Source organism: Jejuia pallidilutea (assembly GCF_002973595.1).
Taxonomy (GTDB): domain Bacteria; phylum Bacteroidota; class Bacteroidia; order Flavobacteriales; family Flavobacteriaceae; genus Jejuia; species Jejuia pallidilutea.
In genome coordinates this window covers 461,372-519,042 of sequence record NZ_PVEO01000001.1, presented here as the reverse complement: position 1 = coordinate 519,042, position 57,671 = coordinate 461,372, and the positions used below count along the sequence as shown (strand labels likewise).

Annotated in this window: 36 protein-coding genes (2 of these 36 running past the window's edge); 24 read left to right on the top strand and 12 right to left on the bottom strand. The window is 36.0% G+C overall.

Going from position 1 to position 57,671, the window contains the following annotated elements:
* From CLV33_RS02235 to CLV33_RS02195, 9 genes are all read left to right on the top strand, one after another.
* Positions 1–2,750 carry the 3' portion of a SusC/RagA family TonB-linked outer membrane protein gene (locus tag CLV33_RS02235; protein WP_105472534.1) on the top strand. It extends 388 nt beyond the left edge of the window, so 2,750 of the gene's 3,138 nt are visible here — the last part of the coding sequence; its start codon lies beyond the left edge, outside the window; its stop codon occupies positions 2,748–2,750.
* A gap of 4 nt (positions 2,751–2,754) precedes the next feature.
* Positions 2,755–4,290, top strand: a complete 1,536-nt coding sequence (locus CLV33_RS02230; RefSeq protein WP_105472533.1) for a RagB/SusD family nutrient uptake outer membrane protein — start codon at positions 2,755–2,757, stop codon at positions 4,288–4,290.
* A 274-nt stretch (positions 4,291–4,564) separates the two neighbouring features.
* On the top strand, positions 4,565–5,911 hold the full coding sequence (locus CLV33_RS02225) for a hypothetical protein (protein ID WP_105472532.1): 1,347 nt from the start codon (positions 4,565–4,567) through the stop codon (positions 5,909–5,911).
* A gap of 26 nt (positions 5,912–5,937) precedes the next feature.
* Positions 5,938–7,380, top strand: a complete 1,443-nt coding sequence (locus CLV33_RS02220; RefSeq protein ID WP_170063959.1) for a sulfatase family protein — start codon at positions 5,938–5,940, stop codon at positions 7,378–7,380.
* 6 nt (positions 7,381–7,386) lie between these two features.
* Positions 7,387–8,769: a hypothetical protein gene (locus CLV33_RS02215; RefSeq protein WP_105472530.1), complete on the top strand. Its 1,383-nt coding sequence runs from the start codon at positions 7,387–7,389 to the stop codon at positions 8,767–8,769.
* Positions 8,770–8,782: 13 nt separating this feature from the next.
* A complete protein-coding gene (locus CLV33_RS02210; protein ID WP_105472529.1) occupies positions 8,783–11,905 on the top strand; it encodes a glycoside hydrolase family 2 protein in 3,123 nt (1,040 codons plus the stop codon).
* 151 nt (positions 11,906–12,056) lie between these two features.
* Positions 12,057–13,988, top strand: a complete 1,932-nt coding sequence (locus tag CLV33_RS02205) for a glycoside hydrolase family 2 protein (RefSeq protein WP_170063958.1) — start codon at positions 12,057–12,059, stop codon at positions 13,986–13,988.
* Positions 13,989–14,052: 64 nt separating this feature from the next.
* Positions 14,053–15,582, top strand: a complete 1,530-nt coding sequence (locus tag CLV33_RS02200) for a sulfatase family protein (RefSeq protein WP_105472527.1) — start codon at positions 14,053–14,055, stop codon at positions 15,580–15,582.
* A gap of 172 nt (positions 15,583–15,754) precedes the next feature.
* Positions 15,755–17,299, top strand: a complete 1,545-nt coding sequence (locus tag CLV33_RS02195; protein WP_170063957.1) for a sulfatase — start codon at positions 15,755–15,757, stop codon at positions 17,297–17,299.
* A gap of 73 nt (positions 17,300–17,372) precedes the next feature.
* On the opposite strand, the gene CLV33_RS02190 is transcribed toward CLV33_RS02195, so the two are convergent.
* Positions 17,373–18,503, bottom strand: a complete 1,131-nt coding sequence (locus CLV33_RS02190) for a hypothetical protein (protein WP_105472525.1) — start codon at positions 18,501–18,503, stop codon at positions 17,373–17,375.
* A gap of 554 nt (positions 18,504–19,057) precedes the next feature.
* Here CLV33_RS02190 and CLV33_RS02185 point away from each other — a divergent pair.
* From CLV33_RS02185 to CLV33_RS02150, 8 genes are all read left to right on the top strand, one after another.
* Positions 19,058–20,722 (top strand): ribulokinase, encoded by a 1,665-nt coding sequence (locus tag CLV33_RS02185; protein ID WP_105472524.1) that lies wholly within the window; start codon positions 19,058–19,060, stop codon positions 20,720–20,722.
* Positions 20,723–20,733: 11 nt separating this feature from the next.
* Positions 20,734–21,435: an L-ribulose-5-phosphate 4-epimerase gene (locus CLV33_RS02180; protein WP_105472523.1), complete on the top strand. Its 702-nt coding sequence runs from the start codon at positions 20,734–20,736 to the stop codon at positions 21,433–21,435.
* A 22-nt stretch (positions 21,436–21,457) separates the two neighbouring features.
* The gene (gene araA / locus CLV33_RS02175) at positions 21,458–22,951 is read left to right on the top strand and encodes an L-arabinose isomerase (RefSeq protein WP_105472522.1); all 1,494 of its coding nucleotides are present in this window, start codon (positions 21,458–21,460) and stop codon (positions 22,949–22,951) included.
* Between the two features lie 57 nt (positions 22,952–23,008).
* The gene (locus CLV33_RS02170; RefSeq protein ID WP_211297527.1) at positions 23,009–24,445 is read left to right on the top strand and encodes an arylsulfatase; all 1,437 of its coding nucleotides are present in this window, start codon (positions 23,009–23,011) and stop codon (positions 24,443–24,445) included.
* 38 nt (positions 24,446–24,483) lie between these two features.
* Entirely contained in the window at positions 24,484–26,304 is a 1,821-nt protein-coding gene (locus tag CLV33_RS02165; RefSeq protein ID WP_105472520.1) for a right-handed parallel beta-helix repeat-containing protein, read from the top strand.
* Positions 26,305–26,340: 36 nt separating this feature from the next.
* Positions 26,341–26,766, top strand: a complete 426-nt coding sequence (locus tag CLV33_RS02160; RefSeq protein ID WP_105472519.1) for an L-rhamnose mutarotase — start codon at positions 26,341–26,343, stop codon at positions 26,764–26,766.
* A gap of 18 nt (positions 26,767–26,784) precedes the next feature.
* Positions 26,785–29,127 carry a hypothetical protein gene (locus CLV33_RS02155; RefSeq protein ID WP_105472518.1) on the top strand — a complete coding sequence of 781 codons (2,343 nt, stop codon included), beginning with the start codon at positions 26,785–26,787 and terminating at the stop codon, positions 29,125–29,127.
* Positions 29,128–29,552: 425 nt separating this feature from the next.
* Positions 29,553–30,518, top strand: coding sequence for a T9SS type A sorting domain-containing protein (locus tag CLV33_RS02150; RefSeq protein WP_170063956.1), 966 nt, complete (start codon positions 29,553–29,555; stop codon positions 30,516–30,518).
* 113 nt (positions 30,519–30,631) lie between these two features.
* On the opposite strand, the gene CLV33_RS02145 is transcribed toward CLV33_RS02150, so the two are convergent.
* From CLV33_RS02145 to CLV33_RS02120, 6 genes are all read right to left on the bottom strand, one after another.
* Entirely contained in the window at positions 30,632–32,230 is a 1,599-nt protein-coding gene (locus tag CLV33_RS02145; RefSeq protein ID WP_105472516.1) for a DUF5060 domain-containing protein, read from the bottom strand.
* An 87-nt stretch (positions 32,231–32,317) separates the two neighbouring features.
* Positions 32,318–33,619 (bottom strand): glycosyl hydrolase family 28-related protein, encoded by a 1,302-nt coding sequence (locus CLV33_RS02140; RefSeq protein ID WP_146109702.1) that lies wholly within the window; start codon positions 33,617–33,619, stop codon positions 32,318–32,320.
* A gap of 90 nt (positions 33,620–33,709) precedes the next feature.
* On the bottom strand, positions 33,710–35,494 hold the full coding sequence (locus CLV33_RS02135; RefSeq protein WP_105472515.1) for a right-handed parallel beta-helix repeat-containing protein: 1,785 nt from the start codon (positions 35,492–35,494) through the stop codon (positions 33,710–33,712).
* 22 nt (positions 35,495–35,516) lie between these two features.
* The gene (locus tag CLV33_RS02130) at positions 35,517–37,100 is read right to left on the bottom strand and encodes a sodium:solute symporter (RefSeq protein ID WP_105472514.1); all 1,584 of its coding nucleotides are present in this window, start codon (positions 37,098–37,100) and stop codon (positions 35,517–35,519) included.
* An 89-nt stretch (positions 37,101–37,189) separates the two neighbouring features.
* A complete protein-coding gene (locus tag CLV33_RS02125; RefSeq protein ID WP_105472513.1) occupies positions 37,190–38,368 on the bottom strand; it encodes a mandelate racemase/muconate lactonizing enzyme family protein in 1,179 nt (392 codons plus the stop codon).
* On the bottom strand, positions 38,352–39,263 hold the full coding sequence (locus CLV33_RS02120; RefSeq protein WP_170063955.1) for an aldo/keto reductase: 912 nt from the start codon (positions 39,261–39,263) through the stop codon (positions 38,352–38,354). The genes CLV33_RS02125 and CLV33_RS02120 overlap by 17 nt, the downstream gene beginning before the upstream one ends.
* Before the next feature lie 389 nt (positions 39,264–39,652).
* Here CLV33_RS02120 and CLV33_RS02115 point away from each other — a divergent pair, with 389 nt between their 5' ends.
* From CLV33_RS02115 to CLV33_RS17825, 6 genes are all read left to right on the top strand, one after another.
* Positions 39,653–41,809: a GH36-type glycosyl hydrolase domain-containing protein gene (locus CLV33_RS02115; RefSeq protein ID WP_105472511.1), complete on the top strand. Its 2,157-nt coding sequence runs from the start codon at positions 39,653–39,655 to the stop codon at positions 41,807–41,809.
* A 7-nt stretch (positions 41,810–41,816) separates the two neighbouring features.
* Positions 41,817–43,589, top strand: coding sequence for an arylsulfatase (locus CLV33_RS02110; RefSeq protein WP_105472510.1), 1,773 nt, complete (start codon positions 41,817–41,819; stop codon positions 43,587–43,589).
* 77 nt (positions 43,590–43,666) lie between these two features.
* Positions 43,667–45,664: a beta-galactosidase trimerization domain-containing protein gene (locus tag CLV33_RS02105; protein ID WP_105472509.1), complete on the top strand. Its 1,998-nt coding sequence runs from the start codon at positions 43,667–43,669 to the stop codon at positions 45,662–45,664.
* A gap of 395 nt (positions 45,665–46,059) precedes the next feature.
* Positions 46,060–47,328: a TolB-like translocation protein gene (locus CLV33_RS02100; RefSeq protein ID WP_146109701.1), complete on the top strand. Its 1,269-nt coding sequence runs from the start codon at positions 46,060–46,062 to the stop codon at positions 47,326–47,328.
* A 112-nt stretch (positions 47,329–47,440) separates the two neighbouring features.
* A complete protein-coding gene (locus CLV33_RS17830) occupies positions 47,441–48,118 on the top strand; it encodes a sulfatase-like hydrolase/transferase (protein WP_105472507.1) in 678 nt (225 codons plus the stop codon).
* Positions 48,109–48,960, top strand: a complete 852-nt coding sequence (locus tag CLV33_RS17825; RefSeq protein WP_105472506.1) for a sulfatase-like hydrolase/transferase — start codon at positions 48,109–48,111, stop codon at positions 48,958–48,960. The genes CLV33_RS17830 and CLV33_RS17825 overlap by 10 nt, the downstream gene beginning before the upstream one ends.
* A gap of 101 nt (positions 48,961–49,061) precedes the next feature.
* On the opposite strand, the gene CLV33_RS02085 is transcribed toward CLV33_RS17825, so the two are convergent.
* From CLV33_RS02085 to CLV33_RS02065, 5 genes are all read right to left on the bottom strand, one after another.
* On the bottom strand, positions 49,062–50,180 hold the full coding sequence (locus CLV33_RS02085) for a glycoside hydrolase family 88/105 protein (RefSeq protein ID WP_105472736.1): 1,119 nt from the start codon (positions 50,178–50,180) through the stop codon (positions 49,062–49,064).
* Between the two features lie 113 nt (positions 50,181–50,293).
* Positions 50,294–51,118, bottom strand: coding sequence for an amidohydrolase family protein (locus CLV33_RS02080; protein WP_105472505.1), 825 nt, complete (start codon positions 51,116–51,118; stop codon positions 50,294–50,296).
* Positions 51,115–51,978: a fumarylacetoacetate hydrolase family protein gene (locus CLV33_RS02075; protein WP_105472504.1), complete on the bottom strand. Its 864-nt coding sequence runs from the start codon at positions 51,976–51,978 to the stop codon at positions 51,115–51,117. Before CLV33_RS02075 ends, CLV33_RS02080 begins: the two co-directional genes overlap by 4 nt.
* Before the next feature lie 2 nt (positions 51,979–51,980).
* Positions 51,981–52,757 carry an SDR family NAD(P)-dependent oxidoreductase gene (locus CLV33_RS02070; RefSeq protein WP_105472503.1) on the bottom strand — a complete coding sequence of 259 codons (777 nt, stop codon included), beginning with the start codon at positions 52,755–52,757 and terminating at the stop codon, positions 51,981–51,983.
* Positions 52,758–52,981: 224 nt separating this feature from the next.
* Positions 52,982–53,842, bottom strand: a complete 861-nt coding sequence (locus CLV33_RS02065) for an AraC family transcriptional regulator (protein WP_105472502.1) — start codon at positions 53,840–53,842, stop codon at positions 52,982–52,984.
* A 761-nt stretch (positions 53,843–54,603) separates the two neighbouring features.
* Here CLV33_RS02065 and CLV33_RS02060 point away from each other — a divergent pair.
* A protein-coding gene (locus CLV33_RS02060; RefSeq protein WP_170063954.1) for an RICIN domain-containing protein crosses the window boundary here: on the top strand, positions 54,604–57,671 show its 5' portion. The gene runs 1,420 nt beyond the window's last position; the window shows 3,068 of its 4,488 coding nt (coding positions 1–3,068); it begins with the start codon at positions 54,604–54,606; its stop codon lies beyond the right edge, outside the window.

Sequence of the window (57,671 nt, the reverse complement as noted above, 5' to 3'; positions counted from 1 at the left end):
AGAAAATTACCCAAACAGGTGCTGTGGAAACAGTAAGGTTTTCAGATGTTGTAAACCAACCTGTTACCAATAGTGGCCAATTAATGTATGGTAAGTTTTCTGGTGTTCAAATCACGCAAGCATCAGGATTGCCAGGGGCAGATGCCTCTTCAGTTACCATTCGTGGCGTTGGTTCATTTGGCGGAGCTACACCATTAATTGTAATTGACAATATCCAGTATGATGGTTTAGCAGCATTCAATAATTTGGCGCCTTCTGATATTGAAAGTGTTTCGGTTTTAAAAGATGCTTCTGCTAGTGCTATTTACGGTGCTAGAGCTGCCAATGGTGTTATCATCGTAACCACAAAAAAAGGAAAAAGTGGTTCATTGCAGATTGATTATAGCGGCTTTACCGGTTTTCAAAGCGTAACGGTAACACCAGAGTATTTAGATGCTGCAAATTATGCACGTTTAAAAAACGAGGCAGATATTAATACAAACGGTCTTAATGCCCCATTGCGATATAGCGAGGCAAATATTCAGGCTATTTTAGATGGTTCGCAACCAGATAGATATGCCAACACCAAGTGGTCTGATGAGATTTTAAGATCTGCTCCCATCCATAACCATTATTTGTCATTTTCTGGCGGCACAGATAAAACTACGTTCAGGGCGTCTATTGGCTATTTGGATCAAGAAGCTGTTGTAAAAGGCAAATTTGAATCCAAACGATATAATTTCAGTTTGAACTTGAACTCTAAAATTAAAGATTGGTTAACGCTATCTAGTGTTACCAATGCATATTGGAGGCAATTTAGGGGGCCAGCTGGAGGCGCAAATGCAATTAACGGGAACAACGGCATTATAACCCAGTTTCAAAGATCTGCACCAACCATACCAGCTTATTATTCAAATGGCGAGTTTGGTATCGTAGATGGTTCTTATGAAAATGTGAACTTTAGTTATCCTATTGAAAATGCGCTATTTAGAGGAGTTAGAGGGAACTATGAAGATGATGAGATTAATATTGCAGAACGTCTTGGACTAAAATTTGATATTACCAAAGACTTGTCTTTTGAGACCAGTGGCAGTGTCAATTTGAATTTCAACAATATTTCTAACTTTTCGCCTTCTTATAGCGTTTTTGATTATGTGGGTGAGTTGGTCAATGATTTTCCTAACAATTCCTTGACCAATACCTCGTCATTCAATTATAGATTGATAAATGAGAATATTTTGCGCTATGCCAAAACATTTAATGGTAACCACAGTATTTCGGTTTTATTGGGTCATTCAGTAATTTATAACAAAAACGATGGTTTTACCGGACGTCTTGAAGGTTTTCCATCAAACGGTGTTGAGGAGTTTGATGGTGGCGGGGTTGTAAATCCTGAAGTCACAGGTGGGGCGTCTGACTTTTCATTGCAATCTTTCTTTACAAGTGTGAATTATACATATAAAGATAAATACATCTTTGATTTTAGTGTAAGAAAAGATGGTTCATCAAGGTTTGGTCCAAACAATAGATATGCTGATTTTCCTTCAGGTGCGGTGGCTTGGCGTATTAGTGAGGAAAATTTTCTCCAAAATGTCAACTGGCTCTCTGAATTGAAATTCAAGGCGAGTTATGGTGTCACTGGAAATGATGATATCGGTAATTATATCTTTCAGCAAAATTATAACTCCAACATTGATTACTTGCTTGGTAACGATATAATTGTTGGGGGTGTTGCACTTACTGGTTTGGCTAATCCTACAATTCAATGGGAAAGTATAGAGCAACTTGATCTTGGTGTAGATATTGGACTATTTAAAAATAGACTTAATATTACCTCACATTATTTTAAAAGGGACAGTAAGGATATTCTCTATACCAGATATCCCATACCAAATACAATTGGTGTAACCAATTTGGCAGCACAAAATGCGGCTAGTATGACCAATAGCGGTTTGGAGTTTTCATTGAACTATAGAGGGGCCATCAATGATTTTAAATATGACATTGGCGGTAGTTTTACCAAATTTGATGATAATGAGGTTACCAGTTTAGGTAATAGGGGGTTGGAAACCATAGATGGACAATCCATCATAAGGGTTGGCGAGCCTTTTAGAGCCTATTTTGGTTATCAGGCATTAGGTGTATTTCAAACTCCAGAGGAAGTGGCCGAAGCACCAAGGCAATTTGGAAACAATAGGACAGCTCCTGGTGATTTGCGTTATGCCGATTTGTCTGGGCCTGACGGAACGCCTGATGGTGTGGTTGATGCCTTTGATAGGACTGTAATAGGGAACCCTTATCCTGAGCTTATTTATAATATGGTGGCCAATGCCAGTTACAAAGGGATCGATATCAATGTGGTATTTGAAGGTGTTAGCGGTCTGGATAGGATATTAAATGGCAATGGGCAGATACCTTTTGCATTTGATAGAAACAACTCACTATCTTATTGGATTGATAGATGGACACCAGAAAACCCTTCCACAACCTTACCACGTGTAGGGGGTCAAAATAATGAGATTGTATCCAGTTTTTACGTTCAGGATGCTTCTTATTTGAGATTGAGGAATTTAGAGATTGGTTACACAGTCCCAACACTAGTAACCCAAAAATTTGGTATTGATAAACTTAGGGTGTTTTTCTCAGGTCAAAATCTATTAACATTTACTAAGATGGAAAATTTTGATCCAGAAAGACGTACTTCAACAGATTCAGATCAAAACACACCGCTTTATAAAGTTTACAGTTTAGGGTTTAACATTAAATTATAATACTATGAAAAAGATAATATTTTTACTTATTGCGATAGCTTTTACAGGCTGCTCAGATGATTTTTTAGACCGAGACTCTTTGACTGCCATCTCTGAATCAAATTTTTGGAAAACAGAGAAAGATGCCCAATTGGGTCTGAATGGGATTTACGATGTATTACAAGATCCCATTATGTATGGTGGCAGTTTGAATGGGCTTCATGGAACCGCTGTTTTTGATGTCTTTAGTGATAATTCCTATAATTTCTACAAAGGAAATGGACCAGGTTTTTACATGGAAGGTAATATAGATCCCAATCATTTTTATTTCAATTTTTATTGGACGGCTTGCTATAGGGGGATTGGAAGGGCCAATGTAGCTCTAGAGAATATTGAAGCCATGCCAGAATCAGTGATTTCTCAAGATAAAAAAGATGAATATCTAGCGCAGGCTCTGTTTTTAAGATCCTTGTTTTACACAAAAATAGCTATATATTTTCAGAATGCACCTTTGGTTTTAAATGTGCAGACTTTAGATGAGGCCTACGTGCCAAAAAACTCCTATGAAGAAATCAAAGATCAAATCATAGCAGATTTAATAAAAGCTGCAAGTGCGTTGCCGGTTAGATACCCCGAGAACCAGTATGGTTATGCCACAAAGGGGGCGGCATTGGGTCTATTGGCCAGATTTTATATGTATAATAAAGAATATCAAAAAGCATTGGATGCTACTACTGAGATCTTGGGATTGGGCTATTCATTAAACCCAAGTTATGCGCAGTTGTTCACAGAACAAGGTGAATTTTCAAATGAAATCATATTTTCTGTGCGTTTTGTTGAAGGTGTTTCTGATAATACAGAGAATTTTTCTGCAACTTTTTCGGGTATTCCAAAAGTTGACGACCAACCCATGCCAAATTTAGTAGATGATTATTATAATATTGATGGGCTTCCAATTTCAGTATCTCCCCTGTTCAATCCTGCCAAAGAGCAGGAAAATAGAGATCCCCGTTTAAATGCCAGCGTTTATTTTAAAGGTGATATTTTTTTAGTAGATATTAATAGGCCTTTTAGAGGGAATACTGCAACTACGTATGCCAGAAAGAAATATATAAGAAATGCAAATTATCCAAATGGCACTAGGGCATCACGGCCTGGTGGTCAGGATTTTATAGTGATGAGATATGCTGAAGTATTATTGATGCGGGCCGAAGCACTTGTAGAGCTTAACCAGTTAAGTGAGGTGTCTGCCCTTGTTAATCAAGTTAGGGCAAGAGTGAACATGCCTACTGTTGAAAGTGTGGAAGGAACAGGTTTGTCACAAGATGAGTTAAGGGATATTGTAAGGCATGAGAGAAGGGTGGAATTGGCTATGGAAGGCTTACGCTTTTTTGACTTAAAACGTTGGGGAGAAGTAGAACAAGCGTATCAGAGATTAATTGCCGATAATGTACCTGGCTACAACCCATCATATAGGGGCGTGAAGTCAGAAACTTTTCCAATCCCACAAAATGAGATTGACGCAAACAACAACCTAACTCAAAATACTGGATGGGAGTAATTATAGTACTACATCATTAAAATAAAAAACTGGTAATAAAATCAATTTTATTACCAGTTTTTTTGTTTAAAAATGGGATATTTATTAGAACCTATAACTACTGCCTGTTTCAAAGTTTGGCACAATGTAAATCATTACCTCAAAAAAGTGCCGTTTTTTGAATAATAAGAAGAAGTCTTGATGATGATTTTGCATTACATTTGAAATCAGTCCTGCCAATTAATTTCAAACTAAAGGTAATGGTTCAACAAATTTATTTTTTAACAGTTAATTAATGGCAATTATATCAGATTCACAAATGGACAAGAAAAATATATCAAGAAGAGACGTTTTAAAATTAGCAGGAACAGCGGGATTAGGGGTGTTGTTGATGCCAAGTTTAGTTGCTTGTTTTCCCGAAAATATAAAAGTTAAACAGCTGACAGATGGACCGAATCAGCATTGGTTTGGCTACTATGATAAATTTCAAATAGATGCTACAGGAAAGTATGCTTTAGCAAATGAAGTACAGCCCAATATGTTTCGTTCGCCTACTTTGGAAGATTCATTATCCTTGGGGCTTATAGATTTGGAAAATAATAACAAATGGAAAACCATAGGAACTTCTAACGCATGGGGATGGCAACAAGCTTGCATGCTGCAATGGGTGCCAGGAACCAAAAACAAGGTTGTTTGGAACACAAGGGAAAACGGCGAATTGGTAAGCATTTTATACGATATTGAAACCGAAGAAAAAAAGATACTGCCAAAGCCTATATATACCTTAGGCCAAAAAGGCAAGTTTGGCCTAGGAATTGATTTTGAACGGTTACAATATTATCGGCCAGGTTACGGATATGCTACCGATGGAAAAAAGGAATTCAAAACCAAAGCGCCCAAAGATAGTGGCATCTATAAAATAGATTTAGAAACGGGTGAGTCCGAATTGATTCTTTCTTATGCAGAGGTCGCAAAATTTGACAGACCATCAGGGTCTGTTGCTGATAATTTTCATTGGATCAATCATTTGTTAATAAGTCCTTCAGGAACTAGGCTTATTTTTTTAAACCGTTCTAGGCCCTATTATACCATAGAAGAATATCAAAAAGCCAATAAAGGAAAGTTAATAGGGGACAGTAAATACGTAACCCGTGCCATGACTGTAAATTTAGATGGTTCAGATTTATATGCCCTTAACGATTCGGGCAAATTCTCCCATTTTATTTGGAATGGCGATGATAAAATTTGTGCATGGGCGCAACCAGAGGATAGAGAGGATATGTTCTTTTGTCTTTTCAATGACAAATCAAAAAACTATAAAATTGTAGGAGAGCATACCATGACACAAAATGGCCATAATACCTATGTGCCAAACACGAATTATGAATGGATTCTCAATGATACATATCCTTATCAAAGTAAAGAACGGAAACAGGAATTATATTTATTCCATGTGCCAACAGGTAAAAAAGTAACACTAGGAAGTTTTTATGAACCTGAAGCATTTAAAGGAGAGTTTAGGTGCGATTTGCACCCACGTTGCAATCAGCAAGGCACCAAAGTGTACTTTGATTCAACACACAACGGAAACAAAAGGCAGATTTACGAAATTGATATAGAATCTATTATATCTGAAATTTAATTAATATTTTAATAATGAATAACTATATGAATAAATATGTTGTTTTTTTAATTCTTATTTTGTGCTTTTCTTGCAAAGAATCAGTAGAAAAAAAAAATAAAAGTGATGTTGAAGAACAAGGTGTTTCTAATCAGAAGCCCAATGTATTATTTATTGTTGCTGACGATATGGGTTGGGGAGATGTTGGTTATCATGGTAGCCACATAAGAACTCCGGTAATTGATTCATTGGCAAGTTCTGGATTAAAACTAGATCAACATTACGTAACACCACAATGTACCCCAACCAGAGTTGCATTCATGACGGGGTATTACCCAAGTCGTTTAGGAGACCATGCAACTAAGGCATATAATGGAAAAGTATTTCCAGAAGGCACTACAACACTTGCCGACATTTTAAAACAACAAGGCTACGAAACAGGTATTTCAGGGAAGTGGCATTTAGGGTCTGAGTTTAAGTGGGGGCCATTAAAACACGGATTTGATAAAGCCTATGGACTTCTAAATGGTGCTTGTACACAGTTTGAACATGAGTACAAACTGCCAAATACAAAAACATGGTACAGACAAGATGCCTTTGTAGATGAAGAAGGCCATTCTACCGATTTAATTACCAATGAAGTTTTAAAGTGGATGGATGCTGCAAAGAAACCTTGGTTTTATTACGTGCCTTATACTGCCGTGCATACTCCAATTCAGGTGAAAGAGGAATGGATGGCGACCTATCTCGATAGTATTTTTTATGAAGACCCAGTAAAAAATGAAAGCTACCAACGCTATGCAGCATTTACAAGTCACTTGGACCATAGTATTGGTAAACTTGTGGATAAAGTAAAAGAAATAGGGCAATTGGATAATACAATTATTGTATTTGTATCAGATAATGGTAGTTATGAATCTTGGAGCAATTTAAGTTGGAGGGGGACAAAATATTTTGCGGGCGATGTTCCCGACTCTCCTGTATTAGGAAGCAATTTACCTTATAAAGGTTATAAAAAAGAGGTTTATGAAGGTGGGATGCTTACTCCAGCGTTTGTAATATGGAATGGAAAGATAAAGAAAGGTGTAGCTAAGGGTATTTATCACGCCGTAGATTGGGTACCCACTTTAGCTCATATTTCAGGATATGTGCCTGGTAAAGATATGGGGTGGGATGGTAAAAATATACTTCCTGAACTATTTGGAGAGAAGAATAAAGCAGAAAGCGAACGTACTTTATATTGGAAATATCCCAATAAATATGCCCTTCGGCATGGGGATTATAAACTTATTCAATTAGGTGATAAACAAGAGCTTTATAATTTAAAACAGGATCCTTACGAAACAAAAAATTTAATTTCAACTGAAAAAGATAAAAGTGATTATTTAAACGCGCTTTTAAAACAAGAAATTGAACAGGATAGCATTAAGAGAAAAACATTCTTTCAATATGATCCTGAAATAAAATACAACAACCTGGGACTTAATTAGACTGAAATGAACAGAAGGGATTTTATTGGCAGAACAAGTGCGGGAATATTAGGCGTAGTAGCTATGCAAGGCTGTTGGTCTTTTTCAAATATTCATTTTTCTGAAGAAAGTAATCCTTATGAATTTAAAATTTACAGACCAGGAAAAACATTAGGAAACGTTTATAAAGTGACCCCTGATGATGGCTTTTATAGCAATACGTATTACACAGTAAATCCATGGAGCCCATCGGGTCGTTACTTGGCGCTTACAAAATTTCCTTACCAAGATAAAGTAACGGTGTTAGGAGATGTAGCTGAGGTTTGTATTATTGATTTAAAAAAACAAACCATAAAAACTGTGTATAAAACAAAAGTTTGGGGTTACCAAATGGGGGCTTATGTCACTTGGGGAGAAACCGATAAATACCTTTATACCAATGATGTTTTAAATGAGGAACATGCCGTAGGGATTCAAATAGATCTTGAAACAGGAAAAACCATTGGTTTTGATGGGCCTATGTATGATATCAATGCTTCCAAAGAAACGGTCATAGGCCCTTATTTGGAGTATATGAATATTACCCAATACTCTTACGGTACGCCAGCCAAAGATGGTAAAAAAGAAAATATTCTTTGGCCACCACAGCAAGTTTCAAACACAGACGGTATTTGGAAAAGTTCAATGAATGGAACTAAAGAAATCGTTTTAAGCACTTCAAAAGCATCAGCCGTTCTCAGCGACCGTGACTATTTTAAAGGAGGTTATTTTTATTTCTTTTCATCCAGATATAATGCCGATTGTACAAAAATCATGTCAGTACTTCGCTGTACATTTCCAGAAGAGTCACGTATCAATCTTGGTAAAGAAAAGCGAAATGCGTCTTTGGTTACATGTGATGCAGATGGTAATAATGTAAAAGAAGCTGTTTCAAAAGACGTTTGGGGAAATGGCCATCATCCCAGTTGGCATCCAGATGGGGAACACATCATTATGAATTTAGCGCCAAATCCCGAAAAGCCAAAAGATTTAAGGTTTTGTAAATTTAAACCAGATGGCTCTGAAATGAAAACACTTGCACCTTCCATAAAGGGCAGCGGTCATCCTACCATGAGGAATGACAATCGTTTTTTAATAAGTGATGCCTATCCTTTTGAAAAAATGGCATTGGAAAACGGAGAGGTACCTATTCGTTTAATCGACACTGTTCAAGATAAAGAATATACCGTTTGTACCATTTTTACTGATTTAGGTCAAGCTTATAAAATGAGCAGATATTGGGGGGCAAGCAAGTTAGATGCACATCCTGTATGGAGTGGAGACTATAATAAAGTTTGTTTCAACGGAGCGCCAGATGGTAATCGACAAGTTTTTATTGCAGATTTAACCAACTTCTTTTCTAAATTTTAAATTCTAAACTTTAATGAATATTAAAAAGTTATACCATTTCTTAAATTTTGTATGTGTAGGCGTCTTCATGTACAGTTGTCAATTAGCAAATAGAGATAGAATAGAGGCTAAACCTTCAAGATATCAGGTCAACTTTAATCAAGATTGGCTGTTTACCTACAATCCTTCTGAAATTATTGATACAGACTTGTTAAGTAATGAAATAAAGGATAGTACGTGGCTTAATGTAGGGCTGCCTCATACTTGGTCAACTTATGAAACTACTGGAGAAATTCATCCATTTATAGCTTCGGCGTCAGAGCGTGATGATTCTTATTGGTTTAATGGCTGGGGCTATTATAAAAAGAGTTTTCAGATTGATGCTGATTTAGAAAAAAAACAACTGTCATTGGAATTTGACGGTGTGCAAAAATATTGCAGAATTTATCTCAATGGAAATTTTATAGGAGACCATAAAGGAGGCTATACATCGTTTTATGTTCCAATTTCAAAACATGTGAAATTCAATAAAGAAAATATTTTAACCGTTGCGGTAAGCAATAAAATGAGCGACCCATATCGTATTCCACCAATGACGGCTGGAAATTGGAATATATATGGCGGTATTTATAGAGATGTGCGATTAAGCGTTAAAAACACTATCAATATTCCATACCAAGGAAGTTATAAACATGAAGGAGGGACATTTATTACCACTCCAGAAGTTAGTAAAAATAGTGCGACGGTAGCAATAAAAACATTTGTACAGAATAATACAGAGTCATCGGCAGACATAGAGCTTCAAACAGAAGTGTTTGATCCAAATGGAGAAAAAATAAAGCAAATAACGTCTGATGTTACTATTTCAAAAGATACCATTATAGGAATCCAAGAAACTATTGATAAGATTGAAAACCCCATGCTTTGGTCAGTCGATTATCCGCATTTGTACAAAGCGGTGAGTCGTGTGTTGAGTAATGGAAAGCAAGTGGATTCTTTGGTGACTACTTTTGGAATACGCCATTTTCATTGGGATTATGATACCAACGATTTCTATTTGAATGGTGAAAAAATTAATATAAGGGGTACCAATAGGCATCAGGAATATCCTTACGTAGGCGATGCCATGCCAAAGGAGTGGACAAAGCAAGATATATTGGATATTAAAGTGAATCTAGGACATAATTTTATGCGATATGCGCATTACCCAAATGATCCTTATGTTTACGAATTGTCTGATAGTTTAGGGATTATAACAGTTGAAGAAGTTCCTAATATCAAAAACTTAAATTTTAGTGAAGAGGTTCAGCAGCAAAACGTTATAGAAATGATCCGTAGGGATAGAAATCATCCTAGCATCATGTTTTGGAGCATGGGGAACGAAACTAATAATGCCGCAGATTCAAAATGGGCTGTAGCAGAAGACACTACCAGAATCATTCACCTAAGGAAAGGAGAAAATGCTGGAGATTTTATAGATCACGATAGTGATAATTTAGATTTAGAACAATTATTACGAGTAACCGTTAGAGGCTGGGAAATCGATAAAGATGTGCCAGAAGGCATCAATCCTAATCCAAAGGATGGGCAATGGGCTGGAACCGAAAAATGGCAACACGATTTAGCAATTGTTCGTGATGGAAGTGTAAGAGGTATTTTGGGCGATAATTGTATGACATGGTTATATAATGACCATGGAGCAGATAGGGAGTATAAACAAGCACCATTGTTACATACTAACCCAAAAGGTTGGGTAGATTATTTTCGATATCCAAAGTATGTATATCATTTAACCCAAGCACTATATACCAACATACCAACTATTTTTATTCAACCTGATACATGGCGAAGTCAATTTTTAGGTGAAGCAAAAACGATTACAGTTAATAGTAATTGCGATTCATTAGCACTGTACTCTGGGCGTGAAAAAATCGGTTTTAAATATCCTGATAGTACGTCCTTTTATGTTAATAGATTTGAAAAGGTTAAAGTGAAAAATGAAGATTTATTAGCAATAGGCTGGAAAAATGGAAAAAAATACGAGCACAAACTACCAATGACGAGTGAAATAAAATCGTTACGCCTCATACCCGAAAAAACGATGGTAGATAATAGTTTGTCGCAAGTTACTCTTGTAGAAGTAAAAGGCTACGATGCCCATGGCAACGAAGTATTACACGCATCGCCAGACTTAAAATGGTCGATTAGTGGAGAAGGAAGTTTGGTAACACCAGAAACATACATCTCTGATATTAATTTGATAGAGACAAAAAACGGATTAGGTTATACCGTTTTACCTATAAAAGCTATGGTGAGAAGTTCTGGGAAATCAGGAAAAATAACTTTAAAAGTTGAAAGTCCTGGACTTGAAAGTGGCACGTGTAGTATAGAAACACAAGCAAGAGAAAATGAGCGTTCTCTTGGAGTTATTCAAAATAAAATAGAAGGGAATTATATTTCTAAAATAAAAAAACAATCCAATTGGTTTGTAAAGTCAGATCGATTGGAAGAAATAGAAAAAGTGCGCGAGAACGTTCAGTTTCCTAAGGGTTTAGAAAAGAAAACATACCAACAGTCACTTAAAAAGCTAATTTTAGAACGAAACCCTAATTTAAGTCCTGCTACTAGTGAGAGTAAGGGTATGCAAGTTTTTGTTGATTTAAATGCAGAAAACATTTATAGGCTTAAAGGGGTGTTGATAGCCGATGATTTTAATTTTTTATTGGAATCGTTTTATGATTATAGAAGTGTAGAACGTTTTTTAGAGAATCAAAATTTACATCCAAAATATGTGCAAACTATGAAGGAATATTTGGTGAATAAAATTATGAAGGAAGGTATGGTCATGTCTCCAAAAGATCTTCAGTTTTTAAATAACCTCGATGAAAATAAAATAGATTATTTGGATATGCGTTTTACCTCAGATCCAAATAAAATCGGGAATTATTACAGGCGAACCATAGATAAAAGCCTTCGGGTATGGAGCAACGACTTAAAAAAGGGGCTTGTCACAGCTTTTCCAGAACTTAAAAAATACAAAGCAGAGCAATGGAATGATTATTTAATCACTGTAAAGACGTATAACCCTTTTGTAAAAGAAGCGGTTTTTCCTGATGCTCAGATGCTTTTAGTTCCAATACCAAATCTTGAAAATTAATATGAAATCAATAAACATGTGTGATTTATATAAACAGTCTAAAATCTGTATTTTTTTTATTTTTCTATTGACAATTTCTGTTAGCGTGTTACATGCGCAAAAAATAGATTTAAATAAAAATTGGGAGTTTGTAAAAGGTTACGAACACAACATGCAAAAAAAACCAAACTGGCAAACGGTCACTTTGCCGCATACATGGAATGCTCTGGACGTTAAAGAGGTCTATGTGGGATATTATAGAGGATTGGGGATTTATAAAAAAATGCTGGATGTATCTTCCTATGATAGCAAAAAACACTTTTTTTTAAAATTTGATGCGTCAGCAACTGTAACTGATGTATTTGTAAATGAAAAACATGTTTACCATCACAAAGGGGGCTATACGGGTTTTACAGTTGATATTACTGATTTTCTTGATTTTTCTAAAGAAAATGAGTTAAAAATATCGGTGAATAATGCCTATGATTCAGAAGTGATGCCACTAGTGGGAGATTTTAATATTTACGGTGGGCTTCATAGGCCAGTAAGTTTATTGATTAAAAACCCAATACATTTTGATCTTTCCAATTATGGGTCTTCAGGGGTTTTTATATCTCAAGAAAAAGTGGATGCTAAAGAAGCAGATTTAAAAATACATGGAAGTATTGCAAACAAGTCTGATATTTCTAAAAATCTGACCATTGAAAGCACTATTTGGGATACAACCGGAAAGAAAATAGTTTCTGAAACTACCAGTCTTTTAGGAGAAGCAAATAAAAAAACGGTTTGGAGTCAAAATATACGGGTTAAAAACCCCCATTTATGGAATGGCGTTAAAAATCCTTACCGCTATCAATTTAAAACATTTATAAAAGAAGGCAACAAGGTTTTAGATAGTATGGTGCAGCCTATAGGTTTACGTTCTTACAAAATTGATGTAGATAAGGGATTCTTTCTAAACGGTGCTTATTACGACTTAAAAGGTGTTTGTTACCACGAAGCCAAAAAAGACAAAGGTTCTGCACTTACAAAAGAAGATTATAAAGAAGATTTCGATATTATGATGGATATGGGGGTAACGGCTATAAGAACGGCCCACTATCCGCATTCCCCAATATTTTATAATATGTGTGACTCTTTAGGAGTTGTGGTTTATACTGAAATTCCACAAGTCGGGCCAGGTGGTTATGAGGGGCCTGGATTTATCAATTCTAAAGGCTTTAAAGAAAACGGAAAACAACAGCTAAAAGAAATGATTCGTCAAAATTACAACAGGCCCAGTATTTTCTTTTGGGGCTTATTTAACGAACTTAAAATTAGAGGTGACGATCCGCATGATTATGTCAAGGAATTAAATATGCTAGCAAAACAAGAAGACCCATATAGGTTAACCATAGTTGCAAGTAATCAAGATAACCATAACAATGATATTACAGACGTAATTGGTTTTAATAAATATTATGGATGGTATGGAGCAAAATACGGAAGCACTACAAATCAAATAGGAGAATGGGCAGATACATGGCACAAAGAGTTTCCAAATAGAGCCATGGCGATTAGCGAATATGGAGCTGGAGCAAGCATACATCATCAATCTGATTCTTTAGTTGCTCCAGCACCTGCTGGTAAATGGCATCCAGAACAGTGGCAAACAAAATATCATGAAGATTATTGGATGCAATTAAAAGAACGTCCGTTTATTTGGGGGAAATTTGCTTGGTTAATGTTTGATGTCGCAGCAGCACATCGATCTGAAGGTGATACAAATGGTTTAAACGATAAAGGTTTGGTTACCGAAGATAGAAAAACCAAAAAAGACGCCTACTACTTCTATAAAGCCAATTGGAATGATAGTCCTATGCTTTATATCGCCGAGCGAAGGTTTAAAAATCGCATTGAAAGCAAAACTAAAATTAAGGTATATACTACACTTGATAAAGTGAAATTTTATCTAAACGGAAAAGTAGTTGGTACGGGTAAACCAGAAAGTGGGATTGTTATTTCTCCTGAAGTTATATTAAAAAAGGGGGAGAATACTATTGTTGTAAAGGGGCAAAATAAATCTAAAAAATTTGAAGATCAGGTTATATGGAACTATAACTAATAACTCGATAAATTAGTTAAAAGCACCTTAGATATTTCAATCACTTATTCAAAATTATTAAATTATGAGATTAATAAAATCATATAAAACTTTATTTCTATTGTTAGGTTCATTTGTTTTGCTGACTTGTAAAAAAGATAAACCGACAGTAAAACCCAATATTGTCATTTTTTATGTAGACGATTTGGGATATGGTGATGTTAGCTGTTATGGAGCAATAGGGGTAAAAACCCCAAATATTGATAAGTTGGCAAAAAATGGTGTCCGTTTTACAGATGCTCATAGTTCCGCTGCAACTTGCACCCCTTCAAGATATACCTTGCTTACAGGTCGATATGCCTTTAGGCAACAAGCAGAAATACTTCCGGGTGATGCGCCTTTACTTATTCGTCCAGAAACTCCAACTATAGCGTCTATGCTAAAGTCGGAAGGTTATAAAACTGCAGTTATAGGAAAATGGCATTTAGGGCTAGGGAATGGCGATATCAATTGGAATAAAGCATTAAAACCAGGTCCACATGAAATAGGATTTGATTACAGTTTCTTGTTGCCGGCAACAGGGGATAGAGTACCTGCTGTTTATACTGAAAACGGTAAAGTAGTCAATCTTTCCAAAAATGATTCTTTAGAAGTAAGTTATAAAACAACAGACACCATTGGAGCGCGTCCAACGGGCTGGAAACATCCAGAATTATTGCGCTATGCGGCAGATGAGCAACATAGTGGCACTATTATTAATGGTGTGAGTAGAATAGGTACCATGAAAGGAGGGTATTCCGCTGAATGGAAAGATGAAGATTTCCCTGATATATTGACAGGTAAAGCAAAAAACTTTATTCAGTCCAGTAAAGAACAGCCATTTTTTTTATATTTTTCTTTTCATGATATCCATGTGCCTCGATTGCCACATCCCCGTTTTGAAGGTGCTAGTAGTATGGGGCCCCGTGGTGATGCCATTGCCCAAATGGATTGGGTAACGGGAGAAATAGTAAAAGAACTTGAAAAGTTGAAATTGGCAGATAAGACTTTAATCATTTTTACAAGTGATAATGGCCCTGTACTTAATGATGGTTATGAAGATTTTGCCATAGAAAAATTAGGCGACCACAAACCATCTGGAATTTATAGAGGCGGAAAATACAGCGCTTTTGAAGGAGGTACCCGTGTACCAACAATTACTTATTGGCCGGGGAAAATAAAAACTTCTGAAAATAATGCGCTCTGGTCGCAAGTAGATATTTATGCATCGCTGGCGAAACTTGTTGGCCATACACCAAACTCAAACGAAGCAGAGGATAGTAACGATATCTTAAATGTTATTTTGGGAAAATCCAATCAAACATCACACCCTATGCTAGAAGAGTCGTTTGTACTTTCTATCAGAGATGGTAAATGGAAATACATCCAGCCAATGGATAAAGACAGGGTTTTAAACGATTATACAAATAAAGGTATTGAAGGCGGTGCTTCTCACGACCCCCAATTGTATAATTTAGAAACCGACCCCGAAGAGAGAATTAACGTGGCAAGTTCTAATAGGGAACAGGTTGAAAAAATGGATCAAATGATTCAAGAAATAATAGATAAAGAATAAATTTATGCAAGGTTTCTTTTCAAAAATATATATTTCAACAAAATCCAATATTAATATTTGGATAGGTGTTTTTATAATCTGTTTTGCATTTGGTTGTAAAGGAGTTGTTTCCAACAATACTAAAGTAGCGGAATCACCGGACGAAACCATCAATTCAAAAAAGTATAATGTTTTGTTTGTTATCTGCGACGATTTAAATGATGTAGTTGAAGGTATGGGAGGAAGTGTCCAAGCCCATACACCAAACATGAGTAAGCTTGCAGAAGAAGGTGTTTTATTTATGAATGCACATTCTAACTTTCCTATATGTGCACCTTCACGTGCTAGTTTATTTAGTGGGATTTATCCTAATAAATCTGGGGTAATGGATTTTATTCATTGGAAAGAAAGTCCCGTTCTTAAGGATGCTGTGAGTATTTTTGATCATTTTAAAAACAACGGATATCAAGTTTATGGAACTGGAAAGCTACATCATTTTGAAGGTGATTTCAAAAATACATGGATTGATGAAAATGGTCAAAGTACCTATGGCGAACCAACTTCTTATGGGCCTTTTGTTTACAATGGTGAGACTATAAAAACTTTACATCCTTCTATGGCGTATTTGGCGAATTTTATTACCGACGAACATGCTAAGATAGCCTCCTCCATGGAAACCAGTTTTGGTCCGCTTTCCGATGTGCCTCATTTTGATCCAGATATTGAAAGGAATATTCCGGGTTTTGATGGATGGTATAACGGGACATCAAAGTTTGAATATATAGATGAACGTCATAGAGATTCCATGCCAGACGAACTTTCAGCGCAATGGGCAATAAAAAAGCTTCAAGAAAAGCATGATGCCCCCTTTTTCTTGGGAGTTGGTTTTGTGAGACCGCACACGCCATTGTTTGTGCCAAAAAAATATTTTGATATGTTTCCGCTGGAAAACATCCAACTTCCTCCATACAAGGAAAATGATTTGGATGATTGTCAGGACTTTGTAAATTATGTACGCAAATATGGTTTTGATCGTTTTGATTTATATAAGAGAGCAGGCGGAGAGTTACTGTGGAAAAAATTCATGCAAGCATATTTGGCAAGTGTCGCTTTTGCAGATGACCAGTTGGGTAAAGTCTTAGATGCATTAGAAAACAGTGATTATGCTGATAATACCATTGTGGTTTTTACAAGTGATCATGGATTTCATTTAGGCGAAAAAGATTATAATTTTAAAGACACCAACTGGGAAGAGTCCAGTAGAATTCCTTTGATTATAGCTATGCCCAATGCCAAGCAAAAAGGAAAAACCGTTAATCATGCCGTAAGTTTAATAGATATCTATCCAACGCTGAACGATTTATGCGGTATTTCCAATGTGCCTAATAGGCATACCAATCAGGCTTCTTTGGACGGTTTCTCACTGCGTCCTTTTTTAGAGAATCCAGAAACTGATACTTGGTCAGGGCCTGATGCCGCATTGATTGCTACTTATGGAGAATGGGTGGAAAATGGAAAACAAATTGTTCAAGGGGAAAAGAAAGCACACAATTTTTCTTTACGGAACAATAGGTACAGGTATACGCGTTATGAGAATGGTGCTGAAGAATTATACGACCATGATGTAGACCCAAATGAATGGACTAACATCGCAAAAGATAAAAGCCAAAAGGAACGAATTGAAGCTTTCAGAACACAATTAGACGGTCGCTTGAAAGAATCAATAACAATTAAATAAAAAGGTTAATGGTAGTGAAAGCGTATTCAAATTTTAAATTTTGTTCGGATAATATGATATAATTTCAATAGTGTTATAAACGTTCAACAAGATCCGTTCTATAGAACCGAATGTCACTAAAAATATCAGTCCATTGTCGGTCATCGTAAAACATTTCTGGAAGATGGTATTGTAGTAAGCCAAATATTGCTACCGCAGATAATAAGCGATGAGGGTGCATCGCCAAAAGAGCTTCCTGTTCATTTTTCCAATATTTAATCACCTCTAAGCCATACTTATACACAGAATGTTCAATATCTGATTTTCGATAATAGGGTACTAACTCTTGCATATATTTTAATGCATACAGGGCATCCAATTCAAGATAATGCATTAAATCTGGATTACCTTCCCGTTGCAGCCATCGCTTGTTGGGTAACTGCATAGCCAGTACACTATCTATAACCCGTTCTGGAAACGGAAATTCTCTATTTTTATGTTGGTAAATGGGTAAAATATGAGCACTTCCGCCCAGAGCCTGATGTATGTCGTCATGGGCTATCCCTTTTCGCCACCAACCTGTTTTCTCATCTAAGTTTCGATCAAGCCAGTCAAATACGGTGTTTAACCAATCTTCCGTACAATGTTTACTCATACTATAACAATGAATTCCGCCCCAAAAAAGATGGGAGGCAGACCATTGTCTTGCCCAATTGATATTTTCCAGCCAAGAGATTACTTTTTCCGGACTATTGAATTTGTCGTATAGTTTTACTGGTAATGCCTGCTTGCCTCCAAGAACTCCGAGAGCTCCAATCGTCATACCATTACCATGAAGAGGGGAATGACCCAAACGATCAAAATAGCTTCCATCCCATTGATGTTTTTGTATGTAAGAATTGATGTGATCTGCCCATTCTGTCCGTTGTTTTTCTGAAAGTGATTGATGTAAGTCTTCTCCCCAAATTGTGCGAATTTGTGCAACATCACATGAGCTGTACAGGTCTGGTCGCTGTTTTAATCCTATGCGGTAACTTCCATAGGGTCCGTCTTTATCCAAAATATGATTAAGATGACGACCAATAGTATTACGCACTTCTTTCAGATTTAAATTTTTATTCGAAAATGGAGACTCAATTATCTTACAACTATATGGTAACAATGTAAATGCAGCAGAGGCGGATGCCGTGGTTTTGATAAATTTTCTTCTGTTTACTTTAGTCATTATTTATAAGTTGGATGAATTAATTGTGCTTTTCTTTTATTGGTTCGTTGGTTGTTAACCTTTTTGTATGGATGTCAAAATTATGTGAACGAATACCCATCTTTTAAGTCATTTCAGAGAACAACCGAACCGGTAATATTGTCTAGCAGTAAGAGGTTTAAGCTTGTTGTTGTTCATTTTAATTTAAGTTGTTATTTAAAAAGGGATATTCAAATAAACATAAAATAACATTTAAAAGCCTATCCGTTTTTTTCATTTATTGAATGTATTTTGATAATTCCTATAATTGTGATTGTCTTTAACTCAATAAAAACTTGTTTTTTGATTTTTTTGACTTAGACTCTAAATTAATATACCAGTAAATTGTGCTACAATTAAATTGATGGATTTAAATTAATTTGTTTCTTTTTTACATAAAAAAAAATTACTTAGTTAAAAACCGATAAAAGTGACAATTTGTTGTGTTAAGAACTTGTATTTCATGTGTATATGTTTTTTTTGTTTGATTGCTTTGAAGTCCATTAAATTTATTTAAGTTATTAGAAAATCAGATTATGAAAACATACGTGATAGGGTTAGATTATGGTTCAGATTCTGTGAGAGCAGTACTCATTGAAACAGCTTCTGGAAATGAGTTGGCCTCTAGTGTACATTATTACCAAAGATGGGTAGATAATAAATACTGTAACGCAGCCATCAGTCAGTTCCGTCAACATCCATTAGATCATATTGAAGGTTTGGAGAATACGGTAAAAGCCGTTGTAAAACAAGCCCAGGTGGATCCATCGAACATAAAAGGTATTTGTGTTGATACCACTGGTTCATCTCCAGTGCCTGTAGCTAAAGATGGAACACCACTTGCTATGGTTGATGGTTTCAAAGAGAACCCAAATGCTATGATGGTTTTATGGAAAGACCATACAGCTATCAATGAAGCAAATGAAATCAATGCATTAGCGACCAATTGGGGCGGTGTGAATTATACAAAATATGAAGGCGGTATTTATTCGTCAGAATGGTTTTGGGCAAAAATACTGCACATTGTAAGAGAGGACGAAGCCGTGAAAAATGCAGCATATACTTGGATGGAGCATTGCGATTTAATGACCTATTTATTGATAGAAGATAAAGACTTAAAATCGTTTAAACGAAGTCGCTGTGCTGCAGGACATAAAGCCATGTGGCATGAGGATTGGAACGGATTGCCTTCTGAAGCATTTTTGTCACAATTAGATCCTTATTTATCACAATTGAGAGGCCGGCTTTATGAAGAAACCTATACATCTGATGTTGTAGCAGGAAATTTAAGCAACGCATGGGCAGAAAAATTAGGATTAACAACGAATACAATAATTTCAGTAGGGACATTCGATGCACATTCTGGAGCCGTTGGAGCCAAAATCGATAAAAATACTTTAGTCCGTGTTATGGGAACTTCCACCTGTGATGTTTTGGTATCGCCTAAAGAAATTATTGGAAACAGAACCATCAAAGGTATTTGTGGTCAAGTAGAAGGTTCTGTTATTCCTGGTTGGATAGGCTTGGAAGCCGGACAATCTGCATTTGGCGATGTATTAGCATGGTTCAAAGATGTTTTGTATTGGCCAATAGAGCATTTAGTGTTGGTGTCTGATATTCTTACCAATGATCAAAAAAAGAAACTAGAAGAAGAAATTGAAACCAATTTTATAAAAGTATTAAGTGAGCAAGCGGCTCAAATTCCTTTGACAGAGAGTATTCCAACAGCATTGGATTGGATTAACGGACGCAGAACGCCCGATGCCAATCAAACTTTAAAAGCGGCCATGTCCAATTTGTCTTTAGGCACAAAAGCGCCGCATATTTTTAAAGCATTGATTAACGCGATATGTTTTGGTTCTAAAAAAATTGTCGATCGTTTTGAAGATGAAGAAGTTCAAATAGATAGTATTATTGGTATTGGAGGTGTAGCAAGGAAATCGCCTTTTATTATGCAAACCTTAGCAAATGTATTAAATAAACCCATAAAAGTAGCAAAATCGGATCAAGCTCCAGCATTGGGGGCGGCCATTTACGCCGCGGTGGCAGCAGGTATATATCCAGATGTCATTGAAGCAAGTAAGCACATGGGGAGTGATTTTGAAGCGGAGTATTTTCCTGAAATTGAAACCATAGAATACTATAAATTATTGATGAATTCCTATTCAGAGTTAAGTGAGTTTATAGAATCTATAAATTAAATCTATAAATTATGAGTTCAAAATATAAAGATTTAAAGCAAGACTGTTACGAGGCTAATATGCAGTTAAACGCCTTGAATTTAGTGGTATATACTTTTGGAAACGTAAGTGCTGTTGATAGAAAAAATAGTGTTTTTGCCATCAAACCAAGTGGGGTGGGCTACGAGGTTTTAAAGCCAGAGGATATTGTTATTGTCGATTTTAATAATAATGTCATTGAAGGCAGTATGAGACCGTCATCAGATACTAAAACGCATGCCTTTCTTTATAAAAATTGGGAAGACATTGGTGGCATTGCACATACGCACGCTACGTATTCTGTAGCTTGGGCACAATCGCAATTAGATATTCCTATTTTTGGTACCACCCATGCCGATCATTTAACGACTGATATTCCTTGTGCGCCACCCATGCGAGACGACCTTATTGAAGGGAATTACGAACACAATACAGGCATTCAAATTTTAGAGTGTTTTAAAGATAAACAACTTTCTTATAAAGAAGTGGAAATGATACTCATTGGTAATCACGGCCCATTTACTTGGGGGAAAGATGCCGCAAAAGCGGTTTATAATAGTAAGGTTCTTGAGGTAATTGCAGAAATGGCTTATTTAACAAAGCAAATTAATCCCAATGCTCCAAGATTAAAAGATTCATTAATTAAAAAACATTATGAACGTAAACATGGTGCAAACTCATATTACGGTCAATAATCAAATAAAATAGCATTTAAAAATGATAGATATTTCTAAAAAAGAAGTTTGGTTTATAACTGGAAGTCAAGATTTATATGGACCAGAAACTTTAAAACAGGTTGCAGAAAACTCAACAAAAATTGTTAAAGCATTGCATGATTCGACATACATTCCCGTTAAAGTTATTTTTAAGCCAACGGTAAAATCGTCTGAGGAGATTTATGAAACGCTAACAGCTGCCAATCAGGAACAAAATTGCATCGGAATCATCACTTGGATGCATACATTTTCCCCTGCTAAAATGTGGATAAGAGGACTAACGGCTCTTCAAAAACCGATGTTGCATTTACATACGCAGTTTAATAGAGATATTCCGTGGGATACTATGGATATGGATTTTATGAATCTAAACCAATCGGCGCATGGCGATCGTGAATTTGGATTTATGGTTAGCCGTTTGCGTAAAAATAGAAAAGTGGTTGTGGGGCATTGGGCATCAGAACCTGTTCAAAAGAAAATTGGAGATTGGACGCGCGTTGCAGCAGGTTGGAACGATTGGCAAGGCGCAAAATTCGCACGTTTTGGTGATAATATGCGTTTCGTTGCCGTAACCGATGGCGATAAAGTAGAAGCAGAAACCAAATTTGGTTTTTCTGTAAATACCTATGCAGTAGGTGATTTAGTTGAAGTCATTAATAATATCCCAGAAGCCGCTATAAATAAGTTAATGACAGAATATGAATCATCATATAACATGGTAGATTCACTACTTGAAGGAGGGAAAAACAGAGCATCTTTAGTAGAAGCAGCTCGCATAGAATTAGGTCTTGAAAAATTTTTAGAAGACGGCGGATTCAAAGGTTTTACAAATACGTTTGAAGATTTACACGGGATGGCACAATTGCCTGGTATTGCCGTACAACGTTTAATGCAAAAAGGCTATGGATTTGCTGGCGAAGGCGATTGGAAAACTGCGGCTCTGATACGAGCCATGAAAGTGATGGGAAGTGGCCTAGAAGGCGGAAATGCTTTTATGGAAGATTATACTTATCATTTAGATCCTGCTGCTCCAAGAGTTTTAGGGTCGCATATGTTGGAGGTTGATCCTGTTTTGGCGACTAATAAACCGTCGTGTGAAATACATCCTTTAGGAATTGGAGGAAAAGAAGATCCTGTACGTTTAGTATTTAATGGCAGAGCAGGAGACTCATTGGTTGCTGGTTTAATGGATTTTGGAAACCGTTTTAGGTTATTGATTAATAAAACTGTAGGCGAGGAAGTTTTGGAAGATTTACCAAAGTTACCAGTTGCAAGAATCATGTGGAAACCGTTGCCAGATTTTGAAACAGCTTGTACAGCATGGATATTGGGTGGAGGGGCGCACCATACCTGTTACAGCGAAAATGTGACCGTAGAACAACTTGAGGATTTCGCAGAAATAGCAAATATTGAAGCTTTGGTTATTGATGAGGATACAACTATTAGGAACTTCAAAAACACCATTAAAATAAATGAAGCATTTTACAACAATTAAGAGTAGTTTTAATGTTTAATGAATTGAACAATGATTAAAAATATTTTAAATTTTTTAATGATATTATTGATAGTAGGTTGTCAATCTAATAAAAAAAAGGAGACTGCTTTAGTAAAGAAACCAAACATCATTTACATTTTAGCGGATGATTTGGGTTATGGTGATTTAGCTTTTTTAGGTCAAGAAAAAATTAAAACACCAAATATCGACCGCTTAGCGAGTGAAAGTATGTTGTTTACTGAAAACTATGCTGGTGCTCCTGTTTGCGGGCCTTCAAGAGGTTCGTTGATGACGGGGCAGCATACAGGACATGCCATACTTAGGGGACATAAATCATTGGAAGGAATTGGCGTAGCACCATTGAATAATACGGTGGTAACGCTTCCCGAAGCTATTAAAAAAAATACCAATTACATAACAGCCATGTGTGGACGTTGGCATTTGGGTGGAGAATTATCAGATCAAACACCATTTGATAGAGGATTTGATTATCATTTTGGTAAGCTAAGTTCGGATTACCCAAACAAAGTAGGGGTGATGATAGACAGACTTTGGGATGAAAATGGAAAACATATTCCATACGAAGGGTATTCTAAAATCAATACAGAACCCATGTATGAAAATGGAAAGCTTTTTAACCTTTCAGAAGAAGATATGGAAATGCGTCCGATTAACATGGACGAAATGGTAACGGAAAAAGCCATTCGTTTTATAAATAAAGATAAAACCGCCCCATATTTCCTTTACGTAGCTTATAGTTTGGTGCATGAGCCTATGGAATACCATGAAAAATATCCAGGTGAAAACACAGATTGGCCAGAGGAAGAACGGGCTTTTGCTAGTATGTTACAAGCATTGGATGCATATGTTGGCAAAATAGTTGCCGCCGTTGAAGCATCAGGAGAAAAGGATAATACAATCATTGTATTTACCAGTGATAATGGTGCACATAATGAAGGAGGTCACGATGTAGAGTTTTTTAATTCTAATGGAAAGTTTAAAGAATATAAACGTTCGTTCCACGAAGGCGGCTTTCATGCACCTATGATTGTGCGTTGGCCAGGCGTAATCAAGGAAGGTTCGGTTACGAACCATATCGCAGCGTTTTGGGATGTTATGCCTACCTTTTGTGAGATTGCAGGTGCTTCAATTCCAAATCAAACGGATGGTATTTCTTTTCTACCTACATTAAAAGGACTAAAACAAAAGGAACATGAGTATTTATATTGGGAATTTAATGAGGATATTGAAATGGAAAAAGGCCATTATAAACAAGCTGTGCGTTGGAATGATTGGAAGGGCATTTATTATATCAATGAAGATCGATTTGAATTGTATCATTTAAAAAATGATATTGAAGAAAATCATGATGTTGCCAAAGAAAATCCAGAAGTGGTTCAAAAAATTAAAGACATAATGAAAGAAGCGCATAAACCTTCAACTTTATTTCCTTTGTTAAAGAGTGAACGGATTAATTTAGATGAATCTTTATAAAAAATAATTATTATAATCTTTTAAACATATAACATAACATGCAGTTCAAAAATCGCTCATTTTTTTATATCGCTTTTGTTTTTCTTTCAATATCAACCATAAATGCCCAAGAAAACCTAAAGTTTTATGTTTCTAATTCAGGAAAAGATTCATGGTCAGGATCAAAAGAAAAACCATTTAAATCATTAAACAAGGCTAAAGAAGCGGTTTTAAAAAAAAGTAATCCAAAAGATAATGTAACCATTTTTCTTAGAGAAGGCACTTATTTTATAGATGATGCCCTTACTTTTAATTCAGAGAATTGGAAATACCATGAAGGAACATTAACTATTAAAGGATTTAACGATGAGGTTCCAAGGCTTTCTGGAGGAAAAAAAATTACCAATTGGACAGCAGACAAAAATGGTATATATAAAGCGTCGGTAAAAGGATTGAATTTTCGACAGCTGTATGTAAATAATAAAAGAGCAGTGCGTTCTCGCCAACCAAATGTGGACGATTACAACAATTTGACAGGATGGGATTTAAAATCTAGACAGTTGGTAATGAAATCCGATTTAGTTGAAAAATGGAATAATTTTGAACAGGTGGAAGCTGTTATTCAAATGTTTTGGTCTGAAGCTATCGTGCAATTAAAATCCTTCGAAAACTTTAATGGAGGCGCAAGATTAGCTTATGTTTCTATTGATGATAAGCAATCTGATATCTTATTTCCAAGACCATTTCCGCCAAAGCAAGATAATGCTGTGTTTCATTTTGAAAATGCTTATGAATTTATAGACCAACCGGGAGAATGGTATCTTAATACTAAAACCGAGACACTTTATTACATGCCCGAAGCCAATGAAAAGATGGAAGCATTAGTGGTGGTTGCGCCCGTGACTGAAACACTCATTGATATTAAAGGCAGCTTAGATTATCCTATAAATAATATTTCTTTTGAAAATCTTGTTTTTGAACATGCCAATTGGAATTTACCTAGCACCAATGGATTTATTAATGCACAAGCAGGTATGTATAATCTAACAGCTAGAGAAGATAATTACCAAACGGTAAGACGTCCAAGTGCAGCCATTAAAGTTGAAAATGCTGAAAATATCCAGTTTAAAGGAAATTTAATTCAACATATGGGATCTACGGGCATTGATTTTATTAGTGGGACAAAAAAATGTATCATTGAGGGTAATGTCATTCGGTCTATAGCTGGGAATGGTACCATGATAGGCGCCTTTACAGCTGAGGAAGATGGCGAATATCATGTACCTTACAATCCATCCGATCTTCGGGAGGTAAGTACAAGCGACGTTGTGAGCAATAATTATATTTATAATGTGGGGTGCGATTATTATGGAACATCGCCAATTTCTGCTGGATATACAGCAGAAATTAAAATAACGCATAACACCATTGAAGATGCGCCTTATTGCGGCATTAGTTTGGGATATGGTTGGACAGACAAACCCAATGCCATGCATGATAATATAATAGCTAACAATTATATTAGTAATGTAATGAACTTGGTTTGTGACGGTGCTGGAATTTATACGTTGAGTAAGCAACCGGGAGCCCTCATTAGTGAAAACTATATTACCAATATTAAACGATCAGAAGAAGCAGGTATATATCCAATAGCATATATTTATTTGGATGAAAAATCTGGAGGAACCTTAGAGCGCCCGATGGTTGTTGAACGTAATTCTTTACCCAAATCTGATAAAACCGTGCAGACTTGGAATTTTCACCGCGAAGGTATTTTTCTAATGGATAGCAACAGTGTTTATGATATTCCAGAGATTAAAGATAATGCCGGGTATCAAGAATCGTATAAAAATCAAATTGAAAAAATGCTCAAACTATAACATTTCAGTTATAAATTAAATTTAAAGACCATACTTATGAGAATACTATCTTTTTTATTCCTATCCATTTTTCTGACTTCCTGTAATAATCAAAATAACCATAAAGTTGCTTCAAAATCGGTAGATTATGTATTTACATGTAATTTGGTGGACAGTGTTGGTGTAAAAGAAAAATACGCACATTATCACAGCGACGAAGGTATATGGCCAGATGTGAAGCAAGCAGCTGTAGAAAGTGGTGCAAACTGTTTAAAAGTATTTGCTCAAGGAAATCGATTGGTTTTAATAATCAGTTTACCTGAAAATTTATCTTTTGATGAGTTTAACGATAGGTATAATAATTATTCCCCTAAAATGGCAGAATGGGACAGTATCATGTCTGGCTTTCAAACAGCACCTCCAGGAGCAGATGCCGATCAAACTTGGGTGCCTATGGAAACCATTTATGATTATACACGATAATAGTTTATTTGCTTTTCGATGTTAAAAATTATTGAATTTCTAAAATGTACTATTGCTGTTGGATTTTTGGCTATTTTGACTTCCTGTGAATCTAAAACAGCACCTGAAGCATTACCTGAAAATCTTAATCTACAAATTCAGATAGCTGATTATAATGGTCTGAATAAAAAAGATTCCATCATTCAAACGCTGACTGAAACCCATTCAGAAATTCAATTTGGAAAAACCCAATGGGAAGTAAATGCGGAAGTTGAAAAAGAAGAAAATGATGTTTTAGATATTCAATTAAAAGTATCTCTTAAAACAGGAACTTTGGAGAATGCCGTTATTATGGCAGAGTTGCCTTTTAAGGATTGGTCTGTTGATAATTATGTGTTAATGCCTGCATCGGTATATAATGGAAACCGATTTCATATAAAACCACAAAAAAAATATCCGCCCAATTTTTGCGATACCACGATTCAAGGGAAAAACATTCCGATTACTACAAACGATGTATTGCATTTAAATGAAGCCGAAGGGGCATCTATTGTAGAATTGACCACAGGTGATTTGGCTACGCCTGCGATTGGATTTCAAAGTCCGAATACTGACAAAGGATTTTTTTTATTAACCGAACAAAAAAACCGTTTGGGCAACCTGGGGCTTTCTGTAGAAGAATCTATGGATAGAAATAATGCCATCATCCGATTAAGCACGCCGTACTTACGTCAAAAACGTGCCACATTAATGGGCAGGGTGCCAAGTACAGACAAAGGCGCAAGTTGGAAAGCTGGAGATGCTATCACATTGCATTTTAAATTGTATGCATTTAAAGCTCTTGAAATTCAAGATTTATATGATAAGTATGCCAAAATAAGACAGGATGTTTTACCCGCAGGAGCGCCCAAGCAATTTATACCGTTTAGCTATGCAAGCGATAAAATCATTGATATTTGGAATCAGAATAATTGGAACGAAAAACGGGGTTATTATTCTTTAAGAGCGCAATCCAAACCACCACGCGAAGCATGGGAATTAGGTTGGACAGGATCCTGTATGGTACAATATGCCATTTATCAAAAAAATAATCAGCTTAATAAAAAGCGTTCGCTTCAATCGATAGATTGGTTGTTACAAAAAACACAATCGCCCTCAGGTTTTTTTTATGGGTCGTTTGATGGAACGGATCATTTTATGAGTGACCTAAGAAAAATCTGTTGCGACGATACCACAAGTATGCAATTAATTAGAAGGAGTGCCGATGTTACTTTTTTCGTTTTAAAACATTTTGATTTATTTAAAAAAGAAGGAAATTCAAGTTTGATAAAACCAGAATGGGAGACCTCAATTAAAAATCAAATAAAAGCATGGGAAGCCGTTTGGGAAAAGAATAACCAACTGGGGCAATTTGTAGATATTGAAACCTACGAAGTTATCGTTGGCGGATCCACAAGCGGAGCGTTGATTCCTGCTTGTTTGGTTTTAGCTGCCGACTATTATAATAACGATGCCTATCTACAGCTCGCCAAAAAAATAGCCAAGCAATATTATGAAAATGATGTAAAAAAAGGCCTGACCGTTGGAGGACCTGGCGATGCCATGCAAGCCCCAGATAGTGAATCTGCTTTTTATTTATTGGAATCTTTTACCATGCTTTATGAACAAACCCAAGACCCATATTGGCTGGAATGTGCAGGAGATTTGGTGCGTCAATGTCAAACGTGGGTGGTGTCCTATGATTATGAGTTTCCTAAAAACTCAACGTTTGATAGCTTAAAAATCAATACTACGGGGGCAGTGTTTGCCAATGTTCAAAATAAACACGCAGCTCCAGGGATTTGTACATCTTCAGGAGATTTTTTATTGAAATTGTATAGAGCAACCGGAGATGAAATCTACATCAATTTATTGAAAGATATTACGCATGCCTTACCACAATATATGTCCACTAAAGAGCGTCCAATCTATTCAAGAAAACTAAATGAAGCTGAAGTAAAACTACCTGAAGGCTATATTAATGAACGTGTTCAAATGAGCGATTGGGAAACGCCTAATATTCCGGTAGGCGAAGTATTGCCTATGGGGCACTGGCCTTCGGCTAGTTTAATGTTTACCTATGCTGAAGTTCCTGGAATTTATATACAACCTGATAAAAAATTAATTCAAGTTTTAGATCATGTGAATGCTGAAATTTTAGAAGTTGAAAAGAATAGAGTTAAATTGAAGATTCATAATCCTACAGAGTACCCAGCAGCTGTAAAAACTTTGGTAGAAACTTCCGAAGCTGTTAAAATTCCTTTAGGGGTTAATGCCTTAATGAATGTACAGCTCATAGAAATTAGTGCCGGCGAAACAAAAGAAGTTTGGTTGAGATATTAATAGTTAAAGAATGGCGTTTTTTTTAATCCCAAAGGTCTATTTTAAAATGCCAATTAGTCAGTATGTTTTAAGAGCAATTTGTTTTTCCTCATTGCCTGGTTTGTGTGTACAACTTTCCAAATAGCATCAAGTTTTACATAAAATTTTCTACAGCTTCAACGGGGCTATTTTTATTATGGAACGTATTAAAAAATTAAAAACATAAATAAAAAATGCGATTTGTTATTTAAAATCAAAAAAGTTCTATTTTTTGAAAGTTTAGCATAAGAATTCAAGGTTTTATGTGAATATATTTGATAGTGAGTATTATAGGAGTCGAATTATTGTGATTTAATAAAAAACGATACTGTTTTGTAAAATTGAAATAAGGAGATAGTTCTAAAATGTTCATTAAAAAAATATCAATAATATTAAAACTTAAAATTATGAAGAAAATTACTTTTTTAAATGCCATTTTTTTTATGGCTGCATTATCTATTTCTAATTTGAAAGCACAGACTTTAGCTGCACACTATACATTCAACGGTAATTTCAATAGTTCTGGAGGAACCTATACTGAAGCTTTATCCCCTTCAAGTGCAGCTAGTTATTCTTTTGTAGAAGACCAGAACATGGTTAGTAACAATGCTATTGAAGCTATTGGTCAGGAATGGGACTATTTAGAAACACCTACCGATTTCTCTTTTTTTGGCGTTCAATCACGAACATACACTATTTGGTTCAAAGTACCTTCGCCAGGGGCCACATATAGCTATGGTCTAATAGACATGGGTACACACAATATCCAGAGAGATGGATCAAGAATGTCTTTAAGTGTACTTGACGATAATAATTTTCATATAGGATTTAAAGGTGCAGGATATAGAATAGGGGTTGTACCTTTTGACACGTGGATTTTTGGGGCGGTAGTATTGGATGGACAGAATGTAAAAGGGTATATGACAACTGGTGCAGATGTAACAGAATTGATTAACGAAAATGTTCCTTTTGAAGTTAATACGATATTATCCTCTTTGGTTATAGGAAACTCTGTAGTTGGCAATCTTAACAGTAGAGGCGCTATTGGGTCAATTGCCGACGTAAGAGTTTATGAAGGTGTCTTAACGGAAGCCCAACTTAATTTAGTTAAAAATGGGGCTTCTTTAGGTTCAGAAGATGTTCAATTCAGTAAAAATGAATTAAAACTTACATCAACTGTAGTAGATGATAAGATTGATATTGAATCTAATATTTCTGGCGCTGTACAAATCACTATACATGACTTATCAGGCAAAGCTGTTAAAACAGAGTTTTCAAAATCAGTTAATGTGAGTGGTTTAGCTTCTGGGCTGTATATTGTTAACGTTAGAATAGGAAATAAAGTTGGAAGTTTAAAATTTATCAAAAAATAATTTAATTGTTTACTGAGTTATTAATAGCAAAATCGCCTATAAATATATTTTAGGCGATTTTTTTTTGCTGCTGAAACCTGAATATATAAAGTTCAGTTTTAAGCATGAAAAAACTATTCTGTTTCCATCGTTAATATGGCAATAGATAATGAGCCTGAAATTGATTTAGGTCTATCAATAGCCAACCAAGTATCTTCATTAAAACTTTTATCATTGGCTTCATAATGGTTTCCTGTAAGAGGATCGAACCATTTTACTTTTACCGTTTTGTTCTTTACAGTAGGAAGTCTCCCAGCTATTTTAGTTCTATTTTCCGGTAAATAAAAAATAAACACATCTTTCCCATTTGTAAGCATGGGTGCAGCATACATATTCTGTACTGGGTACAATTCATTAAAATGGTAAGGATGAAACAGTTTTTGTATGTTTTGATAATAAAAAAAATGTGGTTGTTTGTCTTGCGGAAGGTCAAAAGGCTTTGTAATAATATTGTACCATGCCGCATTTTGCCAGTAATAGTTGCTGTAAGTGCCAGCAAATATGCATTGGTACATTCTGTCCAAACACGTTAACGGGTCTGTGTAAGCCCCATCAAAAAGGGAGTGCATGGTTTTTTCATAAGCCCCATTTTCAATATTGACAACGGGTTTTGAATGGTGCTTTTCTAAAACGTCTCGCATTCTAGAATATAGGTATGGTTGGTTATCTGATATGGAAATGAAATCTACTTTATCAGGGAAAACATCACAGTATTCATAGGAGTGCACGGAAAGTAAGCGGTTGTGCCCATCGAGCTTGCGCAATCGGTCAATTCTTCGTGTAATATAATCCATATCATTATGACCATATGAAACGGCCTCTTTGGCAATATCCCAAATAATGTTTGGGTAGGCTTGATAACGTTTTACTATATAATCAAAATACATGTTGTCTGCCTTAGAATCACTAGCGGGCCAATTGACCATTTTGTTCCACACGTAAATCATTACGCGTGCCACCATTTGTTGTTCGTTTAGATGCGCAATAACTCTATCCAAATGTTTAAAATATTCTACATTTAAAGTGCTGAAGTCAGGATTTTCATTTTGTCCACCAAAAGGAAATACTTTTGGTTTGGCGTAATTGTTTTTAGGGTTTATTTTTTCTTTTTCTCCCCATGAAGCATCAAAAGCATAAGCATTCATTACAATCTGATTAAATCCGTTTTCTTTCACGGTACTTATGATTTCTTCCGTTTTAGGAATGGCTTTATCATTATCGGCGTCCAAAGCAAAAAGCCAATCGAGTTCAAAAGCCATCATAAAATAGTTGGAGCCATCGGCATATATGAATTTTTGCGGATGTTTTGGGTCTAATTTTACAGAACCACGTTGCCAATTTTTGGTGTTTTGAGTCACTTGCAATGTTCCTGTTTTACCCGCTAATTCTGGAGTAGAAGCAAAGGTTTTAAAGGTCCATCGTCCTGTTTTTGGTGGACAAAACCGTATCATCCAATTTCTGCCGCCATTATAAAAACCGGGAATGCGCATATCCAGCCCATCTTCATTATAAAATGTAGCTCCAAATTCTACATCCAAAGGATTGGAAAGCGTTTGGCCTATTTTATAGTTTATTTCAATGATGTCCCATTGTTCATTTTGACCAGATAATATGTTGCTAGCTTGAATACAGGCAAAAATTAGAATGTACTTTAGGATAGATTCTATTTTCATAATCAGTAAACTTTAATACTGTTGTAAAAAATTAATAAGCCATAAAGTTAGAAGGCTTAGGGGTAACTGCTAATACATATTTAGCTTTCACTCCCTTGTTAAATAATTAAAAGAGCAGGGGGTGGATTGTTTTTCCGAAAAGTTAATGGTGAAAGACTTTTCATTCACATTAGAAACCCAATAATTACCTGTGATTTTACTTGTGGCGGTAAGTTGTACGTTTCCTGGTTTTACCAAAGATTTTAATGTTACAATTTTTGAATTTATATCCTTTTCAACTTCAATGCTTCCAGATTCACGGGTGTCACCAAATTCAGTATGGTCATATTGATTATCGTAAGCAACTACATTTTTACCATTGATTAGTTGAATGCCAGTAAGTTTATTGGCCGAATACTCTGGGGTATTGGGTACGTGATTTACAAAACTGGTGTTGATGATATTAACGTTACTAACTTCCTTATCTTTACTGCCAATGGAAATACCTATGCCTGGAGCTACTTTTCCGTTGTTAAAGGCAAGTGCAATACGCAAAATATAACTGGAGAGAATCGTAGTGTTGTTCCCTAAAATTTCACAGCCTACATCAATGGCATTATCAAAATAAGTTTGTACCAAATAATTTTCATTACCTTTTAATCGCATTCCCGAAAAATATTGATAGGCAGGATAGCGATATACATGTACTTTGTTTATTAAGTTTGAGTTGGCACGAAGTTCCATGGCACATTCTGTAAATCCACGTATAATCAAGTTGTCATAATGGGAATCTGTCCATCTTTCTTCCACCAATATTCCCAATCTAGAGCTGGGAGCTTCAGGCGTTTTTTGTTCCATGCCGGTTAATCTCGTATTGGTGATGATAAGTTCTGGGCCACATTTGGCATTGGGGTTTTCTGGTCCGCCATGAATACCAATGTCTAAAGGTGCAAAAATATCCAATCGGTTTAACTGCACATACACACCACCCATAACACGTAAAGCAACTTGAGCATTTGAGTTGGCATCCAAACAGAGTGAATCTATAATGCTTCCACTAAAAGGCCACTCAGCATTTAATAAATCTTGCATAGGAGCTCCTGCTATAATTTTGGAACCAGGCCCTTGACCTGTAAAAAGGATGTTCATTTTTTTTCTAATAAACAAGGTTTTGGTTACCAAGAAAGAACCTGTGGGAAGTAAAAACATAGAGCCATCTTCAAGCGTGTCCAGTGCTTTTTGAATGGCATCGGAGTCATCGGTAACGCCATCTCCTTTGGCACCAAAATCGATGGGATTGATTACTTTTGTGAATTTCCTTTCTTTATTTTGTGAAAAAGCAATTGTTGGAACAGCCATGGTTGCTGCCATAATAGGTAAAGCGGTATTGAAAAAGTTTCTTCTTTTCATGAGTTTTGTTGGTTTTTTGATTTCCGTGATTCCATGTTAAAACAAGAACAATTCAAATAATTGTATAATAGACAATCATAAGAATCCAGATTATTTTAAAATGCCAGCTTCTTGTTTTACTTGCGTATTGGGAATACCTTGATTGTTTTTAAAAACACTTTCACCTTTTAAGATAAAAGGTACACCATCTGCCACATTTTCGATAACATTGTTTTCAATTAAAATACCTTTAGAGCCTTCATCCAAATAAATGCCTGTATTGTGTGATTTGCCTGCCCAATCAGCATGTTTTACGTCATGGATATAATTGTTTTTTATTATCGTTCCCGGTTGGGCTGATAAGGTATATATGGCACCGCCATCGCTCATGGTTTGACAGACGTTATAAATTAAATTGCCAGTGATACGGTTGTTTTCCATAATATTTTTTTCCGATGTCCAGCCCCAACCAACACTAATGCCAGAGTAAGGCAGGTCGAAAATTTCATTATGGTCAATCGTTATATTTCTACCATAACCACATGCAATACCTACGGCTCCTGTATAATCTTTTCCAATATCGCTTATTTTATTGTTTGAAATCATGTGATGTTCCGTAACTGCACTTATATCTTTTGGATTATAGGGTATATGGATTTCGGTTTTTGGGTCACTGAATCTAGCCAATTGAATAGCGTTCGCTGAAATATCATTAAAAACATTATAATTGAGCAAGCAGTTTTTTGTTCCGTCAAATAAGTCAATGGCACTTGCTCCAAGTTGTGAAAAAATATTGTTTTCAAAACTGCAAAATTGGGCGTATTCTAGTTTTACTGCAGCAGGAATACGTTCTACAAACTGTACATTACCTAAGGTAGGTTCTATGGAATAATTACAAGCTTGCATATTAAGTGCCCCTGATTTACTTGGCTTTAGCCATGTGCTGTGTTTAAACGTTATACCTTCAAAATGCAGATTTGTGATGGGGACATTTGCATTCCCTTTTATAAGAATCAATGTTTCTAGACGAGGAATAACTGCCTTGGCATTTTCTATTTTTTCGTTTGCTAATGGGTGGTAGTAGAGCATTTCCGTGGCTTGGTCATAATACCATTCTCCGGGTTCGTCAATAAATTCGTAAGCATTTTCAAAATACCATGCTAATTCGTTTTTTTTAGGTGGATAGAAGCGTTTAAAAACAAGATTTCTTTCTGGATTCTGAACTTTAACCCGGGCGTGGGTTGGAGTATGCCAAGTGTAAGCTTCATCATTGGATTCCGTATATGAATCAAGTCGCATAAAAGCTTCTGCCCAATTCATATTTATAACCATTTCAACATTTTTAAAGTTGTTCCATGGTTTTATCAAACGGGAATCTATTAAAATTTCTTGTGCTTTAACATCCCATAACAAGTTTGTATGATAACTTCCAATATTGGGTGTTCGTGCACGTACAGCTCTTTTTCCATTGACATAGAGCTGCCTGAAATTTATATTGGGAATGTGCATTTGCCATAAACCATCCTTTGTATTTTTCCATTTATTCAAAACAATGCCGCCGCTTAGAATGGGGTTTTCATTTTTATAAGCACTATATGTGATTGTCGTGTTTTTATTTCCTGAGTTTTCATTGTTAAAAACGATGGTCTCTTTCACAGGATAAAGTCCTCCTCGAAGAAATACCGTAATGTTTTTGGCGTTTTTTCCATTGTGTTTGGCAATGGTGTTTTTAGCTTTTTCAATAGTTTCGAAAGGAAGTTCTATAGTACCAGGATTGGTATCGTTACCTGTTGGGGAAATGTAATATGTTATTTGTTTTTGGGCAGAAACGCTTAATATACCAATGGTATAAATGAAAATTGTTAATGACTTTATTTTACCAAATATCTGCGACATGTTTTAGGGAATGCAATGATTATCAATTAAAGATTATATATAATAAAACCATGACCAAGCATAAGATGCCCCAAAGCCCTAAAACACGATTGGAAGGCTTGTAATTTAGAGTGTTGTAAGATGCTTTGAGTGTTGGGAATTTTGATTTTTCCTTATCTGGATATAGAAGTGATATGGTAACAATTAACAGGATGATAAAAACACATAACCAAAAAGAAACCAGTAAAAAATGTGGCCAAAATGCTTTGTTTGGATAATTCATTAATTGAAACGCCCCCACCAATAAGCTGATAACAGATCCTACTATTAAACCAATATTGGCTGCTTTGGTAGTGGTTTTGTTCCAAAGAACCCCAGTTAAGAATAAAGCTGTCATGGGTGGTGCCAAATAACCTAAAATAGCTTGGAATAAGCTAAAAAGATCCATGCCTTTGATTCTGTCCAAACCTATAGCAATAAAAATAGCAAGCATAGCGCCAACCACCATGGTAAGGCGTCCTATTAAAACGAGCTTTTTATGTTCAAGATCAGGTTTGATTCTTTTGGCAAAAATATCCATGGTAAATACGGTACTAAATGAATTTAGAGCCGAATCGATGGTGCTTACAAGAGCAGCAATTAAAACGGCCATAATAAAACCAATCAATCCATTTGGCAATAAGCCTGTTACCATGGTCATGTAAGCTTCGTTTTCATCTTTCAATTCTGGATATAGTAAAAAGCAAAGAATGCCGGGAAGTATAAATAAGGGCACGTCCAAAATTTTTAACCATCCCGTAAAATTGGTTCCCAATTGGGCATGGTCTAAATTTTTAGCACCTAATACAGATTGAACCATGCTTTGATCGGTACACCAAAACCATACGCCAATTACAGGGTATCCTAAAACGATTGCCAACCATGGGAAATCCGCATTGTCATTGGGCAAAAATAAATCCCAGTAATGGTTGGGGATATCGGTAGCTAACCGTTCTAAACCGCCTAATTTGTTGATTCCAGTAAAAACAAGGATGCCTGAAGCGATTATTAAAAGAATCATTTGAAATACATTTGTAATAGCAATGGCTTCCAGGCCACCTGCAATAGCAAAAAAGGAAGCTAAAGCCATTAATGAACATACTGATAACCAAAGCGGCCAATCCATAATTTGGCTTACCAACAATCCGCCAGCATATAAAGTAAGCCCTAACCAGGAAATTAGAATAGTAACCAAAGAATACCATGCTAAAATACTTCTGGTTGTAGAGTTAAACCGTTTGCCCATAAACTCAGGCAGTGTGCTTATGCCCGTATTTTTATAATGCGGTGCAAAAACCAATGCCAGCATGGCAATAAGCACAAACGCATACCAAGAAAAATTGCCTGCAACTATCCCCGTTGAATATCCTATGGCACATGAGGCAATTAGCATAGACGGACCAACATTGGTACCCCACATGGTCAACCCAATGCTATACCATTTTAAAGAGTTCCCTGCTAAAAAATAATCTTTTCCAGTGCTTTTCTTTTTTCTAAAACTAATGTAAGCACCAATTGCTATTAAAAACAAAAGATAAATTCCAACGACTACAAAATCGATTGATTTAAGATGTTCGTGTATTTCCATATTTTTTAAATAACTCTATTGAGGATTGGGCATTGTCTGTTTTGTGATGGAAAGTTAATTAAAAACGTTCCAATTGTTTATGTTTTATGCTATTTCCAAATTTTATCGTCAATAATTCTTTTTTCTTTCTCTAAACGTTTCCAGTCAATGGTAATACCAAGTCCTGGGGCATCAGGAAAGTGAAATTGGCCATGCTTTACAGTTGGTTTTGTTAAGAAAACTTCAGCAAACGCTGCCATAACGGGTTCTAAATATTCTAATATAACTCCGTTTCCTGCTGCTGCAACAAATTGACAGTTGTAAAAAGAATTGCCACCACCACTGAATTGTAACTTTTTTTCTAGTGCCATTTTTCCTATTTCCAGCCAATCCTTAAAGCAACTAATGTGCCCAACTATGGGTTGTAAATGTTTTACTCCTGCATCTACAATGGATGGAAATACTTTGGAAGACCTTTCGGATTCGCCATAGGAAATGGGTACAGAAGATGCTTTGCATAATATAGCTATTTCCTTTAGTGAAGCAGAATGGATAGGTTCTTCAAGCCATGCTATGTCCAATCCTTCCAATGCCTTGACAAATTCCAGTGATTTCTTTAAACTCATGGATTGATTGGCATCAACGGCCAATTTAGTTTCTGGTTTCAAAAGGTTGCGTACAAAACAAATCCTGTCGATATCTTCTTTAATGGAGGTGTGTAATCCTCCAAACTTCATTTTTATGATATCATAACCATCTTTTTCCCATTTTAAGCATTCTTTAAGAAGTTCATCTCCTTGCAAATTGGTGCCCCCACCGCTGCCATAAGCTTCAACAAAAGATTGATTAACTCCTAGATATTGATACAAAGGTTGGTTATTGCGTTTTGCTGCCAAGTCGTAAAATACACGGTCTAAATGTCCTAATGCCAGTGCCGAATTTCCTCTAAAACCATCATTACGGATGTTCCAATAGAGCTTTTCGTGAAGTTTTTTGTACGAAAGTGAAGTGTTGTTTAGTAAAATAGGGGCAAATACATCCTGTAATAAATTAAATTCATTTACGGGAAATTCACATTCTCCAGTAAAACCTTCGTCATCTGTAATTTCCAGAATACCCATTTTGAATTTTTGAAAAGGCCCCATAGTGGCATCAAAAAAAGGCCTTTTTGCTATGATGGGGAATATGGTGCGAAGCCGTATTTTTTTAATGATAAATAGTTCATCATCAATCGTATGAACATTTTTAATCTCAATAGGTTTGTTTTGTAGTTTATTGTATTGATGCATAATGACTATTTATTATGTCAGTAAAAATCTTCTTGCTTAAAGGACCTTGGGCTATATCGTTTAGGGTATCTTTGAGTTGGGTTAAATTACGAGCACCTAAAACAATCCAATCAATTTCTTTGACTCCCAAAACAAAACGGTGTGCCAATGTGGGTAACGGTATGTTTTCTCTCTTAGAAATTTGCAATACTTTTGCAGCATTGTCTAAAGCTTGTTTAGAAATCCATTCTGGCGTATCTTCATAATATTTGGAGAATCTATTTCCTAAAAGTCCCATATGCAAAACACTGGCTTGATAAATCAGCATATTGTTTTTTTTGCATAAAGGAATGTCTGTTTCAAGCCCTGTAAAAGAGCATGCATCCAAATTATTATAGCCCATGGCTACATCAAAAACACCTTTTTCTAAATAAGACCAATAAGCTTTTGTTGGCATGCCTCCGAACCCTATTTGTTTTGCTTTTCCTTGTTTTTTTAGTTCATTAAGAAAACGTACTACTTCTTGGATTTGTTGGGGAGGCACATTTTCTGGTTCATGGAGAAACAGTAAATCAAGTTGTTTTTGACCTAAAGCTTCCATGCTGTTATGGACACTGTCTTCCATAACCTTCAAATTGTAATTGGTTAAATCACTTTCATCGGCCATGCCTTGAAGTTTGCCCACTTTGGTGCTTACAAATACATTTTTATTTGATAGTTTTCTAAGTGCTTTGCCCACAATTTTTTCGGCATTGGCATAGGCAGGAGCCGTGTCTATTCGAGAAATACCATTTTTTAAACCGTAAAGTATAGTGTCTATGGATTCTTCCTCGTCAATTTTCCCCCAAGCCCCACCTAAACTCACGGTTCCTAAAACCAAGTTTCTGTTAGGGGTGTTATTATATGTTGGTTTCATTAAAATTAGTAGTTTGGAATACATGAATTCCTATTAAAAATAATTGTCTTACAAATAAATGCAATCTATTAAATTAAAACTCCCATTATTTTGTTGTTTAATAGGTCTTTTTTGACTTCAAGCCACTAAAGGGCATGTAATTGAAGATTTATAGTGAATTTTAATTTATTTTGATGCTTTATTATGGGTAATCATACTCGTCTTTTCTAGGCACATTTCCCTAAAAATATTCAAATTGTTCATATGAATGAACTTAAAATAACGCTTTCTTTTTAAAAGCTAAGCCTATTTTAACCAGATTATTATGGATTGACAGGATTTTTGTATTCTTAGCCTTTGAAATTCTTATATCAGTTTATCAATGCTTTTGCAACCTTAATTATATTGGCATGAAAAAATCCATTTGTACTCTTTTGATTTCTTTGATTATATGGAATTTAAATAGTCAAATATCTAATAATGATTCTCATTTTGGAACATGGAAATATGACAGCCAAGAGCTTCCATACTTTATGCTGAATTTTCATAAAGAACAAAATCCATGGTATCCGTTTTCTCATTTTCAAGGTACAGGTTCCAACATTATATTAACAAATCAATGGGGCGATGTCAATGTGTATTCTACAGAATATGGTGTTACTAATATAAGTCCCGCTAAATTTTTTACACGTGGTGGTTTTTATCCAATGATACAAGTAGATGGCGAACTGATTTCATTGATTATTTCAGAATTAGATGCCGAAAAATCAGTTAAATATGGGGTAGGATATACCGAGTTTTCAGGAGAATTACACAGAGAAAATATCAAACTGAAAATAACCTATCGAATATGCACTCCTTTTGATTATTCTAAAGGTTTTTTAGCAAGAGTAAGACTGGAAAATATGATGGATAAACCATTAAAAGCCGAGTTTTCAGTTAATAGCGATATTTGGATAAAACCTACTTACAACAACGTAAAAGAATGGCGAGAAATAATTAAAAACAGTTCTAAAAAACTTGACAAAGGCAGGGCAGAAATAAATCATATAGACAACAATTTTAAAAGTATCGCATTAGTAGGGAATCAAAGCTATATTGGAGATTTTTCCAGCAGTTCCATTCGTTTGAAAAAAAATATTTACTTAACTTCTAATCAAAAGGAAGTAGCGGATTTTAAATTTGGTATCAACGAAGATTATGAGGCTTATCAAAAGGCATTAATAGCTTTTGAAAAAGATTCATCAAATACATCATGGGTTGATGTTTTAAAACCATTAAAAACCATAGCTCAGGGTAATTGGATGGATAGGGAAAATATTTGGACCTATTCCCAATTATTGAGTATGTGTTTTTACGACACATCTTTACAAGAACATTTTATTCATTTGGGAGGATACGGTTTAGGAAGAGACCCTGCAAATCCTGATAATGGGTTTTCTATGCGGGAAGTGGCCGAAACAGGTATCGTAATGTCATATTTCACACCGGAATTGACCAAAAGTTCGTTGAAATGGATGGCAAAAACCCAATTGGTTAGCGGCGATTTAAAACGTTCTCATGATTTTTACCCTTTGGCATTAGAGCCGGAATCACAACGATTGGATAAAAAATTTCCAGATGAGTCCGATACCGAAATTTGGTTTTTGATAACTTGCGGTGAATATTTTTCAGCAACCAAAGATTTAGATTATTTTGACGAAAAAGTACCTTACCGAACCCAAGGAAAAACAGGTTCCATGTGGGAGCATATGGTAAACGCTTATAAATTTATTAAAAATGATATTGGAACGGGGAAAAATGGCTTGATAAAAATGTTACATGGCGATTGGAACGACTATCTTTCAAGAACAGGAAGCGCAGGGAATGGACAATCGCTTATGAATACAGGAATGATGTGCAGAGCATTAATCAAGATGCATCAATTGGCCGAAGCACGTCAAGACCCAATTGCAACAGAATTAAAAAACTATTTAAAAACGCTTCAAAAAGCGGTTGCAGCTTCTTTTGATAGAGAATGGTTTGTTAGAGCTTATGATGATGAAGGAAACCCCATAGGAACTTCTAACGACCGATTGTTCTTAAATGCACAATCATGGGCCGTTTTAGGACAATGTGGTACAGAGGAACAACGCAAAAAAAGTTTGATGAATGCTGTTAAGTTATGTTCAACACCAATAGGTATGACATTAATGAGCAAACCTTATAGTAGTCCTTCACCTGAAAACATATCATGGTCGCCCATTCCAGCGGGTGAAGGTGAAAATGCAGGCATATGGCCTCAAACAGGGGCTTGGTTGATATGGGCATTAGCAGAAGAAGGCTTAACAAAAGTAGCTTTGCAAGAGTGGGAAAAAAGTACGCTTTCAAATCATACAAAATTATACCCTCAAGTTCCTTTTGGTATTTTTAATGGGCCAGATTGTTACTCTTCACATTTTGCAAATGAAAGAGAAGGTTGGACTCAAATTGAAATGTTTGATAGAATGATACCCGTACCCATGAATCCCATCATTGCTTGGCAAGCATTTGGAATGCGGCAGATTGAAATAAATAAAAAGAAGTGAATTTGTTATGGATAAGTTTAAGATTTTATTTTTTTTGTCTATAGTTTCTTGTTTTTTACACGCTTGTAAAGAAAAAGAAGCAGAAAAACCACCCCAACCCAATGTTGTAATTATACTTTCTGATGACCAAGCCTGGGGAGATTTAAGCATCAACGGTAATAAAAATATAGAAACACCTCATATTGATGGAATAGCTAATGCAGGTGCTATTTTTAATAATTTTTATGTTGCTGCTGTTTGTTCGCCAACAAGAGCTGAGCTTTTAACTGGGCGCTATAGTTTTAGAAGTGGTGTTTACGGTACCGGAGGTGGTGCAGAACGTATGGACATAGATGAAACAACCATTGCAGAGGTGTTTAAAAAAGCAGGATATGAAACAGCGGCTTACGGAAAATGGCATAATGGCATGCAGTATCCCTATCATCCTAATGCTAGAGGTTTTGATGATTTTTATGGGTTTTGCTCAGGGCATTGGGGAAACTACTTTTCGCCAATGTTAGAACATAATGGAGAAATCGTAGATGGTAAAGGGTTTATTATTGATGATTTTACCAACCATGGTTTGGAATTTATTGAAAATAATAAAAACAAACCATTTCTACTATATTTACCATATAACACACCACATACGCCATTGCAGGCACCTGAAGAAAATTGGACACATTTTAAAAACAAAGAGATTACCATGCTTGCCAATACCGATGATGAGAATTTAACAGAAACAAGAGCAGCACTGGCCATGTGTGAAAACATTGATGATAATGTTGGGCGTGTTATCAATAAGCTAAAACAGTTAAATCTTGAAGCGAATACCATTGTTTTGTTTTTTAGTGATAATGGCCCTGCAAAAGCTCGATGGAACGGCAATATGAAAAAAAGAAAAGGCTCTACCGAAGAGGGAGGTGTGAGGTCACCATTAGTAATGAAATGGCCTAAAAAAATTAAAGCAGGTACAAAAATAGAACGTTTGGTTTCTGCTATCGATTTATTGCCCACTTTAAGCGAATTATGTGGTATAGACTATAAAACAAACAAACCATTAGATGGAATAAGTTTTAAAAACACATTATTGGGTAACTCAGTAAAATTTAAGGACAGGTTCCTTTTAAATGCATGGAAAGACCAAATAAGCATTAGAACACAAAAATACCGTTTGTCTTACGATGATAAATTGTATGATATTGAAAACGATAGAGCACAACAAAACGATATTAGTCTAGATGTTCCTGAAATAAAAAATCGTTTAAAAAATAAGGCTTTGGCATTCAAAAAAACAATAAATGAAGAATTGCCAGAAATAGATGAAAGGCCATTTTTTGTAGGGCATCCTGATATGAAATTTACACAAATTCCGGCTCGTGATGGGAATGCCCACGGTAACATAAAACGTTCTAATAGGTGGCCTAATTGTTCGTTTTTTACAAATTGGGTTAGCCTTAAAGATAGCATAACATGGCAAGTAAAAGTACCTGAAACAGGACGTTTTAAAGTGAAATTATTTTACACTTGTCCCAAAGGGGACGAAGGTTCTTTGCTTCAATTGTCTTTTTTGGAAAACAAGTTGACCTTTAATATAAAAGAGTCTCATGACCCACCATTAATAGGAATGGAAAAAGATTTGGTTCCTAGGATTGAATCCTATGTTAAGGATTGGAAGCAGGTAGATATTGGGAACATAACACTACAAGAGGGTACAGGTGAATTAGCTTTAAAAGCTTTAGAAATGGCAGGAAAAAGTATCATGGATTTTAGGTTGTTGCTCTTTGAGCGCATTCCGTAAACACTAAAATTGAAATTTATATCAACTAAAAAATTTAACACGCAGGCGTTAAGTAAAAGCTATAATTTATTAGAATTATGAATAAAAATAATTTAACATTCTTATTGTTACTAAGCTGTTTTTTAATCATTTTAAAATCAGAAGCTCAAGAAAATAATTTACATCAATTTGGAGCTCAAGTGTTCATCGAACCAGGGCAAACCGAACAAGAAACCGAGGAATGGTTCAGGGTTTTAAAAGAAAACGGCATGAAGATTTGTAGAATCCGTATGTTTGAATCTTATATGCATAAGCCAGACGGAAGTTGGGATTTTAGTTTGTTTGATAGGGCATTTAAATTGGCAGAGAAATATGAAGTAAAAGTATACGCTACTTTTTTTCCATTAACAGAAAAAACAGACATAGGAGGCTGGAAATTCCCGAAAGACCAAAAGCAATTAGAGCAGTTTAGTGTTTACATTCAAAAGATGGTATCACATTTTGGCCAATTTAAATCGCTTTATGCTTGGGTATTGATTAATGAGCCTGGTGGCGGATTAAAAGACAATGATTTTTCACGACAAATGCGAACCCAATGGAATAAAGATAACCCTCAAAAGGAATATTTGCCTAATGGCTATCCCGTTTTAGCCGATTTGCAAGACTATCGTTTTAAGCGTTATATGACTTCGTGGATGCTCAATTGGATAGCAAAAGAAGTCAGGAAAACAGATAAAAATGTGGCACTACATGTTAATAACCATGCTATTTTTTCAAATGCACAAGAATACGATTTTCCATATTGGAGAACTTTTTTAACAAGTTTAGGAGGCTCTGCACACGCCAGTTGGCATTTCGGTCAGTTTTCTAGAGATGAGTATGCTTTGGCTATGTCGGCTAATAGCGAGATTATCCTTTCAGGTTCAGGTGATTTACCATGGATAATGACCGAGTTACAGGGGGGCAACAATACGTTTAGTGCTTATAATCCTATGTGTCCAACGGAAGAGGAAATAACACAGTGGCTCTGGACGGTAATAGGTACAGAAGGTGTAGGAAGTATTTTTTGGTCGCTCAACGCAAGAGCCTCGGGTATAGAAGCAGGAGAATGGGCATTGATTGATTTTCAGAATAAACCAACAGATAGAGTATTTGCTATTAAAGAAGTAAGTAAGTGTATAGATAGGAATGCAGATACATTTCAAAATATCAGAAAAGCAGAAACAGGTGTCAATTTGCTGTATGTAAGGGAATCTATATGGGCTGAGAATGTTCTAACTGAAGGTTTGCCAGCAGTTGATGATGGCAGAAAAACAGAAATGAAAGACTTATTAGGATATTTTCAAGCATTTTCCGAAATGGGTATTTCTCCAAATATTAAAGCGTTTGAAGAATTTGATTTTACAAAATCAGATTATGCAGGAACCACTGTTATTTTGGCAAACCAAATTTCTATACCAACTCGTTACGCATCACTTTTAAAGAATTATGTAGAAAATGGGGGGACTTTAATCATAGGAGGCCTGACTGCTTTTTATGATGAAAATCTTCACAATACCATGCTGTCTGGCTTTCCATTCAAAGATTTATATGGTGGAGAAATTTCAGAATTTAAGTATTTAGATGAACCCAAAACATTCAACGTTTTCAGTCATAAATTATCGGGAGAAAAATGGAAAGGCTTAATCACTCCAGAGAAGGAAAGCACGATATTGTCTAAAGACCAAGATGAAGTTTTGGCAATCCGTTCAAATTATAAAAAAGGAACGGTCATTTGGCTTCCAACCTTATTGGGAACTTATGCCAGAAACCAAACCAGTAAGCCGCTTTCAGCATTACTTATGGATATTTGTGATGTTACTAAGGATTTTAGATTTGAAGGGCATCACAGTGATGTGCTAATGAAGACGCTTAAGAAAGGCAAGCAATATGTAACTGTTATCATTAATAAAAACAAAGAAAAACAGGCTTTGGCTATTAGAACAGGCAATGAAAATCTAAAGCCTAAAATTATTTTCAGTAATAAAAATGGTATTTTGAAATCGGATAGCGTTGAAATCAACCCAGAAGAGACCATGGTTTTAATTTGGGAATAAACAAAGCGTCTGAAACTTCCACAAAATAGTGCTGTTTTTTGAATGATTAACGGTAGCTTGTAGGAGCGTAAAGGAGTATCTTTAACTACTTCGATGCGTTGTTATTAAGCGAACATAGCTCGAATATAATAATTAACTTATATGGAATTTTAACGTCCTAAAATATGAAAAGAAAGGTTTTAAAGATAATAAGGGCAGAGGGACAAGGAATTTTAGTAGCACTAAGTATCTTAAATTATTTTCAATCGTGAATAGGGTGTGGATTCGGAACATCACTTTAAGAATAATCCTGCGGTGGCCAGAAAGAAATTCGGGCTGGACAAGTCCGGTAAGAAAATTATATATCCATTTCTTATGAAGGACTACCCTAAACCATCAAATAAAACAACTATAAAATGAAGAATATATTTAATTATCTCACGCTATTGTTCCTTATTTGTATTTCCTGCGGAAAAAATCCGAAAGAGGATCAAGAAGTGGAGAAAATCGAAAACAATGCTGGGAACACTGTACATTTTCCAGAAGTTTCGGAGCCTATTCAATTAGTGGACAATGGCAAGGAACATTTGTACGCCAGTTATTATGGTATCAATTCCTTCAGTGCAAATCAAAAATATGCTACGGTATTGGAAACGGACATTAAGCATACTTTACCAACCGAAGATGAACCAGCCACACTGGGCCTGGTCGACTTGGATACCCAGGAATTTATTCCGCTAACCACTACGCGTGCTTGGAATTTTCAACAGGGATGTATGGCCCATTGGTTGGGTTCTTCCCCGGATTCACTGATTATTTATAACGACTTAAGGAAGGGGAAATTTGTGTCCATTATTATGAACGTTCATACCAAAAGGGAAATTAAAACAATTCCTTATCCCATCAGTGCCGTATCGCCCAATGGTAAAGAGGCTGTAAGTATAAACTTTTCCCGATTACGTCTTACCCGGCCCGGTTACGGTTACGGAGGAGAAGGCCAAGAAGTTCAGTCAGAAGTACGTTTTCCAGAAGATGATGGGATTTTCCTAGTGGATTTGGAAACCGGTAAGGCGAAATTGATCGTGTCCATCGCAGATGTGAAAGATCAAGTACCGGAAATCCCCGAGGATGGAAATGAATATTTCAACCATACCCTTTTTAGTCGCGATGGCAGTAAAATCTTTTGGCTGGCTCGTGCAAGGCCCAGACGTAATACCACTGCATTTACAGTGAACCGCGACGGTAGTGGGTTACAACGGTGTTTTCCCGATGGTTGGGGCGGCTCCCATTTTGATTGGTTGAATGATGATGAATTGATGATTACCAGCAAATACGAAGCTAAGCAAGATTCCCATGTTATGTTTACCGTTGGTAAACAGGATTACAAACGTTTAGGAAACGGACTTTTAGATTATGATGGCCACGGTACCTTTTCTCCAGACCAAAAATGGATGATAACCGATACCTATCCTCGAGGAAATGCCCTGCACGAGCAAAAAATTTACTTAATGGATATGAAGACCCAAGCGGTTTTACCACTGGGTAAGTTTCCTGAACCCGAGGAGTTCAAAGGACCGTGGCGCTGTGACATTCATTGCCGTTGGAGCCCAAATGGGGATATTATCGGATTCAATTCGGCCCATAGTGGTAGTAGGCAAGCATATATTATCCGGTTCACTTTTTAATCGTTATTGCCTATTAGAGTAACTGGAATTGTCCTATGAAACTATGGTCCGATTTTCTTAGAGAGCAGTGTAGTTTTGTGAACTCAGAACAGTTATAAAAAAGAGTTATAAAATGAGTGTTTCAAAAATCTTATTGTTTTGTAGCGTTATCTTATGTTCCTGTAATAACAGACAAAAGAAACCTGATACCGCATTAGGGGAAAAGCCGTTGAACGTTTTGATGATAGCTGTGGACGACCTGAACGGGTATCTTGGCTATTTGGGAGATCCCAATGCCATAACACCCCACATGGATACGTTGGCGGCCAATGGCACTTTTTTTACCAATGCCCACTGTCAGGCACCGCTGTGTGGACCGTCCAGGGCATCCATCATGAGCGGTCTCCGCCCCTCTACAACAGGAATCTATGGGATGATCAAAGATGATTTGATAAGGATAGATAACGAGCGGACACAATCAATCACATTTTTGCCGGAGTACTTTAAGAATAAGGGATACGAAACCATAGGGGTAGGGAAGCTGTTCCATACGTTCGCTCCCAAAGGAATATTTAAAGGTCCCGGAAGGTTTGTGGGTGAGAAACCGAATAACGATTTTGGTCCTGCACCTAAACATAGAATGAATTGGCCAGGATATCGCCCAGACGATAATAAGAAAATTGCCAGGACCAATACGGATTGGGGGGCATTCCCCGACCAAGATTCGTTGGTATCTGATTACAAGGCGGCATATTGGGTAAAAGAGCAGCTGGAAGCATATAATTCCAAGAAACCCTTTTTATGGCGGTAGGGTTCTTAAAGCCTCATGTACCTTGGCATGTACCCCAAAAATGGTTCGATATGTATCCGTTGGATAGTATTGTCCTACCTCCTTACCTTTCTGAAGATATGGACGATATACCTAGAATAGCGAAAGATAGCATAGACCATTTACCGATGATGCCTACGACCGAATGGGCCCTAAAAACCAATAATTGGAAAAAAATAATGCAGGCCTATCTGGCCTGTGTAAGTTTTGTTGATAGTCAAATAGGGGTGGTGTTAGAAACCTTGGAAAACGGGCCTCATGCGGAGAAAACCATTGTTGTATTATGGTCAGACCATGGATATCGTATAGGAGAAAAAGGAACATTTGCGAAACAGTGCCTCTGGGAAGAAGCAACAAGATCACCTTTAATTTTTAGTGGTCCAGGAATTCCAAAAAACAAGAAAATAGAGGCTCCTACAGAATTACTATCTATTTACCCAACTATGTTGGATTTGTGCGGCCTTCCTGAAAATAAAGAAAATGAAGGTTTGAATCTGGCTCCAATTATAAAAGGTAATGTAGCCAGTAATAATTCCTATGCGATTACCACCTATGGTTGGGGTAATCACAGTATTCGTTCTGGAAGTTACCGATATACCCAGTATGAGGACGGATCAGAAGAGTTGTATGATGAAATAGAAGACCCTAATGAATTTGACAACCTTGCCAACAAACCGGAAAGATCTAATATCAAGGACAGTTTACGGAAATTGTTGCCTAAAGTGAATACCCCTTGGCATAAATTCTCATCTTATGGGAAAGCGCCTTATTTTCAAGCGCAAAAAAAACGTATACGTGCCGAGGTCGAAAAAGTAGATGAGTGAATATGGATTTACCGTATCTTAAATAAATACTCCACCATTAATCAACCATAATTTATTTTTAAATTTGGTTTTCAATTATAATCTGTTAAGAAAATACAAGTTTATTCTATTTTTAATATTTCACTTCCAGCCATTAAAAAAGCACCTGTTCCAAAATTTTGCCAGCTATCATATGAGGCAGGTTTAGGACTAGCACCAATGTTTTGTACCCAACCAACCATACCATTTTTGTGTTGACATTTTTCTATGGCTTCCCACGTCTTATATACAACTGGTTCATAGGTTTCTTTATCTAATAAACCATTATTAATACCCCAAGCTAGTCCAAAAGTGAAAAACCCACTACCACTTACTTCTCCATGATTGTAGGTTTCTGGTGAAAGTAAGCTTGTTCTCCATAACCCATCTTTAGGTTGAATTTCTATGATTTTTTGAGACATTTCAATAAATAAGTTTTCATAGAATGCCCTACGGGTATAATCTTTTGGCATATCTTCTAAAATAAGAGCTAAGCCACCAATAACCCATCCATTTCCTCTTGACCAAAAGATTTTTTCACCATTATTTTCTTTTAAATCTTTGTCTGAATTATTCCGTATAAAACGAGTGTCCCTTGCAAATAGATGAGCCTCTTTATCATATAACAAATTATAGGTTTGCATGTAATTCGTATGCATTGCATCAAGGTACTTTATATCATCGTTTTGTTTGGCATAAACGGTTAAAACGGGAGGTGCCATAAATAAGGCATCGCACCACCACCAGAGTATTTTTTTTACGGGATCTGGATCTGTTCCATCTCGCCATTTGTTGGGTTCAAAAATGTGTTTTTGGATAAATGTTTCTGTTGGCTTTGTGTCCACTAAACCCTTCCATAACTTATTGCGTAAATATAAATAGGGATATGAAATTATTAAATCATCGGCATGGAAGTAACGAGTTGATGTTTGCCAATCATTATTATGCCCCATGTTTTTTAATGCTGCCAAAAAAAGTTGATTACCTGTTGCCATATGAGCACGAGTAACACCTGTGTAATAGGCGCCATTAGTCCAGTCAGTAGGTGAAGATTCGAATATGGGATGCTGCTCTTGCCATTCCATAGCTTTAACCATGGCAATTTCTATCTTTTTTTTATCAAGAACTTTTTGTCCAAAAGTGTTCAAAAATGTAATTAAAAAAAAGGTTAGAGGTATATAAATATTGGTTTTTGATTTCATTTCACTCTTGTTTTTTATGCTTGCCGATAAAACTTTGGTATATTTTAACAAAGCAAATTAAGTCGGCTACTTATTTTAGCTGAATTTTTAAAATTGAAAAGGAGAAAATTATGTTAGAGATTATAGAATTTAACGGCATTCAAACCCATGAGTTTAGCACGGTTTTCAGCAGAAAAATTACTACTATAGTTTTCCAATATAGTAAATTGCTCTTTATAGGAACAGGCCAATAGACTAACAGGCCAATCAGAGCCATACATGATTCTATCATAACCAAATGCTGAAACAACGGTTTCTATAAAAGGATTGAAATTGGCGTGTTTCCAATCGTTGTTTTTTGTTTCTGTTACCATACCAGATATTTTGCAATATACATTGGGGTTTTTCGCTAAATTTTCTATGTTTGTCCGCCATTTTTCATCAATTCCTTTTGAAATTTCTGGCTTTGCAATATGATCCAACACAAACTTTTGCTCTGGGAATTGTTCTACCATTTGGATGGCTTCTTCAAGTTGTGTATGGTCTATCAATATATCATATGTAAGTCCAAATTGATGTAATTTGGATATGCCAAACTGAAAATCGGGACACAACATAAAGTCTTTTGCTTCAGCCTGAACAATGTGTCTAATACCTTTAAGGTGTGGGTTTTTTGATAGGTTTTTTAAATCGTCTTCTATGGTTTCAGATCGTAAATCAAGCCATCCAACAACACCTTTTATAAAATCGTAATTTTCGGCTAGATACAATAGAAATTCTGTTTCGTGTATGGAATGACTTGCTTGCACGGCAATACAACCGTCTATATCATTTTTTTTTAAAACAGGCTTTAAATTATCTGGTAAAAAATCTTTTTTAAGGATTTCTTTAGTGCCATCAATCCATGGATAAGTTTTGGCGTCGTATTTCCAAAAATGTTGGTGAGAATCAATGGTCATACCTTAGGTTTGTAGTTTTTACATACCTGTTTAGAAACACCTAAACCTTCAATGCCAAGTTCCATAACATCGCCTTCTTTTAAGTACATAGGTGGCGTTAAGCCTAAGCCAACTCCAAACGGAGTACCTGTTGAAATGATGTCACCGGGTAAAAGCGTCATAAATTGACTGATGTGGCTTACCACATGTTGTACATTAAAAATAAAATCTGATGTGCTGCTGTTTTGCATCATTTTCCCATTTAATTTAAGCCATAGGTTTAAATTATTTGGGTCTTTAATTTCGTCTGTTGTAGCAATAAACGGGCCAACAGGAGCGAAAGTATCACATCCTTTTCCTTTGCACCATTGTCCTGATTTTTCAATTTGAAAGGCACGCTCACTAACATCGTTATGCAATACATAGCCTGCAATATGATTGAAGGCATCAGCTTCTTCAACATAAGAGGCTTTTTTGCCAATGACAATGGCCAACTCTACTTCCCAGTCAGTTTTTTCGCTGTTTTTAGGAATGATGACGTCATCATTTGGGCCAACCAATGCGGTAGTCGATTTGAAAAACAATACAGGCTCTTTTGGGATGTCCATACCTGCTTCGGCAGCGTGTTGTGCGTAATTTAATCCTACACATACGATTTTTGAAGGGCGCGTCAAAGGGACTCCTAAACGTGTGTCTTCAGAAATTTTAGGACAGTTGTTTTGGTTTTCTTTTAACCAAGCTCCAAGTTTTTCAATACCATTATTTCCGAAGAATGCTTCGTTATAATCTGTTCCAAATGAAGATACGTCCAATCGGGTTCCATCTTCTAATTGCACGCCCGGTTTTTCATGTCCTGTTGCGCCAAATCTAATCAGTTTCATATTTAATTTCCATTTAATTTTATAAATCCACCATCAATCGGGAAGTCTGTGCCAGTAATAAATGAAGCTTCGTCTGAACATAGGTATAAAGCTAAATTTGCTATTTCTTCTGGCGTTCCCATTCTTCCTATAGGTTGTGTTTTTGCCAATTTTTCAAACATTTCTTTCTCTTTTCCGGGATAATTGGCTTTTATAAACCCATCAACAAAAGGCGTGTGTACCCTTCCTGGAGAAATGCTGTTGCAGCGTATGTTATGTGTAAGATAGTCTTTAGCTACAGAATACGTCATGGTCAAAACAGCGCCTTTGGACATGGAGTAAGCAAATCTATTGTTAATGCCAACAGAAGCTGCTATGGATGCCATGTTTATAATAAGGCCTCCCTGTTTTTTCATCTCTGGAATAGCGGCTTTCATACAATTGTACATGCCTTTAATATTTACATTGTATATTTTATCAAAGTCAGCTTCATTCGTATTTTCAATGTTTCCAATGTGGGAAATGCCAGCATTATTGATGAGGATATCAATATGTTTTTTGCTGTTTATTTGCGAAATGATGTCATTGACATTATTTTGGTTGGAAACATCACAAATATGGGAATAGCATTTACCTTTTTTTTTGGTGATGTTTTTTATTGTTTCATCCAAACTATTGGAATTCAAATCCAAAATATGAACTTCAGCGCCTTGTATGGCCAAGGTAGTTGCAATGGCTCTGCCAATACCGCTACCACCACCGGTTACAATGGCTCGTTTTCCTTTAAGATCAAATTTCATGTATTTGTTGTTGATAGATATTAAGTAGTTTTTAAACCATTCAAAAAGACAAAAAATATTTACTTTAAACACAGCCTATCCTATCATATTCTATGTTTATTTTGTCAGTGTTTTTTAAAAATGTTAAATAAAAAGACCAATTTGATACGGCCTAAATGATAATAAATGGTGACATATGTTTTTTGAACAAGTATATAGGCAATATCGTTTAATGTTGGAAAATTTTAATTTATCTCACGTCGATACTCTTTTGGGCTATAGCCCATTATTCTTTTAAATTGCTTATTGAAGTGTGTGAGGTGGTTGTACCCTGATGAATACGCAATTTGTGCTATGTTTTTATTGGTGTCCTGTAAAAGTTTGCAGGCATGTCCTATACGTACCTCATTCATAAAATGCGTGTAGGTCATTTGGAAATGTTTCTTGAAAAACCTACAAAACGTTGAAGGGGACATGTTGACATGTTTAGAAATATCTTCCAATGGAATAGGCTCTTTCTCAAACCGCGTCATAATATAATCGAAGGTTTTATTGACCAAGACATAATCTTTATTTTTGGTTATTTTTGTAAAACCTTGGCTAGAAATTAGTTGCCTGTTTTTTAGCTTTGATATGCTGGATAGTAATTGAAATAATTCAATCATTCTATCAAAAGAATTCAAAGCAATCATTTTTTTTAATTTTTCAACAATGCTCCGATAGGCTACTCCTTTATAAGTGACGCCAAAATGAGAGTCTTTGAGAAGTTGCAGTATTTGGCGATTTTCCGGTAAATCAAAAAAACCTTTACCAAAAGCAGAATCTAGAAAATGTACTGTGAGCCCTTCCACTTTTTGTCCTTCATCAACTTGTACGCTATGAGGAACTAGAGGCCCTAACATGAAAATATCTCCTTCTGAAAAATTTTCAATAACGTTGCCAACAATGCGTTTGCCACTACCACCAATTATCACAGTTATTTCGTACTCATCATGCCTACGCATAAGAACTTCGGATTCTTCTCCATATTCTCTTGTAATGGAATATTCCTTTACTATAAAAGATTGCTCGTTGGATGGTGTCCATTTTTCAACTAAAGTTTTCATATGATTAAATAGGCTTATATTCAAGACTAAATATACATTTACTTATTTTATAAAACTAAAAAATGACAAAATAGTGCTATAAATCAATCTAAAAAAGCTATTTTTTGCTCAATTTGTCTATCCCAAACAAAACTTTGTACTATTAGAATCGTGTAACCTTATACGTTATGATTATGAGTAACTATTGTTGTTTTTGAACTTCTTGAGCAGTGATTTCGCTGATTTTTTTCTAATATTCTAATATTGAAATAAAAAAAGATGTTCTTTAAGACTTTTCTATGGTTATTTTGTCATTCTTGCCCGTTATATTGTTTGCCTGTTGCTTGTGAATTTCAACATTCTTTTAGATAGAATTGTGCACAATCCCCAATTGTAAATCATAAAAAAAGCAGAATATTTCTTGTGTAAAAGAAGAGTCGTAAGCTATAAAACCACATATTTAATTTTATGTGATTTGGTTTTTTTATGTTTTACAAAACAGATATGAATCAAAAACACGCATAATTTTTAGGTTTTACCATTTTCTGCAAAATAAGTTAAATCTCTGGTAAAATACTGCTATTTATATCTAATGTAAAATAATAATTTGGTCAAAATTAAATTATAACTAATTGATTTTAGGCTTTCAATGATGGGTTTTATAGATCTTGTTCACTATTGTTTTAACGACACAGAGTTTATAATGGTATTGTGAAAAGACCTGCATATTCAATTAAAACAAACTAAATATTTTTATTATGATCAAAAAATTTACATTTTTTTTGCTTTTTTTCATCGGTTTAAAGAGTTTGCTCTTTAGTCAACAAACCACCGATACCTATAATTGGAGTCGTGTAAATAGTGGAGGCGGCGGTTACATGACTGGCTTGCTTTTTCACCCGCAACAGCAAGGTTTGGTGTATGTAAGAACAGATATAGCATCACCCTTTAGACTGGATCCGGGAACAGATACTTGGAAATATCTGGGAGATAAATTTTCACCGGAGTTTGGTAAAGATCAAGGGGGTTCTGATGGTTTTGCTTTTGATCCAGCAGACCCTAATGTTATTTATGCTTTTATGGGACGTCCTGATGATTTTGGTAGTAAAGATTCTGGAGTTTGGAAATCTACAAACAAAGGTGAAGATTGGCAGTTGGTTCTTTCTGTATATTCTAGTGGAAACTATAAACCATCAGCTGATACTTCAATCCGATCTAATGGCGAACCTATTTTAGTAGACCCTAATAATTCAAATTATATATATGCGGGAACTACAAAAGATGGTTTGTATCGATCAACAACAGGTGGTGGTAAAAACACTTGGGTCAATGTGGCTAGTGTTCCCGCCGATCCAAGTCAAATAGGAACTAGATGTCTGGCTATTGATCCTAATTTTACCATGCCAGGAACGGGTAATTCACAATACGTTTATGTTCATGTCCGCGATCAAGGCGTTTTTTTAAGTACAGATGGAGGTGCTATCTATAATTTAATGCCTGGATCACCACTTACAGCTACCCGAATGAAGGTGGCTTATGACGGTGTTTTATATATGACAACCAAATCTGGTTTTTGGCGTTATATACCTGGAGTAGGAACGAATTATGCAAGCGGTGTTTGGGAAAATATATCTCCAGCAAATCCAAGAGGAAACTATAGGTCATTTGATATTAGGAATAGTTCTGGTGGCTCTCAAGTATTAGTTACTCAAACTGGAACATCTGGAAGTAAAGATGTGATTTGGAGAAAAAATGGTACTGCTGGTAGTTGGGAAGAAATGCGTGCAGATAATGGAGGCATTGTCCAGAACAATCCTGCAGATAATTACAATTATTTTAGATCACCAACCTCAAGTAATATTTCAGATATCCAATTTGATCCATTTTCTGATGACGTTTGGTTTAGTGATATTTATATGGTATGGCGAAGTAAAAACATATGGGCAAGCGTCATTGAAGTGGAGGCTATGTACAAAGGTTTAGCAAATACCATTACCATTGATCTTTCAAGTCCACCAGCTTCAGAGGAATATAATATGGGGACTTTATACACGGCACATCCTGATGTAGAAGGATTCAGATTCGATGATTTGGAGGCTGGATATACTACAAAATACTCCACTATTGGCCCTAATGCCACGAGTGTTGATTTTTGTGAAGAACAGCCACATTTTATGTACATAGCAAAAACATGGGGCTTCAATCCAAAGTATCAAGGCCGGATATTGCGATCAGATAACGGTATATCTGCATTACCACAACCAGGTGAAACCGCATTGTTTCCTGAAAATTATTTTATTTCTTGGCCTCATGACGATGCCAGTACGCCAGGTGTAAATGAAGGTTTAAACTTGGATGTGGGTGGTGCTAAATTGGCCGTTTCTGCAACAGACCCTATGAATGTTGTATATTTTTCTGGAGCAGATGCCAAAGGAACGCGGTACACGATGGATGGTGGTGCTACTTGGAACGATTGTGTAGGTTTGCCATCAGGAGGTTTTGTGCGCAGACAATGCAATGGCTGTAGTGAATATGATTTCCCAATGCCTATCGCAGCTGACAGAATAGCTGGAAATATTTTTTATGCCTATTATGATATTGACAATACGTTTTGGAAAAGTACCGATCATGGGGCTACTTGGGCAAAAATAGATCAAGCTAGTGATGATCTTCCGGCATGGACAGGAAGCAGCCCTTTCGATCCTTATCGATTGGCGGCAGCTCCTTATGTATCAGGAAACGTATGGATTGCATTAAGTGAAAATGGGTTATGGGCCTCATCAGACTTTGGTGAATCATTTTCAAAAGTCAATTATTTTAGTAAGGCCAATCAAATAGCTTGGGGAAAAAATAAACCCGGACAATCAAATCCTACGGCTTATGTTTATGGATTATCAGGCGGCCAGTGGGGCATTTATCGATCTACTGATATGGGAGCCAACTGGGAATTGATATCCCCAGCAAATTTACCCGGAGGATACCCAAGAACCATTGCCGGTGATCGTAGTGTTTATGGCAGGGTGTTTTTAGGTCAGGTTACCACAGGGGTTCGTTATGGTGAATTGGATACGCCAGCAGCACTGGATGAAATAGCGCAAGCGCCTGCTTTAATTAATGTAGAGGCCTTGAGCAGTTCTTCGGCTAAAATTACATGGACGGACAATGCTACTAATGAATTAAAATATAGGATTTTTAGAAAAATAGATGGTGAAGCTGAGTTTTCAAGAGTCGGCGTCACAGGTTATGACCAAACAGAATATATAGATAAAGATTTGACGCCTAACACCACTTATGTTTATTTAGTTAAAGCATGGAATGCCGCTGGTTATGTAAGTTCTGAAGAGGGTAGTGTGGTAACTCCAGACCCCATGTTGGGCCTTATATTATCATCGGCATGCAGTAAATACCCTAATTATGAAAGAAGATGGGAAATCAACAACCCTAACTTTTTTCCGGTAGAAGTCAATTGGGTTGTAAATACTACGGGAGAAACTGGAGAAACCACGGCAGCACCAGGAAGTTCTTATTTTTTTACTGAAACGGTCAATCCTACCGATACCGTTGAAATAACTTGGGTAGATGATAACAATGCTGAACAACAAACAAATGAAGATTCAACTGGTACACAATGTGATTTAGACGTTCCCCTTACACCAACGAATCTGTCATCCATTGTGTTATCAACCAAAAAGATAGAAATTACTTGGGACGACAACGCCACAAATGAAGAAGCCTATAAATTAGAACGTAAAACCGCAACGTCTGAGTTTGAAGAAATAGCTGTTTTGGGAACCAATATTTCGGGTTTTGTTGATTCTGATCTTAATGCAGAAACGGAATATACATACCG

Coding starts and splice junctions, on each gene's coding strand:
- CLV33_RS02230 (WP_105472533.1), top strand. CDS start 2,755: ATGAAAAAGATAATATTTTTACTTATTGCGATAGCTTTTACAGGCTGC.
- CLV33_RS02225 (WP_105472532.1), top strand. CDS start 4,565: ATGGCAATTATATCAGATTCACAAATGGACAAGAAAAATATATCAAGA.
- CLV33_RS02220 (WP_170063959.1), top strand. CDS start 5,938: ATGAATAAATATGTTGTTTTTTTAATTCTTATTTTGTGCTTTTCTTGC.
- CLV33_RS02215 (WP_105472530.1), top strand. CDS start 7,387: ATGAACAGAAGGGATTTTATTGGCAGAACAAGTGCGGGAATATTAGGC.
- CLV33_RS02210 (WP_105472529.1), top strand. CDS start 8,783: ATGAATATTAAAAAGTTATACCATTTCTTAAATTTTGTATGTGTAGGC.
- CLV33_RS02205 (WP_170063958.1), top strand. CDS start 12,057: ATGCAAAAAAAACCAAACTGGCAAACGGTCACTTTGCCGCATACATGG.
- CLV33_RS02200 (WP_105472527.1), top strand. CDS start 14,053: ATGAGATTAATAAAATCATATAAAACTTTATTTCTATTGTTAGGTTCA.
- CLV33_RS02190 (WP_105472525.1), bottom strand. CDS start 18,503: ATGACTAAAGTAAACAGAAGAAAATTTATCAAAACCACGGCATCCGCC.
- CLV33_RS02185 (WP_105472524.1), top strand. CDS start 19,058: ATGAAAACATACGTGATAGGGTTAGATTATGGTTCAGATTCTGTGAGA.
- CLV33_RS02180 (WP_105472523.1), top strand. CDS start 20,734: ATGAGTTCAAAATATAAAGATTTAAAGCAAGACTGTTACGAGGCTAAT.
- araA (WP_105472522.1), top strand. CDS start 21,458: ATGATAGATATTTCTAAAAAAGAAGTTTGGTTTATAACTGGAAGTCAA.
- CLV33_RS02170 (WP_211297527.1), top strand. CDS start 23,009: ATGATATTATTGATAGTAGGTTGTCAATCTAATAAAAAAAAGGAGACT.
- CLV33_RS02165 (WP_105472520.1), top strand. CDS start 24,484: ATGCAGTTCAAAAATCGCTCATTTTTTTATATCGCTTTTGTTTTTCTT.
- CLV33_RS02160 (WP_105472519.1), top strand. CDS start 26,341: ATGAGAATACTATCTTTTTTATTCCTATCCATTTTTCTGACTTCCTGT.
- CLV33_RS02155 (WP_105472518.1), top strand. CDS start 26,785: ATGTTAAAAATTATTGAATTTCTAAAATGTACTATTGCTGTTGGATTT.
- CLV33_RS02150 (WP_170063956.1), top strand. CDS start 29,553: ATGAAGAAAATTACTTTTTTAAATGCCATTTTTTTTATGGCTGCATTA.
- CLV33_RS02145 (WP_105472516.1), bottom strand. CDS start 32,230: ATGAAAATAGAATCTATCCTAAAGTACATTCTAATTTTTGCCTGTATT.
- CLV33_RS02140 (WP_146109702.1), bottom strand. CDS start 33,619: ATGAAAAGAAGAAACTTTTTCAATACCGCTTTACCTATTATGGCAGCA.
- CLV33_RS02135 (WP_105472515.1), bottom strand. CDS start 35,494: ATGTCGCAGATATTTGGTAAAATAAAGTCATTAACAATTTTCATTTAT.
- CLV33_RS02130 (WP_105472514.1), bottom strand. CDS start 37,100: ATGGAAATACACGAACATCTTAAATCAATCGATTTTGTAGTCGTTGGA.
- CLV33_RS02125 (WP_105472513.1), bottom strand. CDS start 38,368: ATGCATCAATACAATAAACTACAAAACAAACCTATTGAGATTAAAAAT.
- CLV33_RS02120 (WP_170063955.1), bottom strand. CDS start 39,263: ATGAAACCAACATATAATAACACCCCTAACAGAAACTTGGTTTTAGGA.
- CLV33_RS02115 (WP_105472511.1), top strand. CDS start 39,653: ATGAAAAAATCCATTTGTACTCTTTTGATTTCTTTGATTATATGGAAT.
- CLV33_RS02110 (WP_105472510.1), top strand. CDS start 41,817: ATGGATAAGTTTAAGATTTTATTTTTTTTGTCTATAGTTTCTTGTTTT.
- CLV33_RS02105 (WP_105472509.1), top strand. CDS start 43,667: ATGAATAAAAATAATTTAACATTCTTATTGTTACTAAGCTGTTTTTTA.
- CLV33_RS02100 (WP_146109701.1), top strand. CDS start 46,060: ATGAAGAATATATTTAATTATCTCACGCTATTGTTCCTTATTTGTATT.
- CLV33_RS17830 (WP_105472507.1), top strand. CDS start 47,441: ATGAGTGTTTCAAAAATCTTATTGTTTTGTAGCGTTATCTTATGTTCC.
- CLV33_RS17825 (WP_105472506.1), top strand. CDS start 48,109: ATGGCGGTAGGGTTCTTAAAGCCTCATGTACCTTGGCATGTACCCCAA.
- CLV33_RS02085 (WP_105472736.1), bottom strand. CDS start 50,180: ATGAAATCAAAAACCAATATTTATATACCTCTAACCTTTTTTTTAATT.
- CLV33_RS02080 (WP_105472505.1), bottom strand. CDS start 51,118: ATGACCATTGATTCTCACCAACATTTTTGGAAATACGACGCCAAAACT.
- CLV33_RS02075 (WP_105472504.1), bottom strand. CDS start 51,978: ATGAAACTGATTAGATTTGGCGCAACAGGACATGAAAAACCGGGCGTG.
- CLV33_RS02070 (WP_105472503.1), bottom strand. CDS start 52,757: ATGAAATTTGATCTTAAAGGAAAACGAGCCATTGTAACCGGTGGTGGT.
- CLV33_RS02065 (WP_105472502.1), bottom strand. CDS start 53,842: ATGAAAACTTTAGTTGAAAAATGGACACCATCCAACGAGCAATCTTTT.